Here is a 55,770-nt window from a genome sequence, read left to right on the forward strand (position 1 = left end):
TCACAGATCGACCTCCGCCCGAACCGTCTTCCCGACGGGCACCCGGGCCAGGACCTCCCAACGGCTCGCCAGCGCGTCGACGAGGCGCAGGCCCCGCCCCACCTCCGTGAGGCAGGGGCGGCGTTCCGTGCGGGTGTCGGAGACGTCGATACGGAGGTACGGAGCGGGCGTCGCCGGGGCGTACGAGAGCACCAGCTCGAAGTCCCGCCCCGGCACCCGCCCGTGGGTCACCGCGTTCGCGGCGAGCTCGGCGACGATCTGCGCCGTCGCGTCCGACGCCGCACTCCCGTACGGGATCCCCCAGCGGTCGAGCTGGTGGAGGGCGAGCCGTCGGGCCAGCCGGGCGCCGCGCGGAGTCGAGCTGAATCGCTGAGTGAACACACGTACGGTAACCGGCTCTTCGCGTGTCTTCTGTGAGGTCATGGGGCCAATGTGGCGACGCCCGGGGCGGGTTACCAGGTCAGAAACTCGTACGCTCGGTGAGCGTACGGGTTCGGAGGGTGGACAGTACTCGTCACCGCGCGTGACCATTCCGCTTGGAGGTGCGTGCGTGATGACGGACGGCAATGCGGAACCGGAGACCTCGGACAGCCTGAAGGCCTTCGGGGAGGTGGTCAAGGCGTTCCGCAAAAGGGCGGGACTCACCCAGGAGGAGTTCGCCCTGCGAGTGCGCTACTCGGTGGAGACGATCGCCTCCATCGAACAGGGACGGCGCCTGCCCTCGGAGAGGTTCATCGAACGGGCGGAACACGTCCTGGACGCCTTCGGGGTGATCCGGGCGGCGGCGAAACACCTGTCCCGGGAGCCGGGTCTCGCGAAGTGGTTCCTCCAGTGGGCGAAGCTGGAGGCGAAGGCGCTCTGCCTGTACACGTACGAGAACCGGCTGGTGCCGGGGCTGCTCCAGACGGAGGCGTATCAGCGGACGCTGTTCGAGGGGCAGGTACCGCTCCTGAGCGACGAGGAGATCGAGGAGAATCTCGTCGCTCGCGAGAAGAGGCAGAAGCTGCTCACCGAGCGGGTCGCCACCGCCTACAACTTCATCATCGAGGAGCACGTGCTGCGGAGGCAGACGGGCGGTCCTGAGACGCACCGCGCGCAGATCGACCACATCCTGCTCATGTCCGAGCGGCGCAACATCGAGATCCAGATCATGCCCCAGGGCAGGAGCCACCACGCGGGTCTCGGTGGGCCCTTGCAGTTACTGGAAACGCCCGACAACCATTGGTTCGCGTACTGCGAGGCCCAGCGAGGCGCGCTGCTGCTCAGGGACCCGAAAGAGGTCGGCATTCTGCAGATTCGATATGCCAGGATGCGGTCACAGGCTCTTACCCTGGAAGACTCCCAGAGCCTGTTGCGGGAGATTCGAGGAGCTACATGAGCACCACAGACCTGGCCTGGTTCAAGAGCAGCTACAGCAGCGGTGGCGACGGCGACTGCGTCGAAGTGGCTCTCTCCTGGCACAAGTCCACGTACAGCAGCAGCGGCGACGGAGACTGCGTAGAAGTCGCCACCTGCCCCACCACCATCCACGTCCGCGACTCCAAGCGCCCCCACGACGCCCAGCTGACCCTGGCTCCCGCCCCCTGGCGGGAGTTCGTCGCGGACTGCGGGCGCCTCTGATGGCGTACCTCGACGAGCTGTTCTCGCTCGCCGGCCGCACCGCCCTCGTCACCGGCGGGAGTTCCGGCATCGGGAAGGCGATCGCGCGGGCCCTCGCGGGGGCGGGGGCGTCCGTGGTGGTCGTGGCGCGGCGGGAGGCGGAGCTGAAGGCGGCTGTCGACGAGCTGGTCGCGGTGGGGGCGGAGGCCGCGTGGGTGAGCGCGGATCTGAGCAGCCGGGACGGGGTGAAGGCCGCCGCCGAGGAGGCGGCGGGGATGTTCGGCGAGCCGGACATCCTCGTCAACTCGGCCGGGATCAACCTGCGCCCGCCGCTCTCCGAGCTCTCGGAGGAGGTCTGGGACACGACCATGGCCGTGAACCTGGAGGCGCCGTTCCTCCTCGGCCAGCGGTTCGGGCCGGGGATGGCCGAGCGCGGGTTCGGGCGGATCATCCACGTCACGTCCCAGCAGGCGCACCGCGCGTTCGTGCAGTCGGGGGCGTACGGGGTGTCGAAGGGCGGTCTGGAGTCGCTGGCGCGGTCGCAGGCGGAGGCGTGGTCCCCGTACGGCGTCACGTGCAACACGCTCGTGCCGGGGTTCGTGATGACGCCGCTGAACGAGCGCCTGTCCGCCGACCCGGAGAAGGTCACCGAGCTGGCGGCGCGGACGATGGTCGGGCGGAACGGGATCGCCGAGGACTTCGAGGGGGCCGCCGTCTTCCTGGCGAGCCGGGCCTCCGCGTACGTCACGGGGCAGGCCTTGTTCGTCGACGGCGGGCTGAGCGTCCACTGAGTCCCCGGCAGTCCCCTGCGATGCCCGCGTGGCCCCCGCCTGTCGAACGTCTGTCGTAGCTCGTTGCTAGGGTTGCGGTAGCGACGAAAGGCGGGGGCCATGACCATCGACGCGCATCTGAAGACCTCGGAAGAGGATCTGACGAAACTCGCGGACGACCTCGACACGATGCAGCGTCATATCGACGGGCAGGTACGGCGGATGGACGGCATCGTCGACCGGATCGAGGCTGGCTGGAAGGGCGAGACCGGCAAGGCGTACCGGTCCCTGCACCGGGCCGCGTCCGAGGACGCCGTACGCATACGCGAAATCCTCGTCGTCCTCGAACAGGCCGTGCGGCTCAGCCGCGACGGCTTCACCGAGCAGGAGATGGAGAACCTGCGGCGGCTGCGGAAGATGGAGAGCTCCGTGGACGTGGCGGCGGAGGCCGCGAAGCTGCAGGCGCCCGAGGCCGGGGCCGACGGACCGCGCAGCACCATCCTGGACATCTGACGGGACATCCGAGAACGCATCGCATCACCCACGCATCGCATCACCAAGGAGCACGGGGGCTCTCTTGTCCGACGACCACATAGGCGTCAACTTCGGCACGCTGGGCGATCTCGCCACCGAGCTCGAAGACATCCTCAAGCAGCTGAACACCAAGCTGGAGACGCTCTACGCGCGCACGGAGAAGGTCGTGCTCGCCTGGGACGGCGAGGCGCGCGACGCGTTCGTCGACGAGCTCGACCAGTGGGACCGACAGATGCAGGACCTCCAGGCCGCCCAGAAGTGGCTGCACGAGGTCGTGACCAACGGGCAGGCCAACTACGGCTCCGCCCACCGCGCCGTGCTGCGCGGCTGGGGGGCGGCCTGATGGGGACTCCCGCCGCGCCGACCACCCCGGGCGCCGGATTCGACGTCACGCCCGCCCAGTTGAACGGGGTGGCGGGCACCGTCGTCATCCAGCAGGGCAACCTGGACAAGGCCGCCAAGGACTTCCTGCACGCCGTCAGCCAGTACATGGACTGCGGCGGCTACGGGCCAGCGGCGGAGGCCGTCTCCGCCTCGTACGTGAAGGTCGGCAACACCTTCCTCGACACCTGGGCCAAGGCCGTCGCCGGCATCGGCGGCGTCGCCACCGGCTTCGTCACCACCGCCAACAACTACGCGCGGGCCGAGGCCGCGAGCCACCCCTCCGGCACCGCGCAGCCGCAGCAGTTCCCGCTCCCCCACGTCATCGACTCCCCGCCCCACTACTCCCGGATCACGGATCTGAAGTGGGGTGACATGGACGACTATTCGAGCGGCCTCATCTCCTGGCTGCTCGAAGGCGTCCCCGACTGGGCGATGGACATCATCCGCAAGCTGCTGCACCACGTCTTCCGCTGGGGCAAGGCCGCCGACATCCTGCCGCTGCCCGACTACCAGGAGATCGACAAGCTGGCGCTCGCCTGGCTCCAGCCCGGTTTCTCCGTCGGGCAGGTCGAGGGGCTGCTCAACCAGGCCGTGGGCTCGATCTCCGACCCGAACAACGGCGAATGGCAGGCCGCCATGCGCACGTTCACCAGCTCCCTGTGGGGCACGACGGCCTGGGGCACGTCGACCGCCGGGTACGAGTGGAAGCACGACAGCGGCGGCGCGGGCACCTCGGTCGGCACCAGCGCCAGCCACCCCGTGATGACCGTCCTGTTCGACACCACGCAGGAAGTCAGCCAGGCGCTGCGGGCGTTCGCCGTGGCGGCCTCGAAAATGCGTCACGAGCTGTGGCGGATCTGGAAGAAGGCCGTCTGGGACGCGCTGCCGCACATCAAGGACGGCATCGACCTGGGCGACGTCAAGAAGATCGGCAAGAGCATCCTCTCCATGGGCCGCGACCTCGGCATCAACATCACCCTGGAGATCGACCAGGCCGCGATGAGCCGGGCCGTGACGACGTACGAGACCGAGTGCCGGGCGGTCGTGGCGCGGCTCGACAAGCTGATGCCGGCCCTGGAGGAGGCGAACAGGGCCGTCCCCACGTACCGGTCCGAGCAGGCCAGGGCGCAGGCCTTCGGGGCGCGTTCGCTCAACGAGTTCAAGCACGAGCACAAGTTCATGGTGCCCGGGCAGAACGAGGACGACTTCTACTATCCGATCGACCTGGCCAGCCAGGAAGGGCTCTACGACAGCCACCCGATCGACAAGCACGTCGGGCTCACCGACGACCAGCTGCGGATGCGGCTGCGCGACCAGCCGGGCGCGCCCGCCGCCTCCTCGTTCACGGACCTGGCGGCGGCGCAGAAGTACACGCAGTCCGTGATCAGCGACGACGCGAACGAGAACCGGATCTCGGACTGGATCGACAGCACCCGCAAGAAGATCCAGACGAATCCGAACTACGACCCCAACAAATCCGAGATCCAGCCCCCGCTCTATCTGGAATTCCCGGGACAGGACGTCGGCCGCAGCGTGTCGCGCGACGATTACACTAACGACGGCATGAACGCCAAGGCCGAAGGCAAGAACTGGGTCCAGGTGCGGCTCATCTACAAGCACGATCTCGATCCGCCGTTCATCGTGCTCACCGCCATGCCGCACAAGGGACCGTGAGAGAGGTGTGTGCCATGTTCTCGGACGGGCCGGTGGTCCGGCTCCTCGACCTCGCCGTGTCGGTACGGGACTCGGCGGGCCGCCTCTCCCTCGACACCGAGCTCAGGCGGTACGTACGGCTGGTGCGCGGCGACGCGGTGGCGCAGTGGAACTGCTCGGCGTACGCGGCGGCCGGCGCCCTCGACCTGGCCGCCGACGCGCTGGACGAGGCCCCTCCCGGCTTCCGCGAGAAGGCCGTACGGGCCGCCGGCGACACCGACCCGAAGGAATTCCTCCGGGCCCTCGCGCATTCGCTGCGTGAACAGGACCGGGCGGGATCGGCGGAATTCTCGGAACTCCCGATGGACGGCTGGGAATTCCTGCGGACATTCCCGCTCCTCTTCGGCCTCGACGCGATCCTGATGGACGAGGCGGGCCCGGTCGACACGACCGTGCGGACCCTCCTCGACAACGAGCACCCGTTCTGTACGGACCTCGCGGCCGGGTACGCGGGCGAGGCCCAGCGGGCCCGCGTCCTGTTCCCCGGCCCGGAGGGGCTGCGCCCCCGCCTGTCCTGGGCCACCCGGGACGCGCTTCTCTCGATCACGACCACCGTCGACGACCACATCCAGCGGGAGCACTGAATGACCGCGCGCCGAAACCGCGCCGCGAGCTATCCGGACCGGGAGACCGCCCAGTGGGCCACCCAGCAGGTGGTGACCCGCAACGAGCAGGTCATCCACCGCTGGCTCGCCCAGTCCACCCGGCAGCGGCTCGCCATCGAGGCGGCCTGGCCCTCGCGGACCGAGCCGGTCGGGCGGGTGCTCACCGACCCGATGGCACTCGCCGGCCGGGACGCCGTCGAGGTGCGTGCCGCCCGGGTGGTGCTGCGGCGCAGCGAGACGAGCCCGCACGGCTTCACCGTGCACTCCACCGTCCCGATCGACCTGTAGGGAAGCCGCAGCCGATGCCCCTCAAGCCCCTCGAACACGACCGGAAGTATGGCGAGCTGGACCAGGTCGTCCGCGCCCACCTCGGGCGCCGCGCCGACGACCCCGAGGCCCTGGAGGCGTACCTCCGGCACTGCTGGCGCACCCGCCCCTGGGTGATCGGCGTCGCCGAGCACCAGCTGCGCGAGTACGCCCAGAACCCGCCGGGCCGCCTGCGGCTGCGCCTCGGCGAGTACTACCCGGTGCCGGACGTGGGCGTGCCCGACGACGAGCTCCAGGACTGGCTCCGGGGCCTCGCCGACCGTCTCCGCGCCAGCGTGGAGACCGGCCAGGCCCCGCCGCCGGCGACCCCGCGCACCCACTGGGAGTGGCACGCCCGCTTCCCGGAGCTGGCCCAGCTCCTCGGCGGCTGGTTCGGCCAGGACATGCCGGAGGAGTTCGGCGACCACGACACGGCCCTCGCCGACTACCGGGAGACCACGGACGCGGGCCTGGTCGCCCAGCTCGTCGGCGAACTCCGCGATCTGCTGTCGCTCCCGCTGAGCGAGTCCGACCACGCCCTGGCCCTCACCGAACTCGGCCTGGAGGTCGACCCGCCCGAGCCCCTGGGCCCGGGCGCGTGGCTGGCGGAGCTGGCGGACCGGCTGCGCTGACCGGCAGGCGGCCCGCCTCGGTTCCGGTCGGTCCGGTCGCCCCGGTGTCAGGGCGACCGTGGCGTGACGGTCACCCGCACGGTGTCCTGCCCCGGGCTGGTGGCGAGTTGCAGGACGCGGGCGCCGGGGGGCGACACGACGTCGGCGCCCTGGCTTTCGACCTGGTAGCCGTCGGGGTAGGCGGTCAGCGGCAGGTACACCTCGGTGCGGGTTCCGGCGGGGAACGGCTGACCGGAGTCGACCCGGCGGGTGCTGTACCGGAGGGTGAACGTCCCGGTCGTACTGTCGTAGTTCCACTGCTGCGGGGTGCCGGCGAGGGCACGGGGGTACGGCCGGACGATCGCCGGGTTCATCAGGTTGGGACCGGTCGGCGGCTCCTGGGGGTGACCGGGCGTCTGGTTCTGCGGTTCGGACCAGAACATCCAGGACACCATGTTGGCGTCGAACCGGTCGGTGAGACGGGTCAGCCTCGCCGCGTCCGTGGTCGCGCCGAACTCGGTCACCACCGCTGCGACGCCTTCGGCGACGGCACGGTCCAGTCCGTTGGTCACGCAGGTGTCGTCGCCGACGCAGTAGTCGTGATAGCTCATGCCCGCCTTCGGGTCACCGGTCGGATTCGGCATCCAGTCCGGCGTTCCGAAGTCGTTGGTCAGGGAGGGCTCGTAGAACAGCAGGTGCTCCCGGTCGACCTGGCGGATCGCGTTCATCGCCTTCGCCTGGAACGGCGCGAGCACGTCGGTCTCGAACTTGGGGCAGCCCTTGGGGAAGCAGCTCGGGTAGTCCCAGCCGGGCCAGGGCTCGTTGATCAGGTCGTAGCCCAGGACGTACGGCTGGTCCGCGAAGCGTCGCGCGACGTGTGCCCACATGGCCGCGTAGTGTTCCTGCACCCCGACGCCGTCGGACGCGGCGTGGTCGCGCCAGAAGTTGGCCCATGTCTGGTTCTGTGCGGGGCTCGTGAAGTACACCAGCGGGAAGCCCGGATTCGGCTGCACGGGGAACCCGTCGGGAAACGCCGCCCACGCGGGGAACCCGCTCCAGCTCGCGCCCACCGATTCGTTGAAGGCGTCCTGGTGGGAGTCGACGAGGCTGTAGATGCCGTACCGGGCCAGCAGGTGCTGCGTCGTCCGGATCTGCTCGATGTAGGTGTCGTCGTACACGCCGGGCTGCGGCTCGACCGCGTTCCAGGCGAAGCCCAGCCGCACCGCGTTGACACCGTTGTCCGCCAGGAACTGGGCGTCCTTCTCGCCGAAGCCTCCGGCCGCGGGGAAGTACGGCGGTTTCTTGTAGACCATGTTCACGCCGTGCAGGGTGACGATCCGGCCCTGGTCGTCGGTGAGCCAGCGGCCCACGTGTCCCAGTTCGGGAACCGTCGGTGCCGCCGCGGCGGGAAGGGCCGGTCCCAGCATCAGCATCACCAGCCCGAGACACCGCGCCGCCGGGGACCTGAGGGGCATGGCATGAACCTTTCGACGGGTATGCGCCGACGACTCCTCCACACGGCTGACGCCGGAGGAGCCATGTCGCCACAGCTGTACACCGTCGGTCGCCGCACCCCCGGACGACGCGGCCGACCGGTCCCCCGAGTTCGGTGTCCGCCGCCTCCGGATGGGCCAGGCACGCACCGTCCGCGCGTGACGGCAACGAGCCCCGCCCCCGCCCGAACGGTCCGTTCGGGCGGGGGCGGGGCCGGTGTGACCTTGTCGGTCAGCGCAGGTCGAACCGGTCCAGGTCCATGACCTTGGCCCAGGCCGCGACGAAGTCCGTCACGAACTTCTGCTGGGCGTCGTCGGAGGCGTACACCTCGGCGACGGCGCGCAGCTCGGCGTTGGCACCGAAGACCAGGTCGGCACGGGTGCCGGTCCACTTGACCGCGCCGGAGGCGTCACGGGCCTCGAACGTGGTCTGGTCGTCGGAGGTGGACTGCCAGACGGTGTCCAGGTCGAGCAGGTTGACGAAGAAGTCGTTCGTCAGCTTGCCCGGGGTCTCGGTGAGGACACCGAGGGAGGACTGCGGCTGGGTGACGCCCAGCACGCGCAGACCGCCGACGAGGACCGTCATCTCCGGGGCGGACAGGGTGAGCAGGTTCGCCTTGTCGACGAGGAGGTACTCGGCGGGGAGGCGGTGGCCCTTGCCGAGGTAGTTGCGGAAGCCGTCCGCGCTCGGCTCCAGGGCGGCGAAGGACTCGACGTCCGTCTGCTCCTGGGAGGCGTCGACACGACCCGGGGAGAACGGCACCTCGACGGCGAAGCCGGCGTCCTTGGCGGCCTTCTCGACGGCCGCGCCGCCCGCGAGGACGATGAGGTCGGCGATCGAGACCTGCGCGCCGCCGGCCGCGTTGAAGGAGTCGCGGACACCCTCCAGGACGCGCAGCACCTGGGCCAGCTCGTCCGGGTTGTTGGCCTGCCAGGTGCGCTGCGGCTCCAGGCGGATGCGGCCGCCGTTGGCGCCACCGCGCTTGTCGCTGCCGCGGAAGGAGGCGGCGGCGGCCCAGGCGGCGGAGACCAGCTGGGTCACCGACAGGTCGGAGGCGAGGATCTTCTCCTTGAGGGAGGCGATGTCCGCGGCGCCGATCGGCTCGCCCTGGCGCGCCGGCAGCGGGTCCTGCCAGAGCAGCTCCTCGCTGGGGACCTCCGCGCCGAGGTAGCGCACGACGGGGCCCATGTCGCGGTGGGTGAGCTTGTACCAGGCGCGGGCGAAGGCGTCCGCGAACTGGTCGGGGTTCTCGTAGAAGCGGCGCGAGATCGGCTCGTAGATCGGGTCCAGCTTGAGCGAGAGGTCGGTGGTGAGCATCGTCGGCAGGTGCTTCTTCGACGCGTCGAAGGCGTCGGGGATGACCGCCTCGGCGTTCTTCGCGACCCACTGGTGCGCGCCGGCGGGGCTCTTGCTGAGCTCGTACTCGTACTCGAAGAGGTTCTTGAAGAAGCCGTTGCCCCACTGGGTGGGCGTCTCGGTCCAGGTGACCTCCAGGCCGGACGTGATCGCGTCCTTGCCGGAGCCCGTGCCGTAGGAGCTCTTCCAGCCGAGGCCGAGCTGCTCGATCGGCGAGGCCTCCGGGTCGGCGCCCACGTGGTCGGCGGGGCCGGCGCCGTGCGTCTTGCCGAAGGTGTGGCCGCCGGCGATGAGGGCGACGGTCTCCTCGTCGTTCATCGCCATGCGCGCGAAGGTCTCGCGGATGTCGCGGGCGGCCGCGATCGGGTCCGGGTTGCCGTTGGGGCCCTCGGGGTTGACGTAGATGAGGCCCATCTGGACGGCGGCGAGCGGGTTCTCCAGCTCGCGGTCGCCGGAGTAGCGCTCGTCGCCGAGCCACTCCGTCTCGGGGCCCCAGTACACGTCCTCGTCCGGCTCCCACTCGTCGACCCGGCCGCCGCCGAAGCCGAAGGTCTCGAAGCCCATGGTCTCCAGGGCGACGTTGCCGGTGAGGATCATCAGGTCGGCCCACGAGATGGCCTTGCCGTACTTCTTCTTGACCGGCCAGAGCAGGCGACGGGCCTTGTCCAGGCTCGCGTTGTCCGGCCAGCTGTTCAGCGGGGCGAAGCGCTGCTGACCGCCGCCGGCGCCGCCGCGGCCGTCGCTGACGCGGTACGTGCCGGCGCTGTGCCAGGCCATCCGGATCATGAGCGGGCCGTAGTTGCCGAAGTCGGCGGGCCACCACTCCTGCGAGGTGGTGAGCACCTCGGCGATGTCCTGCTTGACGGCGGCGAGGTCGAGGCCCTGGAAGGCCGCCGCGTAGTCGAACTCCTCGCCGAGGGGGTTGGCCACGGCGGGGTTCTTGGCGAGGATCTTCAGGTTGAGGCGCTCCGGCCACCACTGGCGGTTTCCGCCACCCTGCGTCGGGTGCGCGGCGCGGCCGTGCGCGACCGGGCAGCCGCCCTTGCCTTCCGCCGCCGCCTCGTCCTCGGTGACCAGGGGATCGTGCTTCTGCTCAGACATCGGTCTTTCCTTCCGAACCATTCGGATCGCGGAGCTCGGGAACTGCTGAGGCGTCGGTGTGACCGGCGCACACCCTCTTGGCTACTACTGGAGTCGATCCTATGGTGGACTCAGTCCAAGTCAATACGACAACCGGACCCGTACGGATTACCCGCGCCGCACCGGCGCTGACTCGCGCCGAGACGCGCTGCAAGGGCTGGTGACCATGAGCAACCTTCTGGAACGCCTCCGTCGACGCGGCTGGCGGATGACGGCCCAGCGCCGGGTGGTCGCCGAGGTCCTCTCCGGCGAGCACATCCACCTCACCGCCGACGAGGTGCTGGCCCGCGCCACCGCGAGACTGCCGGAGATCTCCCGCGCCACCGTGTACAACACGCTGGGCGAGCTCGTCACGCTCGGCGAGGTCCTGGAGGTCTCCAGCGTCGGCCGCGCCAAGCGCTACGACCCGAACGCCCACGAGGCCCACCAGCACCTGGTGTGCTCGGGCTGCGGCGCGGTCCGGGACGTACGTCCGGAAGGCGACCCGCTGACGGGCCTCGCGGACGCGGAGCGTTTCGGCTTCACGGTCACGGCGGTGGAGGTGACGTACCGGGGGCTGTGCCCGGAGTGCGCGGAGACCGAGCGGGCAGCCGAGCGGGCATGAAAAAGGCCCCCTCGCGGGGGCCTTCTCCCTGGTGCTCAGTAGTGCTCAGTGGTGCTCAGTGGTGCTGCGACGTGCTCAGCTCTCCGTCGGCTCCAGCGTCAGCGAGATCGAGTTGATGCAGTAGCGCTGGTCCGTCGGCGTCGGGTAGCCCTCGCCCTCGAAGACATGGCCCAGGTGCGAGCCGCAGCGGGCGCAGCGGACCTCGGTGCGGACCATGCCGTGGGAGGTGTCGTCGACCAGCTCGACCGCGGCGGTGTCCTTCGGGTCGTAGAAGGACGGCCAGCCGCAGTGCGACTCGAACTTCTCGGTGGACGTGAAGAGCTCGGCGCCGCAGGCCCGGCAGGAGTAGACGCCCTTGGTCTTCGTGTCCGTGTACTCACCGCGGAACGCGGGCTCGGTGCCGGCCTGCCGGAGCACCTGGTACTCCGACGGAGTCAGCTCGGCCCGCCATTCCGCGTCCGTCTTCTCGACCTCGTACGCCATGAGCTCGCTCCCTCTGCTACTTCGCCGACTCGTCCGGGCCGTCCAGGCGGTCCAGGATCCGCGGGCCCAGGTCCGTCACGTCGCCCGCGCCCATGGTGAGAACCAGGTCGCCGGGCTTCGCCATTCCCGCCACGACGTCCGGCACCGCGTTCTTGTCGTGCACGGGCGTGACGTCGGCGCCGGCGGCGCGGGCCGCGTCGATGATCAGCTCGCTGGTGATGCCGGGGATCGGGTCCTCGCGGGCCGGGTAGATGTCCAGGACCACGGAGGCGTCGGCGAGCGTCAGGGCCTCGCCCATCTCCCGGCCCAGCTCCTGGGTGCGGGAGAAGAGGTGCGGCTGGAAGACGACGAGGAGCCGGGAGGCCCCGGCGGCGCCGCGCATGGCCTCCAGGTCGGCGGTCATCTCGGTGGGGTGGTGGGCGTACGAGTCGATGACCTGGACGCCGGCGGCCTCGCCCTTGAGCTGGAGGCGGCGGCCGACCCCGGTGTACGCGGTGAGGGCCTGGGCCAGCCCGGCCGGGTCGATGCCGACGCGGGCGCCCGCGACCAGGGCGGCGGCCGCGTTGTGGGCGTAGTGGCGGCCGGGCACGGAGACCGTGAAGGTGTGCTCGGTGCCGTCGAGGGCGACGGTGACCTCGCTCTTCATCCCGTTGGGGACGATCGTGAGGATGCGGGCGTCGGAGTCCTCGGACTCGCCCACGGTGACGACCGTCAGGCCCTCGCGGCCGGCGACCCGGCGGGCCAGCTCGCGGGCGCCGGAGTGCTCGCCGACGACGAGGGTGCCACCGGGGCGGATCTTGGCGGCGAAGGCCTCGAAGGACTCGTAGATCTCGTCCATGGAGGCGTAGTTCGCGTGGTGGTCGAGCTCGACGTTGAGGACGATCGCGACCTGCGGGTCGTACTTCTGGAAGCTGCGGTCGCTCTCGTCGGCCTCGGCCACGAAGACCTCGCCCTCGCCGTGCCGGGCGTTGGTGCCGGGACCCGCGAGGTCGCCGCCGATGGCGTACGAGGGGTCGAGGCCGAGCTCGGTGAGCGCGACGGCCAGCATGGAGGTGGTCGTCGTCTTGCCGTGCGTACCGGCGACGGCGACGGCGCTGAGGCCGTCCATGAGGGAGGCGAGCGCGTCGGAGCGGTGCACGACCGGGATGCCGAGCTCGGCGGCGCGGGCCAGCTCGGGGTTGTCGGCGCGGATGGCGCTGGAGACGACGACGGCGGAGGCGTCGTCGGCGAGGTGCTCGGCGGCGTGGCCGATGTGCACGGTGGCGCCCAGGGCACGCAGGGACTCGGCGGTCGCGGACTCCTTGGCGTCGCTGCCGGCCACCTTGGCGCCGCGCTGGGCGAGGATCTTCGCGATGCCCGACATTCCGGCACCGCCGATGCCGATGAAGTGCGGCCGTTCCATGGCGGCAGGGATGGCGGGTGCCATGCGGATCTCTCCCCGGGGTGCGTCTGTCTGGAAGCCTCCAGCCTAGTGCGTCGGGGCGGGCGTCCTCGGACCCCCGCCCCGACGGCGCGCGGCTACTCGCTGTGCGCGAAGAGCTTCAGGACGGGTACGCCGACCTTGTGGCGGGCCCGGGAGGCCCAGTCGCGGTGGAAGAACTCCTCCACGTAGTGCGGGGCGGTCAGGACGATGACCTCGTCGGCGTTGACCTCCTCGACGACCGACTTCATCTTGTCCAGCGGGTGGTCCTCGACCACCTGTCCGACCGCCTGGCAGCCGGCGTCTCTCAGGGCCCGGAGGGAGTGCTCCAGGGCCAGCTCGGCCGGCTTGCGGGCGTCCTTGCCCTCCGGTTCGTCGCCCTCGCGGGTCGCTTCCTTCAGTTCGCCCATGGCGACGTCGTCGATGGCGCGCAGCAGTACATCGGCCTGGTCACCGCGCGGCTGCATCAGGACGACGAAGGAGACACCCTCCTCGCCGTGCAGCGTGGTGACGAAGTCCACGTCGACGGACGTCAGGGGCTTCTCGATCATCAGAACGCTTGTGAACACCTCTGGAGCCCTTCTGCGGAAACCATCCTTCCCCGTGCCCGCACGGGGACTGCGTGAGTAAGTGTGCCCAGTCGACGCAAAGCGGAACGACAAATTCCGCTGATTGTCAGATCCGACGGTAGCGGGTGAACAGGAACCCGTCCTCCTCCAGCAGCGACGCCACGGCGAAGCGGCGCGGAACGTCCACGGAGGGGCCCCCGGCGATCCGCTGGGCGCTCCCCGCCGTCATCGTCGGCGAGACGCTCAGGCACAGCTCGTCGAGCACCCCCGCGGCCACGAACTGCCCGAGCAGCCGGGGCCCGCCCTCGGTCAGCTGGCGCCGCAGCCCCCGCTCCGCGAGCAGCGCCACCACCCGCTCCGGCTCGACCCCGCGCGCCGCACCCGCGAACAGCACCTCCGCCCCGGACGCGCGGGCCTCCGCCACCCGGTCCGCTGGCGCCTGGGCGCCGGTCAGGACCAGGGTGGGCACCAGCGGCCCGGTGAAGAGCGGGAGCGAGAAGTCGAGGTCCAGGGAGGCGGTCACGACGGCGATCACCGGTGCCGGACCCTGCCCCGCCGCCGCCCGGCGGCCCGCGAAGGCCTCCCGCGCCCGGGCCGGGCGGTACCCCTCCAGGCGTACCGTCTCCGCGCCGACGACCACCACGTCCGCGAGCGCCCGCAGGGTCCCGAAGATCCGCATGTCGGTGTCGGAGGAGAGCGGCTGGGAGCGTCCGTCGTGCTGGCCGGCCCCGTCGAGCGAGGAGACCATGTTGGCCCGCAGCCAGGGACCGGAGGCCGCCTCCGCGGGGTACGCGTAGGCGTCGGCGAGCTCGTCGAGGGACCACTCCCTGTCCGAGGCCGTGGCTGTCATGTCCGTCACAGGGAACAGGCGTCGCATCCTCGCAGTCTGACATGGCGCTTACAGTGGGGAACTGTGTCGACCCGTGCCATAACCGAAGCGGCTTCCACCGAAGCGGCCCCGCTCTCGCTCTGCTCCCGAGAGCCGCATGTCCCCGCCGACCGGCTCGTGGCGGAGATGGTGCCGCCGCCCCGGTTCGACTCGGTGCGCTTCGACACCTACATACCGGACCCGAACCAGCCCAGCCAGGTCGACGCGGTCAAGGTCCTCTCCTCGTTCGCCGAGGGGCTCGGCGGCTCCCACGCCTCCGGCGCGGGCAAGCGCCGCTGGTTCTCCAAGAAGCCCGCCGCCCCGGCCGGCCCGCGCGGGGTCTACCTCGACGGCGGCTACGGCGTCGGCAAGACCCACCTGCTCGCCTCCCTCTGGCACGCCACCCCGGCCGAGCCCTCGCTCAAGGCCTTCGGCACCTTCGTGGAGCTGACGAACCTGGTGGGCGCCCTCGGCTTCCAGCAGACCGTGCAGACCCTCGGCGGACACCGGCTGCTGTGCATCGACGAGTTCGAGCTGGACGACCCGGGCGACACCGTCCTCGTCTCCTCGCTGCTGCGCAGGCTGGTCGAGTCGGGCGTGGCGCTCGCCGCCACCTCGAACACCCTGCCCGGCAAGCTGGGCGAGGGCCGGTTCGCCGCCGCCGACTTCCTGCGCGAGATCCAGGGCCTGTCGGCGCACTTCCAGCCGCTGCGGATCGACGGCGAGGACTACCGCCACCGCGGCCTGCCGGAGGCCCCCGCGCCGTACGCCGACGAGATCGTCGCGAAGACCGCGTACGCCACGCCGGGCGCCTCCCTCGACGACTTCCCGCACCTGCTCGACCACCTCGCCAAGGTGCACCCGAGCCGGTACGGCGCGCTGACCGACGACCTCACGGCCGTCTGCCTCACCGACGTCCAGCCGGTCCCCGACCAGTCGACCGCGCTGCGGCTCGTGGTCCTCGCCGACCGGCTCTACGACCGCGAGATACCGGTGCTCGCCTCCGGTCTGCCCTTCGACCGCCTGTTCAGTGAGGAGATGCTGAACGGCGGATACCGCAAGAAGTACTTCCGGGCGATCTCGCGGCTCACCGCGCTGGCCCGGGACGCCAAGGGGCTGGTCGCGCAGTAGCTTGGGGGCCGTACCCGACCGAAAGGGATCCACCATGGCCACCGTGCGTCACGCCCACACCGTCTGGGAGGGCGACCTCCTCAAGGGCAAGGGCACCGTCTCGCTCGACTCCTCCGGCCTCGGCTCGTACGACGTCACGTGGGCGTCCCGCGCGGAGACGCCGAACGGGAGGACCAGCCCCGAGGAGCTCATCGCCGCCGCGCACTCCTCCTGCTTCTCGATGGCCTTCTCCAACGGCCTGGCCAAGGCCGGCAACCCGCCGACCCGCCTGGAGACCAAGGCGGACGTCACCTTCCAGCCCGGCGAGGGCATCACCGGCATCCACCTGACCGTGCGCGGCGAGGTGCCGGGCCTGGACGAGGCCGAATTCCAGGAGCTGGCCGAGGACGCCAAGAAGAACTGCCCGGTGAGCCAGGCCCTGACAGGCACGACGATCACGCTCACCGCCGAGCTGGTCTGACCGCACACGGCGTCCGGCCACACCTTTCACATGAGGCGATGTGGGCCCGCACGGTTCACCGCGCACCACGTGCGTGGTACACACGTGCGGGTCCCCCATCACGTCGCACCACACTGACCGGTTCAGTCACTGTCCTGTCCTGTCCTGTCCTGTCCGCCAACAGGAAGTGGGTTGCCTCATGTCCGCAACACGACGTCAGATCCTCGCCCGCACCGGCGCGTCCGTCGCCGGGATCGCCTTCACCGGCGCCTTGTCCGAACTCTTCGCGGGCAGCGCCGCCGCGCTCGGCGGCCACGCCGGGTACGGCCCGCTGCTCCCCGACCCGGCCGGCCTGCTCGACCTCCCCGCCGGCTTCTCGTACCGGGTCCTGTCCCGGCAGGGCGACCCCCTCCGCTCCGGCGAGGGCCCCGTCCCCGGAAACCACGACGGCATGGGCGCCTTCGCCGGCCGCCGCGGCCGGGTGCACCTCGTCCGCAACCACGAGAACCGCGCCACCGCGAAGACCACCGTGCCCACCGTCCCCGGCCTCACCTACGACCCGGCCGCCAAGGGCGGCTGCACGGCGCTCGAACTCGACGCCCGCTCCCACGTCCTCGGCGAACGTGTCGCCGTCGCCGGCACCGCCGTCAACTGCGCGGGCGGGCCCACCCCTTGGAACACCTGGCTCACCTGCGAGGAGACCGAGGACCGGGCCGGGACCAACGGCTACACCAAGGACCACGGCTTCGTCTTCGAGGTCGACGGAGCCGACCCGCACCGCACCGGCGCCGTCCCGCTGACCGCGATGGGCCGCTTCCAGCACGAGGCCGTCGCCGTCGACCCGAAGAACGGGATCGTGTACGAGACGGAGGACGCCTTCGAGGCGCCGTTCGGCCTCTTCTACCGCTTCCTGCCCGAGAAGCCGCTCGGCGGCACCGGTTCGCTGCGCGCGGGCGGCGCCCTGGAGGCCATGCGGGTGCCGGGGGTGCCGGACCTGTCGGTGATCCAGGAGACCGGCGCCTCCTTCGAGGGCGTGCGATGGGTGCCCGTACCCGACCCGCTGGCCGCCGGGACCCCCATCCGGCACCAGGACTTCGGGCCCGGGGGCATCACGCACGCCCAGAAACTGGAGGGCTGCTACTGGGGTGCCGGGCGCGCCGGAGGGCCCGGGGCCGTGTACTTCGTGTCGTCGTTCGCCCGCGCCAAGGACGGCTCCGGGGCCACCCACTTCGGCCAGGTGTGGAAGTACGAGCCGCACCGGCGCCGCCTCACCCTGGTGGTGGTCTTCGGCCCGGACACGGACATCCGGCTGCCCGGCGAGTCGCCGGACAACATCTGTCTGGCGCCGTCCGGCGGCCTGATGGTCTGCGAGGACGGCGACGGCGCGCAGCACGTCTTCGGTGTGAGCCGGAAGGGCGAGGTGTACGCGGTGGCGCGGGGCGCGCAGGCTCTGACATCGGCCGCTACCGCGGCGGGCGGCACCCCGCAGGCGCCGGAGTGGGGCGAGTTCGCGGGCGTGACCTTCGCGCCGGACGGCCGCACGATGTTCGTCAACTGCTACACCCCGGGGACGACGTTCGCGGTGACCGGCCCGTGGCGATGACCCCGGCGTGACCCGGTGGGTGCCCCCGGCGTGACCCGGTGGGTGCCCCCGGCGTGACCCGGTGGGTGCCCCCGGCGGTGCTCAGCCGAGGGGGTACCTCACCTCGGTGAGGCGCTCGGACAGCTCCCACAGGCGGCGGCCGGTCTCCGGATCGGTCGCCGCCGGTGCGAGGGCGACCCGCTTCGGCGCGCCGCGCAGCTCGCCCGCCCCGTCCGGCCCGTAGAGCGCGCCGCCCTCCGCGTCGGGCGCGGTCGCCGCGTACAGCTGGGGGAGGGCTCCGGTCGCCGCGGGCTGGGCGAGCAGCGGTCCGAGGACCCGCCCGAAGACGAGGCGTACGAAGGCGACCGGGGTGTCCTTCTGGAGGTTGGTCGCGGTGTAGCCGGGGTGGGCGAGGAGGCTGCGGACGCGGCTCCCGGCGGCGGTGAGGCGCTGGTGGAGCACACGGCCGAAGACGGTGTTGGCCAGCTTGGCCTGCCGGTAGGCGCCCATGGGCGAGTAGCGGCGCACCCCGTCGATGTCGTCGAAGTCGATCCGCCCCTTGCGGTGTTCGAGCGAGCTGACGGTGACGACGCGGGGGTCGCTCCCGGCCGCGAGGCGGTCGAGCAGGAGCCCGGTGAGGGCGAAGTGGCCGAGGTGGTGGGCGGCGAACTGGAGCTCGTGGCCCTGGGCGCTGAGGGTGCGGGGCGGGGCCATCACGCCGGCGTTGTTGACGAGGACGTCGAGCCGCGGGTGCTCGGCGGACAGCTTCTCGGCGAAGTCCCGTACGGAGGCGAGGTCGGCGAGGTCGAGTCGGCGGACGTCGAGGAGGGCGCCCGGGTGCTCCTGGAGGATGCCGTCGGCGGCGGCCCGCCCCTTGTGCTCGTCGCGCACGGCGAGGACCACGTGTCCGCCGCACCGGGCGAGTTCCCGGGTGGTCGCGAGGCCGAGGCCGCTGTTGGCCCCGGTGACGACGAAGACGCGTCCGGTCAGGTCGGGGATGAGGTCGGCGTTCCAGCGCTGCTGCTCTGTCATGTGTCACACGCTGCCCTCGGTGTCACTCGGTGTCAAGCTCTTCCCTGAGTGACACGACGGGTTACGATCGGCCCATGACGCCCACCACGCCCGAGCCGACCGTCAGCCTGGCCGAACGCAAACGCCTGCTCGTCGCCACCGAGCTCACCGAATCGGCGCTCCAGCTCCTGGCCCTGAAGGGCTTCGACGCGGTCACCGTGGACGAGATCGCCGCCGCCGCCGGGGTCTCGAAGCGGACCTTCTTCCGCTACTTCGCGTCCAAGGAGGACGTGATCGTCCAGTTCCTGGCCGGCATGGGCGCCGACATCCACGCGGCGCTCGCGGAACGCCCCGCCGGCGAGCCCGCCTCGCGGTCGCTGCGCCACGCCGTCGCGGTCCCCCTCCTGGCCTGCACCGACCAGCACCCGGACCACGCGGCCCGGGCGCTGCGCGTGGTCCAGCTGATCCTCCGTACGCCCGCCCTGCTCGCCCGCTTCCTGGAGCGGCAGGCCGCCTGGCAGGAGGCGCTGGCGCAGGAGCTGGCCCACCGCGAGGGCCTCGACGTGACGGCGGACCTGCGCCCGCGACTGGCCTCGGGCACGGCGCTGGTCGCGTTCCGGACGGCGCTGCAGGGATGGAGCGAGAGCGAGGCGGCGGAGGACCCGATGGCGCTGCTCGACCGGGCGTTCGCGGTGGTGGCCCCGGCGCTGGACGCGCAAGATCGGTGAAGGCGCGCCGATCGACGTGAGGGAAGGCCCGAGATGCCGAAGCCGAAACCGAAGCCGAGGAAGAACCGGGAAACCCGGGAAACGAGGACGTCGGCGGACGGGGCCGCACCCCCGTCTCTGCGCGCGCTGCTGAAGGCCCCGGTGGGCGAGCGGATCGACCTCTCCGCGTACGACGCCCGCGCGACCCCGGCCGGCCCGAAGGACAAGGCGGCCGGCCTGGCGGCCATGGCGGAACTGGCGCCGGACCTGGCCGACCTCCAGGAACGCCTGTACGCGGCGAGCACGGCGGGCGACCGCAGACGTCTGCTCCTCGTCCTCCAGGGCATGGACACGAGCGGCAAGGGCGGCACGGTCAAGCACGTGATCGGCCACTTCAACCCCTCGGGCTGCCGCATCCGGGCCTTCAAGGCCCCGACGGAGGAGGAACGGAGCCACCCCTTCCTCTGGCGTGTCACCCAGGCCCTCCCCCGCCCCGGCGAGATCGGCATCTTCGACCGCTCGCACTACGAGGACGTGCTCATCGCCCGGGTCCGCTCCCTGGTCCCGGGACCGGAACTGGAGGACCGGTACGCCGAGATCGAGGCGTTCGAGAAGGCGCTGACCGAGGACGGCGTCACCGTCGTCAAGGTCTTCCTCCACCTGTCGTACGAGGAGCAGCGCGCCCGGCTCCTGGAGCGCCTGGACGACCCGCGGAAGCACTGGAAGTTCAACCCGGGCGACATCGAGGAGCGGGCACTGTGGCCGGCGTACCAGGAGGCGTACGAGATCGCCCTGGAACGCTGCTCGACGGAGGCGGCGCCCTGGTACCTGGTCCCGGCGGACCGCAAGTGGTACCGCAACTGGGCGATCAGCACCCTGCTCGGGGAGCATCTGGCGGAGCTGGACCCGCAGTACCCGAAGGGTGACTTCGACGTGGCGGAGTGCCGGAGGCGATTGCTCGCCCGATGATCGGTTAATTTCGCTGGGTGACCATTTCTGTACGAAAACTCTCGGCGCTTGCCCTTCTGGGCGCCGTTCTCGTCGGCTGCGACGGGGGCGCGGCCGAACCGCCCGCAGCCGCGCCACCCGCGAAGCCCACGACGACGAACACGAAGCCGCCCCGGCCCACGAAGCCGACCGCACCGGCCGCGGGCCACCAGGCCGCCCCCAAGGCCCCGCCGACCCTGGCCCCGGGCCCGAACGGCCTCACCCGGGTCTACACCCACCGCGCCGGCGCGCCGGAGAAGGTGGTGGCCCTCACCTTCGACGCCGACATGACGGCCGACCAGGGCCCGCGCGCCGCCCGGGGCGAACACTTCGACAACCCGCAGCTCATCGCGACCCTGCGCCGCCTCAAGGTCGACGCGACGGTCTTCATGACGGGCCGCTGGGCCGAGGAGTACCCGGACCAGGCCCGGTCCATCGGCAACGACCCGCGCTTCGAGATCGCCAACCACTCGTACAGCCACTACGCCTTCGCGACCCCCTGCTACGGCCTCCCGACCGTCGCCGCCCCCGACATGGCCTCCGACGTCCAGCGCGCCTTCGACGCCTTCCGCGACGCCGGGGCGACCCACGTGGTCCCGTACTTCCGCTTCCCCGGCGGCTGCTACGACGACGACGCCCTGCGCGCCCTCACCCCCCTCGGCGTCACCGCCGTCCAGTGGGACGTGGTCAGCGGCGACGCCTTCGCGAAGGACCCGGACGCGGTCGCCGACCAGGTCCTGGAGGGCGTGAAACCCGGCTCCCTCGTCGTCATGCACTGCACCCGCAGCGCCGCCCCGGCCACCGAAGAGGCGATCCGCCGCATCGTCCCGGAACTCCGCGCGAAGGGCTACCGCTTCGTGAAGGTGTCGGAGCTGATGAGCCGCTGAGCGGCCCGGCGCCCTACTCCCACCACGCCGTGGCCCGGCACGCCACCCCCACCGCCGCCGCGCTCGCGGCCAGCGCGCCCGCCAGGGCCGGCCACGGGTAGGTGACGGTGGCGGTGTGGGCGGCCGCGACCAGGGGCGAGATGGCCGCCTTGGCGGGGGAGCCCGTGGTGACGAGGGCGAGCAGGGAGCCGAGCAGAAGGCCCGCCAGGGACCAGCCCCGTGAGCGAACCAGGGGGCGGGTCGTCAGGGCGCCCACCGCGGTCCCGGTCAGGACGCAGACGGCCGCCGCGAGGAGGCCCTCCAGCGCGGCCGGGAGCGGGGCGACCGCGCGGTGCTCGCTCAGGGCGGTGACGGCCAGGACGGCCACGGCGCCGACGAGCAGGGTAGCGGCGCTGCCGGTCAGGATCGCCGCCAGGTGGGCGCGCGTGCGGCCCGCCGCCGCTGCGATAACGGCGCGGGCGGCCGGGGGTTCCTGGCCGAGGCAGATGCGGACCGCCCAGGCGCTCACCGGGACGAGGGCCGCGACCGTGTAGCCGAGGGAGCCGAGGACCGGTTCGCCCGCGTTGACGCCGACGCCGACGAACACCGCGTACAGGAGGAACGGCGCCAGCCAGCGCTGGGAGCGCAGGAGCAGCGCGGTCTGGTAGCGGAGCAGCGAGGTCATGTCCGGACGCCTTCGGTGGCCAGTTCGTCGATGTGCCAGCCCGCGTCCAGGAGCGCCCTCAGGAGGGTGTCGGAGTGGGCGGCGTCGACGGTGACGGTGACGGTGGGCCGTGCGTCGTCGGGTCCGGCGGGGGCGTACGCCGGGGCGCCGGGAAGGCCGGAGGGGAGCGGCGTACCGCCGGAGGCGCTGACACGGACGCGGGCGCCGGGGACGGCGCCGGGTTCCGTCCGGTCGGGGCCGCCGTACACGCCGCCGTACACCCCGCCCTCCACCACCCGGTACTCCGCGTCCGCCTCCCCCGCCAGTCGGCGCGGGTCGTGGTCGACGAAGACGACGCGGGCGCCGGCCGCGACGCGGGCGCGTACCGCGTGGTCGAGTTCCGTGCGGGCGGTGGTGTCGAGGCCCGTCCAGGCCTCGTCGAGGACGAGCAGGTCCGGGTCGGCGAGGAGGGCCTGGGCGACGGCCACCTTCTGGCTGGTGCCCTTGGAGAGTTCGGCGAGCGGGGTGTCGGCGTAGGGCGCGGCGTCGAAGCGGGCCAGCCACTCCCCCGCGCGGGCCGCGGCTTCGCGGCCGGTGAGGCCCTGGACGCGCCCGAGGTGGACGAGGTAGCCGGTCGCGGTGAGCGGAAGGGCGGCGGGGAAGCGTTCGGGGACGTAGGCGGTGCGCGGCGGGCGGCCGGTGATCCGGCCCGCGCTGGGCGCGTCGACGCCCGCGAGGAGCCGCAGGAGGGTCGACTTGCCGGTGCCGTTGCCGCCGGTGACGCGGGCGAGGGTGCCGGCGGGCAGGTCGAGGCCGACCTCGCGCAGCACCCAGGTTCCGCGCGGGCCGTAGCGGCGGCCGATGCCTTCGAGCCTCATGGTGGAGGTCAGTTGGCCGATTTCTTCTGCGGGGTGAGCTCGCTCGGGCGGACGATGACGAAGCCCTGGCCCTCCAGCTTCAGCTGGACCGCCTCGCCGGAACCGCCGCGCACCATGGAGCCGAGGGACTGCGAGCGGTGCAGCGAGGTGCGCAGCTGCTCGCTCCAGCCGACGACGGCGTCGGTGTCGACGTGGACGGGGGCGTCGGGGGTGACGGGGATGACGACCGGGTTGCCCTCGCAGATCAGGGCGATCTTGCCGTGGCCGGTGAAGACGCTGTTGAAGAGGCCGCCGCCGGTGATGCCGGCGCCCTTCACGGTCTTGATCTCGTACGCGAGCGTCGCGTCGAAGCACAGCACGTTGCGGCCGTTGACGGTCAGGGCGTCGCCCGGCTCGACCTCGACGATGAAGCAGTTCTGCGCCTCGTGGGCGAACCACGCCTCGCCCTGGCCGCGGACGGTCATCAGCGGCAGACCCTCCCCGGTGAGGGCGCGCTTGAGCAGGCCGCCGAGGCCCTGGCTCTTGTGCTCGAACTGGAGGTTGCCCCGGAAGGCGATCATGGAGCCCTGGAGGGCCCGCATCTCTCCCTGGACGGCGTACTTGACCGATTTGGCGTTCTGGAGGGTCATCCCCGGGAACGTCGCCGCCTCGGCGAGGTGCTCACTGGCGAAAAGATCACTCTTCATGGGGGGCATCCTGTCCCGGAAGCTCTCATTCCTACAAGAAAGGCGTGGGGGCGGTGACCTGGGCGGTGGCAGACTTGCCCGGTGAGCAGCAACGACACCGAGCCCGCCGCGTCCGCCGACCCCCGCGACGAGAAGCCGCAGTACGTCCTCCCCCTGGTCGTCCGCATCGAGCGCGACGCTCCCCCGGCGCGTACCGACGCCCTGGAGACCTCCGCCCGAGCGGTCCTGGAGATCCTGGCCGACGACCGGTCGCTCGGCGACGGTGAGTGGGCGCGGGCCATGACGGACTGGCAGGACGCCCGGATCCGGAAGGTCGTGCGCCGGGCGCGCGGTGCGGAGTGGCGGCGGGCCGCGGCGCTGCCGGGGATCACGGTGACGGGCGGGGACGGCGCGGAGGTACGGGTCTTCCCGCCGGTCCCGCTGGACGGCTGGCCCAAGGAGCTGGCCAAGCTCCAGGTCTCGGGCACCGACCTCGACGACCCCGCCGAGCCGGGTCCCGTGCCGGAGGGCTCGGCCGTGCTGTGGCTCAACCCCGAACTCGACATGTCCGCCGGCAAGACGATGGCGCAGACGGGCCACGGTGCGCAGCTCCTGTGGTGGGCCCTGTCGGACGCCGACCGCAAGGCCTGGCGCGAGGCCGGCTTCCCCCTCTCCGTACGCACGGCGGACCCGGCCCGCTGGGCACGGCTCACGTCGAGCGGGCTGCCGGTGGTCCGCGACGCCGGTTTCACCGAGATCGCGCCCGGCTCGTGCACGGTGGTGTCGGAGTACCCGGCGCTGGGATTCCGGGCGGGCTGAGGCAGCGCGCGGGCACCGACGCCGCCCCGCTGCCGGAACCTCAAATCAAGCTCTGAACGTCCCCCTGTCCGGATTCGAACGTCCTGTTCCGGGCCATCAGCTCAGGGACCGAAGGAGGGGGACATGAAGGAACTCGGTATCGGCATCGGCTGGCGGCCCGAGATCGCGGACGCGGTCGAGGCGCTGGACGGGGTCGAGTGGGTGGAGGTCGTCGCGGAGAACCTGTGCGGCGACCATCTGCCCGGCTCCCTGGAGCGGCTGCGGGCGCGTGGGGTGACCGTCGTGCCGCACGGGGTCTCGCTGGGGCTCGGCGGGGCCGAGCGGCCGGACGCGGGTCGGCTGGAGGGGCTGGCGCGGAAGGCCGAGCTGCTGGGCGCGCCGCTGGTGACGGAGCACATCGCGTTCGTACGGGCCGGGGGGCCGCTGACCGCGACGCCGCTCCTGGAGGCGGGACACCTGCTGCCCGTGCCCCGGACCCGGGACGCGCTCGACGTGCTGTGCGAGAACGTCCGGATCGCGCAGGACGCCCTGCCGGTGCCGCTGGCCCTGGAGAACATCGCCGCCCTGGTCTCCTGGCCGGGCGAGGAGATGACGGAGGGACAGTTCCTCGCGGAGCTCGTGGAGCGTACGGGGGTACGGCTCCTCATCGACGTCGCCAACCTGCACACCAATCACGTCAACCGCGGCGAGGACCCGGCGCGGGCGCTGTCCGAACTGCCGGTCGAGGCCATCGCGTACGTGCACGTCGCGGGCGGTCTGGAGCGCGACGGGGTCTGGCACGACACCCACGCGCACCCGGTGTCCCAGCCCGTGCTCGACGTCCTCGCCGACCTCGCCTCCCGGGTCTCCCCGCCCGGCGTGCTGCTCGAACGCGACGACCGCTTCCCGGCACCGGAGGAGCTGGCGGCCGAACTCGCCGCCATCCGTACGACGGTGGCCACGGCCCGCCCGCGCCCGCTGCTCATCGGGGCCGGGGCCCGGGTCTCGGGCGGGGCTATGCCGGTGCGGCCGCCGGTTCCCGCGCCGCGGAGCGCGGAGCCGCGGCCGGCCGCCGCGCCCGACGCCGCCGCCCGCCAGCGCGTCGGGCTCGCGCAGGCGGCGTTGCTGTCGGCGCTGGTGGCCGGGACGCCCGCGCCGGAGGGGTTCGACGTGCGGCGGCTCGGGGTGCAGAGCCGGGCGCTCGCCGCGAAGCGGGCGGACGTCGTGGCCAAGGTCGCGCCCGAGCTGCCGGAGATCCTGGGTGAGGAGTACCGGTCCGCGTTCCTCTCGTACGCCAGGAACCGGCCCATGACGGACGGCTACCGGCACGACGCCCTCGACTTCGTCGAGGGGCTGCTCGTCGCGGGCCGCCCGGAGGACCCGGCGGCCCGCCGTGCCCTCACCGGCTGGTGGCGGGAGCGGGCCGGCATCCGTCCGCCGGGTCCCGCCGCGCGCCTCGCGCACCGCGTCCGCACCGCTCTCGGAAAGGGGTGAAGCGGCCGTGAGCACGTCCGTCGTCCTCTTCTACGTCGTCGGCGTCACCGCCGTCGGCTGGCTCATCGTCCTGTCGCGGCGGGGCCGGCGCGGCCCTGGCGGCCCCGTCCACGACCGTTACGAGGTCGCGTTCCTGAACGGCGGTCCGGCCAGGGTCGTCGACAGCGCCCTCGCCTCCCTCCACGCCGACGGCCGGATCGCGATCGGCGGCCCCGGCATCGTCCAGGTCCTGCGGCCCACCGCGCACGACCCCGTCGAGCGGGCGGTGCTCCAGGAGCTCACCGCCGCCCCGCACGGCGCCCTCGCCACGCTGCGGTTCGCCGTCATGCGGCACCCGGCGGTCCAGGAGACCGGCGACGGGCTCGCGGCGCGCGGCCTGATCGCCGCGCCCTCGGCACGGCGGCGGGTGATCCGCTGGTGCGTCGGTCTGGGCATCGCGGCCGTGGCCATGGTGCCGGTCGCCCTGGTCCTCACCGTCGCGCAGTTCATGGACGGCGACACGCCCGTGCCGTTCATCCTGAAGGTGCTGCCGGTGATCGTCGGCGTGCTGATCACGGCGGTGGTGTGCGGGGCGTCGGCGTCGAGCCGCGTGTCGTCGGCCGGCCACGCCGCCGTCTCCGCGTACGGGCGTCAGCACGCGCATCTCGCCGACCCGGGCACGCTCGTCGCGCTGTACGGGCTGCGGGCGCTGCCCGACCCGGCGCTGCGGGAGCAGTTGGCGACGGCGGCCCGGTTCCGCCCCGCGCCGCCGTTCCCCCGGGGGCGGCGGCCCGCCACCTCGTCGTCCTCGTCGTCCTCCTCGTACGACGACTCCGCCTTCCTGCCGGTCATGTGGTGCGCGGCGGCGGCCGGCGGCGACAGTGGCGGAGGGGGTGGCTGCGGCAGCGGCAGTTCCTGTTCCGGCGGCTCCGGCGACTCGGGCGGGTCCTCCTGCTCGGGCGGCGGCAGCTCGTGCTCGTCAGGCGGGGGCAGCTCGTGCTCGTCAGGCGGCGGCAGCTCCTGCTCCTCGTCCTCCAGCTCCTGTTCCTCCAGCAGCAGTTCCTGCTCGTCCAGCAGTTCCTGAGCGCCCGCTCCGCCGTTCCGGTGGCGGGGCGCCCTCTCCTCCCGTACAACCGGGTCATGGTCTGGGTCCCGCTCCTCCTCGTCGCCCTCGTCGTCACCGGCGTCAGCTGTGCCCGGGTGTGCCGGGCCGCCGTCGCGGGCGACGCGCGGGTGGCCGGGGACGCCGACGGGCTCAGCGTCTGCGAGGCGGCGTATCTCGCGGGCGGCCCGCTGCGGGTCACCGATCTCACCCTGGTCTCCATGCACCGGGCCCGGCTGCTGCTGCTCGCGCACACCGGCTGGGCCACCGTCGTGGCCGACACGGGCGGCCGGGACGAGCTGGAGCGGGCGGTGCTCGGGGCGATCGGCCCGGACGGGCAGTCGCGGATCCCGGCGGTACGGCCGCTGGTCGCCGACGACGCGAGCGTACGGGCCCTGGCGGCCGGCCTGGTCGCGCGCGGGCTCGCGCTGCCGGAGGACGCGCGCCGCTCGGTGACGTCGGGCGCGCGGGCGGTGCGGGCGGCGTTCCTGCTGACCCTGGCGCTCGGGACAGCTGCCGCGCTGCTCGTCCCGGCGGGCGAGCGGGGGCAGGTGGCCGCCGGGTTCTCGCTGCCGCTGGTGGCGGCCGGGCTCTGTCTGCTGATCGCCCGCGCCGACACGCCCGGCTACGCGTGCTGGGCGTCCCCGGCGGGCAGGCGGCTGCTCGCGGGGCTGTCCCTGGCCGACCCGCTGACGGCGCTCGCGAAGCGGGGCACCGGGGTCCTGGAGCCCGAGCTCCGTGCCGCCTTTCGGGTACATGACAGGCAACACGTGGCGTAGGTCCTTTACTTCGCCCGCGCGCCGGGGTCCCTTGGTCGTCACGCTGCCGTGGCTAGAAGGGAAGCGCCGATGAGGTCCGTCGCGCTGCACACGCTCCTGCTGTCCGCCCTCGTCGCCCCCGCCCTCGTCGCACCGGGCGCCGTGGCCCCCGCCGTCGCCGCGCCGGGGCTCGACGCGCCGCCCGCGGAGACCCGGGGCACCCAGGTCGCCGCGCGGGCCGCCGCCGCCGAGGGCATCCGCTTCGGGGCGTGCCCGGCGGCCGAGCACCTGCCGGCCCCCGTCGAGTGCGGCACCGTGCGGGTGCCGCTCGACTACACGGACCCGCACGGCACCCGTATCCCGCTCACCGTCAGCCGCGCCAGGGCCACGGGCCCGGCCGACGGGCGGCAGGGCGCGCTGGTCTACAACCCGGGCGGGCCCGGCGCCTCCTCCCTGTACTTCCCGCTCGCCGCCGGGCTCCCCGCGTGGCAGCGGATCGCCGCCGCGTACGACCTGGTCGGCTACGCCCCGCGCGGGGTGGGCCGCTCGGCGCCGGTCTCCTGCCAGGACCCGGCCGACCGGACGAAGGGCCCGACGCTCGCGCCGACGCTGCCCTCGGAGGTCTTCAAGAAGGAGCGCACCGCCCGCGCCACGACGTACGCCCAGGGCTGCGCCCGCCGGACGGGCGCGGCCCTGCGCCACTACCACTCGCTCAACAACGCCCGCGACCTGGAGGTCCTGCGGGCCGCGCTCGGCGAGCCGCGGCTCACGTACATGGGCGCCTCCTACGGCACGTACTTCGGCGCCCTGTACGCGACGCTCTTCCCGCACCGGGTGCGCCGGATGGTCTTCGACGCGCCGGTGAACCCGGCGCCGCGGCAGATCTGGTACGTCAACAACCTCGACCAGTCGCTCGCCTTCGAGCGCCGCTGGGCCGACTTCCGCACCTGGGCGGCGAAGCACGACACCGTGTACGGCCTGGGCACGACGCCCGCCGAGGTCGGCGAGAACTACGAGAAGGTACGGGCCGAGCTGGCGGCCGCCCCGGCGGGCGGGAAGGTCGGCCCCGGGCAGCTGCACGGGGCGATGCTCCAGGCGCTGTACGACGACCGTTTCTGGCCGGCGCGGGCGGGTGCCCTCGGGGCATACCTGAAGGGCGACGCGCAGCCGCTGGTCGCCCAGGCCGGGCCCGCCGAGTCGCCCCGCAGCGGGGAGGCGGAGGCCGGGGATCCGGGGAACGCGGCCGCCGTGTACACGGCGGTGGAGTGCAACGACGCCCCCTGGCCGGAGGACTTCGCGCTGTGGGACCGGGACAACACCCGGCTCGCGAAGCTGGCCCCGTTCGAGACCTGGGACAACGTGTGGGCCAATCTGCCCTGCGCGTACTGGAAGGCGCCGCGGCAGCGGCCGCTGGACGTGCGGACCGGTCCCGGAGTGCTGCCGCCGGTGCTGATCCTGGCGGCCGAGCGGGACGCGGCGGCCCCCTACGAAGGGGCGCGGGAGCTGGAGCGCAGGCTGTGGGGGGCGGCGCTGGTGACCGAGCGGGACGCGGGGACCCACGGCATCGGCGGCGGGAGCAACGCGTGTGTGAACGGCTACCTGGAGCGCTATCTGCTCACGGGGGCCGTGCCCGGCGGGACGGCGGAGCCGGAGGGAGGGACGCCGGTGCGGCGCGCGTCATGCGCGCCGCACCCGGAGCCGGACCCGGTGTCGCTGGAGCGGCAGGCGGAGTTCCGCCGGCCCTCTGATCTTCCGGGTCGAGGGGTCGCCGCCCGGCTGGGCGCGGGGCGGTGACCGGGTTCGGTGGGCCGGGCCGTCAGGCCAGGCCGGCCACCAGGTCCGCCACGCTGCGGCGGCGGCCGGTGTAGAACGGGATCTCCTCGCGGACGTGCATCCGCGCCTCGGAGGCCCTCAGGTGGCGCATCAGGTCGACGATGCGGTGCAGCTCGTCGGCCTCGAAGGCCAGGATCCACTCGTAGTCGCCGAGCGAGAACGAGGCGACCGTGTTGGCGCGCACGTCCGGGTAGCCGCGGGCCATCTTGCCGTGGTCGGCGAGCATCCGGCGGCGGTCCTCGTCCGGCAGCAGGTACCAGTCGTAGGAGCGCACGAAGGGGTAGACCGAGACGTAGTCGCGGGGGGTCTCGTCGGCCAGGAAGGCCGGGATGTGCGACTTGTTGAACTCGGCGGGGCGGTGCAGCGCCATGTTCGACCAGACCGGCTCCAGGGCGCGGCCCAGGCGGGTACGGCGGAAGAGGTTGTACGCCTCCTGGAGCTCGTCGCTCGTCTCGGCGTGCCACCAGATCATCACGTCGGCATCGGCGCGCAGACCGGAGAGGTCGTACGTGCCGCGGATCGTGATGTCCTTGGCGGCGAGCTGGTCGAACAGCTCCTGGACCTCGTCGGCGTAGCCGGCGCGGTCCTCGGGAAGGTTGTCGCGCAGCTTGAAGACGGACCACAGGGTGTAGCGGATGACCTCGTTGAGGTCCTTCGCCTTCTTACCGGCGTTCGGGATCTTTTCGGGCGCACTCATACGCCTATTCTCGCCCGTCACGAAGAGTGCCCCGCACCAGGGTCGGTGGTTTGCGACGTGGCGATGATCTCGTCGGCCGCGCGGTGGCCCGAAGCGACGCACGCGGGGATGCCGACGCCCTCGTACGCGGCGCCCGCGAGGCGCAGTCCGGGCAGCCCCGCGACGGCGGCGCGGACCCGGGCGATCCGGGCGAGGTGGCCGACCGGGTACTGCGGCAGGCCGCCGATCCAGCGGGTCACGGTGGAGGCGACCGGGCGGGCGGCGAGGCCGGTGGCGGCAGCGAGGTCCTTGAGGGAGACGTCGACGAGGTCGGCGTCCTCGCGGTGCACCTGCTCCTCCTCGCCGTGCCGGCCGACGGAGGTGCGCAGCACGAAGAGGTCGGGGGCGGACGCGGCGACCCAGGCCCACTTCTGGCTGGAGAAGGTGGAGGCCTTGATGGTGTGCCCGTCGACGGGAGGGACGAGGAACCCGGAGCCGGGGAGGCCGGTGACGTCCGCGCGGCGGAAGGCGAGGGTGACCAGGGCCATCGAGGCGTACTCGACGGCGGCGAGCTCGGCGGAGGCGGCGGGCGCGGTGCCGGCGAGGAGCGCGGCGGCGGGTCCGGCGGGGGTGGCGAGGACGACGGCGTCGGCGGTGAGGACCCGCTCGGGGGTGACGACCTGCCAGCCGTGCGGGCCGGTGCGGCGCAGCGCGGTGACCGGGGTTCCGGTGCGGATGTCGCCGCCGGCGGCGCGGATCGCGTCGGCGACGGCCCCGGGCAGGGTGCCGACGCCGCCGCGGATGCCGGCGAAGGCCGCGCCGCCGAGTCCGGTGCCGGCGCCGGCCGCGTCGCTCGGGGTGGCGGCGCCGGCGCGCTGGACGGCGCGGACGGCCTCGGCGAGGGTGGGCGCGCTGCGGGCGGCCTCGAAGAGGGCGGGGACGGCGGCCTTCATGGAGATGCGGTAGGCGTCGCCCGCGTAGACCCCGCCGAGGAGGGGTTCGACGAGCCGGTCGACGACCTCGTGGCCCATGCGCTCGGCGACGTACGCGCCGATGGCGATGTCCTCGCCGATCTCGGTCGGCGGGAGTTCGGCGTCGCGGGCGACGCGGCGGACGGCCTCCGCGGAGAGGAGCCCCTCGACGGCGCGGCCGTCGGCGGGGACGCCCATGACGTGCCCCTTGGGCATGGGCGTCAGTTCGCCCCGGGACCAGACGGAGGCGGTGGTGGTGGCGGGGGCCTGGAGCCGGTCGGCGAGGCCGACCCGCTCGGCGAGCGCGATGGCCTCGGGGCGGCGGGCGAGCAGGGACTCGGCGCCGAGGTCGACGGGGGCGCCGGCGATCTCACCGGCGAGCAGCTTGCCGCCGAGCCGGTCGCCGGCTTCCAGGAGGGTGACCCGCGCGCCGGACGTGACGAGGCGGTGGGCTGCGGCCAGGCCGGCGATGCCGCCTCCGACGACGACGACGTCCGGTCCGCCCGTGGTCTGCGCGTTCGCGTTCATGGGACCACTCTCTCAAATCGCCCACGCGCCTCCGTTCCGAGGCCGGACCGTGACCGCTTCGCGATCGCCGCACGGCAACCCGCCGCCGGGCCGGCACGTCCAACGAGCAGCACACACCACGACCTTGGGGGGTTGTCCATGCGGGATACGGCACGCGGCACGGTACGGAGATCGGACCGGGGTACGAGGAGGGGCTCAGGCCTCGGCACGAGCGGGGGTACGGACCCGGGTGCGCGCCGGGGTACGGGCGGGGGTGCGCGTCGAGGTACGCCTCGGGGCACGGCGAGGGCCGCCGCCGGGGCGCTCCTGGCGGGCACCCTCCTCCTGACCGGCTGTGCCGGGAGCGGCGGCGGCGACACCATGTCGGCCGACGCCAAGGGGGTGAGCGAGCAGAAGCCCGGCTACACCGCCTCCGAGGCGGCGGGGGCCGCCGGGGCCGAGAAGGCGCCCGACGGCACGGCGGGGACCCGGGCGCCGGTCCAGGCGCCGCAGCACGTGATCCGGACCGCCGAGCTGTACGTGGAGGTCGAGGACGCCGGGAAGGCGCTGGCCTCGGCCCGGCGGGTGACGGCGGGCGCGGGCGGCCACGTCGAGAACGAGACGACCGAGCGGATCGACGACACCCATGTCACCTCGCGGATCGTGCTGCGGATCCCGCAGGAGCGGTACGACTCCGTCCTCGCCGAACTGGCGGGCGCGGGCAAGCTGCTGTCGCGCAAGGCGGACGCCAAGGACGTCACCGGCCAGGTGGTGGACGTCGACAGCCGGATCGCCACCCAGCGGGCGAGCGTGGCGCGGGTGCGGGCCCTGATGGACAAGGCCACGCGGCTGAGCGACGTGGTCACACTGGAGGGCGAGCTGAGCCGCCGCCAGGCGGACCTGGAGTCGCTGCTCGCCCAGCAGGCCGCGCTGAAGGACCGTACGACGCTGGCGACGATCACCCTGCAACTGTCCGAACCGGAGTCCGGCGCCCCGGCCGGGGACGAGGACCGGCCCGGCTTCCTGGACGCGCTGGGCGGCGGCTGGGACGCGCTGGTGGCGGCGCTCGCCTGGGCGCTGGTGGTGCTCGCGGCGGTCACGCCGTGGCTGGCGCTGCTCGCGCTGGCGTACGCGGTGTGGCGGTGGGTGCTGCGGCCGCGGCTGCCCCGGCGGGCGAAGACGGAGCCGGCCCCGGAGCCGGGGCCCGGGTCCGCGAGTTGGCCGGCCTATCCGCGGCGGCCCGTCGCCGACGCGGACGGGGACGCCGAGGCCCCGGCCGAGAAGGGGACCACCCCGTAACCCCCCGCCCGTCGTAGCGTGTTCGTATGACGGAACGACTGGTGGTCATCGGTGGTGACGCGGCGGGCATGTCCGCCGCGTCCCAGGCACGCAGGCTCAAGGGGCCCGGGGAGCTGGAGATCGTCGCGTTCGAGCGGGGGCATTTCAGCTCCTACTCGGCCTGCGGCATCCCGTACTGGGTCGGCGGCGACGTCGCCGGCCCGGACGAGCTGATCGCCCGGAGCCCCGAGGAGCACCGGGCCCGGGACATCGACCTGCGGATGCGCACCGAGGTGACCGCGCTCGACGTGGACCGGCAGCGGGTGCGCACCCGGGACCTGGAGTCGGGCGCGGAGGGGTGGACCGGCTTCGACAAGTTGGTGATCGCGACCGGCGCCCGGCCGCTGCGCCCGCCGCTGCCGGGCATCGACGCGCCGGGGGTGCACGGGGTGCAGACCCTGGACGACGGGCAGGCGCTGCTCGACTCGCTGGGGCTGGCCCGGGGCCGCCGGGCGGTGGTCGTGGGCGCCGGGTACATCGGGGTGGAGATGGCGGAGGCGCTGCTCGGCCGCGGTTTCGAGGTGACGGTCCTCAACCGGGGCGAGCAGCCGATGGCGACGCTCGACCCGGACATGGGGCGTCTGGTGCACGCGGCGATGGACGGCCTGGGCATCACGACGGTGGGCTCCTCACCGGTGACCAAGATCCTCACGGGTGAGGACGGTCGGGTCCGGGCGGTGGCGACCGACGCGGGCGAGTACCCGGCGGACGTGGTGGTCCTCGGCATGGGTGTGGTGCCGGAGACCTCGCTGGCGCGGGCGGCGGGGCTGCCGCTGGGCGCGCACGAGGGTCTGCTGACGGACCTGGCGATGCGGGTGCGCGGGCACGGGAACATCTGGGCGGGCGGTGACTGCGTGGAGGTCCTCGACCTGGTGTCGGGGCGGGAGCGGTACGTGCCGCTGGGCACCCACGCCAACAAGCACGGCCAGGTGATCGGCTCGAACGTGGGCGGCGGCTACGCGACCTTCCCCGGGGTGGTCGGCACGGCGGTGTCGAAGGTCTGCGACCTGGAGATCGCCAGGACGGGGCTGCGCGAGAAGGACGCCCGGGCGCTGGGGCTGCAGTACGTCTCGGTGACGATCGAGTCGACGAGCCGGGCGGGCTACTACCCGGGGGCCGCCCTGATGACGGTGAAGATGCTGGCGGAGCGGCGCACCGGGCGGCTGCTCGGGGTGCAGATCGTGGGCCGCGAGGGCGCGGGGAAGCGGGTGGACATCGCCGCGGTGGCGCTCACCGCGGGGATGACGGTGGAGGCGATGACGGCCCTGGACCTGGGGTACGCGCCGCCGTTCTCGCCGGTGTGGGACCCGGTCCTGGTGGCGGCCCGCAAGGCGGTGGCCGCGGTGCGGGCGGCGGGCTGATCCGTACACCCGGGACCGTCCCCCGCGGTGCGGGGGACGGTCGGGGGCGGATCGGGGGTGGACCGGGGGTGGACCGGGGGGGGTCAGACGGCGGTGCGCGTGTGCACGTGGTCGACCAGGCGGGTCAGGGCGTCCGGGTCCATGGCCGGCATGACGCCGTGGCCCAGGTTGAAGACGTGCCCCTCCAGGTCCTTCGCGGCGGCGAGGACCTCGTCCGCCTTGGCCTCGACGACCTCGCGGGAGGCGAAGAGGACGGCCGGGTCGAGGTTGCCCTGGAGGGCCTTGCCGGGGCCGACCCGGCGGGCGGCCTCGTCGAGCGGGACGCGCCAGTCGACGCCGACGACGTCCGCGCCCGCCTCGCCCATGAGGCCGAGGAGCTCGCCGGTGCCCACGCCGAAGTGGATGCGCGGGACGCCGTACGAGGCGACCGCGTCGAACACCTTCACCGAGGCCGGCATGACCGAGCGGCGGTAGTCGGCGGGGGCCAGGGCGCCCACCCAGGAGTCGAAGAGCTGCACGGCGGAGGCGCCGGCCTCGATCTGCACCTTGAGGAAGGCGGCGGTGATCTCGGCGAGGCGGTCCAGCAGGTCGGCCCACAGCTGCGGGTCGCCGTACATGAGCGCCTTGGTGTGCTCGTGGCTGCGGGACGGGCCGCCCTCGACGAGGTAGCTCGCCAGGGTGAACGGCGCGCCGGCGAAGCCGATGAGCGGGGTGGAGCCGAGTTCGCCGGTGAGCATCCCGATGGCCTCGGTGACGTAGTGGACGTCCTCGGGGGTCAGGTCGCGCAGTCGGGCGAGGTCGGCGCGGGTGCGGATCGGCTCGGCGACGACGGGGCCCACACCGGGCTTGATGTCGAGGTCGATGCCGATGGCCTTGAGCGGGACGACGATGTCGCTGAAGTAGATGGCCGCGTCGACCTTGTGGCGGCGCACGGGCTGCAGGGTGATCTCGGTGACCAGCTCGGGCCGCATGCACGACTCGAGCATGGGGATGCCCTCGCGGACCTTGAGGTACTCGGGCAGCGACCGCCCGGCCTGCCGCATGAACCAGACCGGCGTGTGCGGTACGGCCTCGCGGCGGCACGCCTTCAGGAACGCGGAGTCGTACGTCTGCGGCTGGTGCTTCGTCTGCTGGCCCCTCGGGCTGTCAATGGCGCTCACGCCCAGAATCTTCGCATGTGGCGAGAAGCCGCTCGCCCGGCGCGGGTGTCCCTCCCTGCGCACGGGCCCCGTTCCGCCTACTCTTCCCCGCATGGCTGCGGCTCAGGGACATTCTTCCGATCATTCCGACGGCATTCGAGGGACGGAGAAGACGGCGGGCGACAGGGTGGACCCCACGGAGACGGACCCGGTGCCCCCCGCCTTCGGGCGGGCGGTCGAGGGGCTGCGTTCGGCCCGGCTGCGGCCGGAGATCGAGGTCGATCCGACCCGGCCGCCGCAGCGGCTCGCGCCCTACGCGTACGCCTTGGAGGCGGCCGTGGTGGACGGCGAGGACGATCTGGCGGACGGGCGTCTGGTGCTGCTGCACGACCCGGCGGGGCACGAGGCCTGGAAGGGCACGTTCCGGCTGGTGACGCTGGTCAGGGCCGAGCTGGAGCCGGAGATGGCCGCGGATCCGCTGCTGCCGGAGGTCTGCTGGTCCTGGCTGACGGGGGCGTTCGAGGCGCGCGGTCTGGCGTACGGGGAGGCGAGCGGGACCGTCACGATGGCCGGCTCGCACTACTTCGGGGGGCTCGCGGAGCGGCGCCCGGCGACCCAGATCGAGATCCGGGCCTCGTGGACGCCCCGGGAGGGGGCGGCGGGGGTGCCGGACACGGGTGCGCACCTGGCGGCCTGGTGCGACCTGCTGTGCCAGATCGCGGGGCTGCCGCCGGCGTCGGCCGATCCGGGGGCGGGGACGACCTCGGGCGCGGGGGTCGTCTCGCTGCCCCAGCGGCGCGGGCCGCAGCAGCAGTAGCCGTGCCACCCGCTCGTAACGTCGATTTCCGGACAGATACGGCCGCGGAGCGCGTACGGCTCGTACGATGATCGATCACGCGTCCGAATTGCCCCAATTATTACTCACCAAATCGTGATCTTTCCCTAAAGGCGGGCGGCTCAGCTGCCGAAGGAGTCAGTGACCCCTTCACAGCACGGTTTCGCCCCGGCTTCTTCCCCGAGCCGGCTCCGTCCCGCACCCTCCCAGGAGGCTTGGTGTCCGTTCTCCTCGAGCAGCCCGCAAGCCTGGTCGCCTACCGCCCGAACAAGCCGACGGCCATGGTCGTCGTGGCCGACCCACGCGTCCGCTCCACCGTCACCCGCCACCTGTGGGCGCTCGGGGTGCGCGACGTCATCGAGGCGTCGTCCATCGCGGAGGCCCGTCCTCGCGTCGGCAACCCGCGCGACATCTGCGTGGCCGACGTCCATCTCCCGGACGGCAGCGGGCTCACCCTGCTGTCCGAGACCCGCGCGGCGGGCTGGCCCAACGGCCTCGCCCTGTCCGCCGCCGACGACATCGGCGCCGTGCGCAACGCCCTCGCCGGCGGCGTCAAGGGCTATGTCGTCACCGGTACGCGCACCAACATCGGCCACCCCACCCGCCCCGGCGCCGCCCCCATCGGCTCCGCGGCAGCCCGCCTCGGCCACCGCCGCCCCCCGGGTGCCCCGAGCCACCCGGGCGGCTACCGCGAGCTCTCCGGCCGTGAGGTCGAGGTGCTCCGGCTGGTGGCCGAGGGCCAGTCCAACAAGGCGATCGGCGTCTCCATGGGCCTGTCGGCCCTCACCGTGAAGAGCCACCTCGCCCGCATCGCCCGCAAGCTGGGCACGGGCGACCGGGCCGGCATGGTCGCCGTGGCCCTGCGCACCGGGATCATCCACTGAGCCGGCCGGCCCCCTGAGGGCCGACTGCCCGACACAAAGCCGTCATCTGTCGACGGAACGTTCCGTCCCGTGTGGCCGGTGCGGCCCCACCAGGCCGTTCCGGCCACACGGGCCGTTCCGGCCGTTCCGTCGGCGGGTGCTTGCCATTCGCAGATACCCTTGACAGGTGACCGACGCCCAAGACACCGCTAGCGACACAGCGCTGCGAACCACCGGGGGCGCCCCCTCGGACGACGACGTCCCTGCGATTGGGCTGCCGATCCCGTTGCTCGAACCCCGCGAGGGCATTCCACCCGTCGTGGCGACCGACGAGGCCCTCGCCGAGGTCGTCGCCGCCTTCGCCGCCGGCCGCGGCCCCGTGGCCGTGGACGCCGAGCGCGCCTCCGGCTACCGCTACGGGCAGCGCGCCTATCTCGTCCAGCTCCGCCGCGAGGGCGCGGGCAGCGCGCTGATCGACCCGGTCGGCTGCCCGGACCTCTCGACCCTCGGCGAGGCCCTGACCGGCACCGAATGGATCCTGCACGCCGCGACCCAGGACCTGCCGTGCCTGCGCGACATAGGCATGGTGCCCACCCGGCTCTTCGACACCGAGCTCGCCGGACGCCTCGCGGGCTTCCCCCGGGTCGGCCTCGGCGCGATGGTCGAGTCCGTCCTCGGTTACGCCCTGGAGAAGGGGCACTCCGCCGTCGACTGGTCCACCCGCCCGCTGCCCGAGCCCTGGCTGCGCTACGCCGCGCTCGACGTGGAGCTCCTCGTCGACCTGCGCGACGCGCTGGAGAAGGAGCTCGACCGGCAGGGGAAGCTGAGCTGGGCCCTCGAGGAGTTCGACGCCATCGCCTCGGCCCCGCCGGCCCCGCCGCGCAAGGACCCCTGGCGCCGCACCTCCGGCATGCACAAGGTCCGCAGACGCCGTCAGATGGCGGTGGTCCGGGAGCTGTGGACGGCCCGGGACATGGTGGCGCAGCGGCGTGACGTCTCCCCCGGCAAGGTGCTGAGCGACTCGGCGATCGTGGAGGCCGCGCTCGCGCTGCCGCCGAACGCGGGCGCGCTGTCGGCGCTGCCGGGCTACGGCCAGCGGATGGGCAAGCGCCAGCTGGAGCAGTGGCAGGCCGCCGTGGACCGGGCGAAGGCCCTGCCGGAGGCGGAGCTGCCGCAGCCCGGCCAGGCGGTGGCGGGTCCGCCGCCGCCGCGCGCCTGGGCCGACAAGGACCCGGCCGCCGCGGCCCGCCTCTCCGCCGCCCGCGCCGGGGTGTCGACCCTCGCGGAGGAGCTGAACCTCCCCCAGGAGAACCTGATCACCCCGGACACGGTCCGCCGGGTCTGCTGGGAGCCGCCGGCCCCGGTGACCCCGGAGACGGTCGCCGCGGCCCTCACCGGCCACGGCGCCCGCCCGTGGCAGGTGGGCCTGGTCACCCCGCTCCTGGTGACGGCCCTGACCGCCCACGCGTGAGCGGCCGCGTACGGACCTGACGAAGTACGGCCCTCCCGAAGCCCCTGGACTCCCGTCCGGGGGCTTCGGCGCACCCGGGTCCGGGCAGCACCGGAAGTGTGACCTTCACCGCTTGGCGCGGGGGGACTGGGCAGTCTGGTTACCCGCAAGTAGCATGGGGGGAGCAAGCGCGCGCTTAGCCGCGTGCCGGGCAGCGCGCCCGCGCAGCAGTGCCACCCCGCACCCTGGAGGAGAGCCATCGTGCCTCGTACCGTCAGGGATGTCGTCTTCGTCGACGGCGTCCGTACCCCGTTCGGCAAGGCGGGCCCGAAGGGCATCTACCACGAGACCCGCGCCGACGACCTCGTCGTCAAGGCCATCCGGGAGCTGCTGCGCCGCAACCCCGGCCTCGACCCCGCCAAGATCGACGAGGTCGCCATCGCCGCGACCACCCAGATCGGCGACCAGGGCCTGACCCTCGGCCGCACCGCGGGCATCCTGGCGGGCCTGCCGCAGTCCGTGCCCGGCTACTCGATCGACCGCATGTGCGCCGGCGCGCTGACCGCCGTGACGGCCACCGCCGGTTCGATCGCGTTCGGCGCCTACGACGCCGTCATCGCCGGTGGCGTCGAGCACATGGGCCGTCACCCCATGGGCGAGGGCGTGGACCCCAACCCGCGCTTCGTCAGCGAGAAGCTGGTCGACGAGTCCGCCCTCTTCATGGGCATGACCGCCGAGAACCTGCACGACCGCTACCCCACCATCACCAAGCAGCGCGCCGACGAGTACGCCGTGCGCTCGCAGGAGAAGGCCGCCAAGGCGTACGCCGACGGCAAGATCCAGCAGGACCTGGTGCCGATCTCGGTGCGCCGCACCTCGCCGGAGGCCGGCGAGACCGGCTGGGGCCTGGTCACCGCCGACGAGCCGATGCGCCCGGGCACCACCCTGGAGTCGCTGGCCAACCTGAAGACGCCGTTCCGCGTCCACGGCAACGTCACCGCGGGCAACGCGGCCGGCCTGAACGACGGCGCCACCGCCTCGATCATCGCCTCCGAGGAGTTCGCCCGGGAGAACGACCTCCCGGTGAAGATGCGCCTCGTCTCCTACGCCTTCGCCGGCGTGGAGCCCGAGGTCATGGGCTACGGCCCGATCCCCGCCACCGAGAAGGCGCTCGCCAAGGGCGGCCTGTCCATCTCGGACATCGGTCTCTTCGAGATCAACGAGGCCTTCGCGGTCCAGGTCCTCGCCTTCCTGGAGCACTACGGCATCGCCGACGACGACGCCCGCGTCAACCAGTACGGCGGCGCCATCGCGTACGGCCACCCGCTCGCCTCCTCCGGCGTCCGTCTGATGACGCAGCTGGCCCGCCAGTTCGAGGAGCAGCCGGAGGTCCGCTACGGCCTCACCACCATGTGCGTCGGCTTCGGCATGGGCGCCACGGTCATCTGGGAGAACCCGAACCACAAGGACGCCGGAGGCAGCAAGTGAGCACCACCGCAGAGCTTCTGAAGGGCGCCGCCGAGCTCTTCCCGGACGAGGTCGTCACCTCGGCCCACGTACGTCACTTCGAACTCCCCGCAGGTGCGGGCCGGTTCGCGCTGATCACGCTGGACAACGGCTTCGACCACACCAAGCCGACCACGTTCGGCCCGCAGTCGCTGGCGAACCTGAACACGGCGCTCGACCAGGTCGAGGCCGAGGCCGCGAACGGTGAGATCGTCGGCGTCGGCATCACCGGCAAGCCGTTCATCTTCGCCGTCGGCGCCGACCTCAAGGGTGTCGAGCTGCTCAAGCAGCACTCCGACGCGCTCGCCATCGGCAAGGGCGGCCACGACGTCTTCAAGCGTCTCGCGGGCCTCGCGGTGCCGACCTTCGCGTACTACAACGGCGCGGCCATGGGCGGCGGCGTCGAGGTCGGTCTGCACTGCACCTACCGCACCGTCTCGAAGGCCCTGCCGGCCTTCTCGCTGCCCGAGGTCTTCCTCGGCCTGGTGCCCGGCTGGGGCGGCTGCACGATCCTGCCGAACCTGATCGGCCCGGAGAAGGCCGTCTCGGTCATCATCGAGAACAGCCTCAACCAGAACCGCCAGCTCAAGGGCGTGCAGGTCTTCGAGCTCGGCATCGCCGACGCCCTCTTCGAGGGTGCCGACTTCCTGGAGCAGTCCCTCATCTGGACCGCCGGCGTCCTCAACGGCTCCATCGCCGTCGAGCGCCCGGAGATCGACCGCGGCGAGGGCTGGGACCAGGCCGTCGCCAAGGGCCGCGCCCTCGCCGACTCCAAGGTGCACGGCGCCGCCCCGGCCGCCTACCGCGCCCTCGACATCATCGAGGCCGCCAAGGACGGCGACCTCCAGAAGGGCTACGACGCCGAGGACCAGGCCCTCGCGGACCTGATCATGGGCGGCGAGCTCCGCTCCGGCATCTACGCCTTCAACCTGGTGCAGAAGCGCGGCAAGCGCCCGGCCGGCGCGCCGGACAAGTCGCTGGCCCGCCCGGTCACCAAGGTCGGTGTCGTCGGCGCCGGTCTGATGGCCTCCCAGCTGGCCCTGCTCTTCCTGCGCCGCCTCGAGGTGCCGGTCGTCCTGACCGACATCGACCAGGAGCGCGTCGACAAGGGCGTGGGCTACGTCCACGGCGAGATCGAGAAGCTGCTCGGCAAGGGCCGCATCAACCAGGACAAGGCCAACCGCCTCAAGGGCCTGGTCTCCGGTGTGCTGGACAAGGCCGAGGGCTTCGCGGACGCGGACTTCATCATCGAGGCCGTGTTCGAGGAGATGTCCGTCAAGCAGAAGGTGTTCGCGGAGGTCGAGGCGGTCGCCCCGGCGCACGCGATCCTCGCCACCAACACCTCCTCGCTGTCGGTCTCCGAGATGGCCTCCAAGCTCCAGCACCCGGAGCGCGTGGTCGGCTTCCACTTCTTCAACCCGGTCGCGATCCTCCCGCTCCTGGAGATCGTGCGCGGCGAGCAGACCGACGACGCCTCGCTGGCCACCGCCTTCGGCGTCGCCAAGAAGCTGAAGAAGACGGCCGTGCTCACGAAGGACGCCCCGGCGTTCGTCGTGAACCGCATCCTGACCCGCTTCATGGGCGAGATCCAGAACGTCATCGACGAGGGCACCCCGGTGGCCGTCGCCGAGAAGGGCGTCGAGCCGCTCGGCCTGCCGATGTCGCCGCTGGTGCTCCTGGAGCTCGTCGGCCCGGCGATCGGTCTGCACGTCTCCGAGACCCTGAACCGCGCCTTCCCGGAGCGCTTCACGGTCTCCCCCAACCTGAAGGCGGTCGTCGAGGCCGGCAAGCGCGGCTTCTACGTCTACAAGCCGGAGAACGGCTTCAAGCCGGAGCTCGACCCCGAGGTCGCCGCGCTCCTGAAGCAGGGCGATGTCGTCCTGACCGAGGAGCAGGTCCGCGACCGCGTCCTGGGCGCCGTCGCGCAGGAGATCGGCCTGATGCTGGAGGAGGGTGTCGTCGCCGAGGCGCAGGACATCGACCTCTGCCTGATCACGGGCGCGGGCTGGCCCTTCCACCTGGGCGGCATCACGCCGTACCTGGACCGTGAGGGCGTCTCCGAGCGCGTCAACGGCAAGCGGTTCCTCGCGCAGGGCGTCGCGAGCGTCCCCGCGTAACACCCCCCCTGGGGTTCCCCCGGAAGGGTGAGGACGGCCCCGGCACCACTTCGGTGGTGCCGGGGCCGTCATGCTGTGCGCATGGAGCTTCTGATCGTCGACGGCGCCAATGTGGTGGGGTCCGTGCCCGACGGGTGGTGGAAGGACCGGCGCGGGGCCGCGGAGCGGCTGCGGGACCGGCTCGCGGAGCACGGCGGGCCCGCGGAGGGCGGCCCGTACGAGATCGTGCTCGTGGTGGAGGGCCGGGCCCGGGGTGTGGCGTCGGTGCCGGGGGTACGGGTCGAGGAGGCGCCCGGCAGCGGCGACGACCTGATCGTGGAGCTGGCCCGGAACGCGGCCGGCCGGCCGTGTCTGGTGATCACGGCCGACCGGGAGCTGCGGCGCCGGGTGGCGGAGGCGGGCGGGCGGTGCGCCGGGCCCCGTAGCCTGCCCGGCCGGGACTGACGACAGGACCTAGTACGTCGCGTCCCTGCCCGCCTGGCCGAGGCGGCTGTGCCTGCGTCCGTACAGGAAGTAGACGACGAAGCCGATCAGCATCCAGACGGCGAAGCGGAACCAGGTCTCGGCGGGCAGGTTGAGCATCAGCCAGACCGAGGCGGCGATGGAGATGATCGGCAGCACCGGCACCCACGGGGTGCGGAAGGCGCGGTGCAGGTCGGGGCGGGTGCGGCGGAGCACGATCACGCCGACGGCGACCACGACGAAGGCGAAGAGGGTGCCGATGTTCACGAGGGTGGCCAGCTCGTTGATGCTGGTGAAGCCGGCGACGACGGCGATGATCCCGCCGAGCAGGATGGTCGGCCGGTACGGGGTCTTGAAGCGGGGGTGCGTGATGGAGAAGAAGCGGGGCAGCAGCCCGTCGCGGCTCATCGCGAAGAACACCCGGGTCTGGCCGAGCAGCAGGATCAGACAGACGGTGGTGAGGCCGATGGCGGCGCCGAAGCTGATGACGCCCGCGTAGAACGGGTGGCCCACGGCCTTGAAGGCGTCGGCGAGCGGGGCGCTGGTGGAGAGCTCCGTGTACTTCTGCATGCCGGTGACGACGAGCGCGACGGCCACGTACAGGATGGTGCAGATGATCAGCGAGCCGAGGATGCCGCGGGGCATGTCGCGCTGCGGCAGCTTGGTCTCCTCGGCGGCGGTGGCGACCACGTCGAAGCCGATGAAGGCGAAGAAGACCACGGAGGCGGCGGTGAAGATGCCCATGACCCCGAAGTTGGTCGGCGCGTAGCCGAACATCAGCTGGACCAGCGGCTCGGTCCAGTCGGAGCCGCCGCCGGGCGGGGTGACGGCCGGCGGGATGAACGGCTTGTAGTTGTCGCCGACGATGAAGAAGAGACCCGCGATGATCACGATCATCACGACGGTCACCTTGATGGCGACGACGACCGCGGTGATCCGGGCTGACAGCTTCATGCCGAGGACGAGGACCGCGGTCAGCACCAGGACCAGCAGGAAGGCGAGGATGTCGAAGGTGCCGCCGGCCACGTCGGGGCCTTCCAGCGCGGCCGGCAGATGCCAGCCGATGTTGTCCATCAGCGAGCGCACGTACCCGGACCAGCCGACGGCGACGACGGCGGTGCCGAGCGCGAACTCCAGGACGAGGTCCCAGCCGATGATCCAGGCCGGCAGCTCGCCGATGGAGGCGTACGCGAAGGTGTAGGCCGATCCCGCCACCGGCACGGTGGAGGCGAACTCCGCGTAGCACAGGGCCGCCAGGGCGCAGACGATGCCGGCGGCGACGAAGGCGAGGGCGGTGGCCGGCCCCGCGTTCTCCTTGGCGACCTTGCCGGTGAGGACGAAGATGCCGGTGCCGATGATGACGCCCACGCCGAAGACCGTGAGGTCCCAGGCGGAGAGGGACTTTCTGAGGGCGTGCTCGGGCTCCTCCGTGTCGCGGATCGACTGCTCGACCGACTTGGTCCGGAACATTCCTGAACTCGCGCGTGGCTGCTGGTCCGTACTCACCGTCGCACCTCCTGCCAGTGGGCTGCCCGCTGTCAGGCCAGAATGCACGCGAAAGGGCCGGTCGGCACTCCGAGGAGTGAGCCGACCGGCCCAAAGGTGACGCTGGGTGAGATCCCGGCGGGTCAGTCCCGGGCGGGCTCCACAGCCTTGGCGCTGGTCTCGAACTTGCCGTCGAGGCGCGAGACCAGGCCGGTGACCTGGCGCGCGATGTCCGGGGCGGTGAGCCCGATCTCGGCCATGACCTCGCCGCGGGAGGCGTGGTCGAGGAAGCGCGGCGGGATGCCGAAGTCGCGCAGCGGGACGTCCACGCCCCCGTCGCGCAGCGCCTGGGCGACGGCGGAGCCGACACCGCCGACGCGGCTGTTGTCCTCGACGGTGACGACCACGCGGTGCTGCTCGGCGAGCGGGGCGAGGGCCTCGTCCACCGGCTTGACCCAGCGCGGGTCGACCACGGTGGTGGAGATGCCCTGCTTGTCGAGGAGGTCGGCGATCTCCAGGCACATCGGCGCGAGGGCGCCGACCGAGACCAGGAGGACGTCCGGCTTGTCGCTGTTCGGCTCGCGGAGCACGTCCATGCCGCCGACCCGGCGCAGCGCGGGGACGGCCGGACCGACCGCGCCCTTGGAGAAGCGGACCACGGTGGGGGCGTCGGTGACCTCGACGGCCTCGCGCAGCTGGGCGCGGACCTGGTCGGCGTCGCGCGGGGCGGCGAGCCGCAGGCCGGGCACGACCTGGAGGATCGACATGTCCCACATGCCGTTGTGGGAGGCGCCGTCGGTGCCGGTGACACCGGCCCGGTCCAGGACGAAGGTGACGCCGCACTTGTGCAGGGCCACGTCCATCAGGACCTGGTCGAAGGCCCGGTTGAGGAAGGTCGCGTAGACCGCGAAGACCGGGTGGAGGCCGCCGGTGGCGAGGCCGGCCGCGGAGACCGCGGCGTGCTGCTCCGCGATGCCGACGTCGAACACCCGCTCGGGGAAGGCCTTGGCGAACTTGTCGAGGCCGACGGGCTGGAGCATGGCCGCGGTGATCGCGACGATGTCCGCGCGCTCCTTGCCGAGCTCGACCATCTCCTGGCCGAAGACGCTGGTCCAGTCGGCGCCGGAGGAGGCGATCGGCAGACCGGTGTCGGGGTGGATCTTGCCGACGGCGTGGAAGCGGTCGGCCTCGTCCTGGAGGGCCGGCTGGTAGCCGCGGCCCTTCTCGGTGAGGCAGTGCACGATGACCGGGCCGCCGAACCGCTTGGCGCGGGTCAGCGCGGACTCCAGGGCCTCGATGTCGTGGCCGTCGATGGGGCCGACGTACTTCAGTCCGAGGTCCTCGAACATGCCCTGGGGGGCGATGAAGTCCTTGAGGCCCTTCTTGGCGCCGTGCAGGGTCTCGTAGAGCGGCTTCCCGACGACCGGGGTGCGCTCCAGGATGTCCTTGCCGCGGGCGAGGAAGCGCTCGTAGCCGTCGGTGGTGCGCAGGGTCGCCAGGTGGTTGGCGAGGCCGCCGATGGTGGGGGCGTAGGAGCGCTCGTTGTCGTTGACGACGATGACGAGCGGCCGGTCCTTGGCCGCGGCGATGTTGTTGAGCGCCTCCCAGGCCATGCCGCCGGTGAGGGCGCCGTCGCCGATGACCGCGACGACGTGGTCGTCCTTGCGGAGGATCTCGTTGGCCTTGGCCAGTCCGTCGGCCCAGCCGAGGACGGTCGAGGCGTGCGAGTTCTCGATCACGTCGTGGTCGGACTCCGCCTGCGAGGGGTAGCCGGACAGGCCGCCCTTCATCTTGAGCTTGGAGAAGTCCTGGCGCCCGGTGAGCAGCTTGTGGACGTAGCTCTGGTGCCCGGTGTCGAAGAGGACTTTGTCCTTGGGCGAGTCGAAGACGCGGTGCAGGGCGATGGTCAGCTCGACCACACCCAGATTCGGGCCGAGGTGCCCGCCGGTCTTGGAGACGGCGTCCACGAGGAACGACCTGATCTCTCCGGCCAGCTGGTCCAGCTGTTCCGAGGAGAGCCGGTCCAGATCTCGCGGTCCCCTGATACGGGTCAGCAGAGCCACCCGTGCCTCCTTGCGTTTGAGCTGGTCGAGCTTGCCGATTTGTCGAGTCTAATGTTCCGTCTTGGATCGTGGGCATCGGGCCGGGCGAACGAGCGCCGCCCACATGGCCGACACACCGCTGATCCGCCCGGCACACCGCTGATCCGTACGGCCGGTGCACTGGTCCGGACGCGGCAGCGCCCGGCGCCGGTTCTCGGCGCCGGGCGGAGTGTGGCGAGCGTTACGCGCGCCCGGCGGTCTTCTGCGTGCGGCGGGAGACCGAGTCGATCACGACGGCGGCGAGGAGCACCGCGCCGGTGATCATGTTCTGGATCGCGTTGGACATGCCGATCATGTTCAGGCCCTGCTGGATCGACTGGATCACGACCATGCCCAGGAGCGCGGACCAGACCTTGCCGCGGCCGCCGAAGAGGCTGGTGCCGCCGATCACGGCCGCGGCGATGACCAGCATCAGCGTGTTGCCGCCGCCGAGGCTCTTGGTCGCGCCGCCGGAGAGGCTCGCGATGAACAGGCCGCCGAAGGCGGCGAGGGTGCCGGAGATCGCGAAGACGGCGATCCGGACCCGGTCCACGTTGATGCCGGCGCGGCGGGCCGCCTCGGCGTTGCCGCCGACCGCGAAGACCTTGCGGCCGAACAGGGTACGGCGGGCCACGAAGTCGGCGATCAGCAGAACGGCCAGGAACAGCACCAGGGCGAGCGGCAGGCCGCGGGCGCCGGCGGGCTCGTTCATGACGTACGCGACGACGAAGACCAGGACGGCGACGACGGCGGTGCGCAGCACGATCTCGGCGATCGGGCGGGCCGGGAGCTGGGCGGCCTTGCGGCGGCTGCTGTCGCGCAGGAGCGAGAACAGGTACGCGGCGACGGCGACCAGGGCGAGGCCGTAGGCGGCGATCTTGTCGGCGAAGAAGTAGTTGGTGAGGTTCTCCACCACGCTGCCGGACGGCGTGTTGATGGAGCCCTCACCGCCCATGAGCCACTCCTGGAAGCCCATCCAGCCGAGGAAGCCCGCCAGGGTGACGACGAACGCGGGGACGCCGATCTTGGCGAAGAAGAAGCCGTGCAGCGCGCCGATGGCGGTGCCGGCGAGCACCGCGAGCACGATGGACAGCCACTGGTTCATGCCGTTGCCGACCTGGAGGCCGGCCCAGACGGCGGCGCCGACGCCGGCGACGGAGCCCATCGACAGGTCGATCTCGCCGAGGACGAGGACGAACACGATGCCGACGGCCATGATGCCGAGGCCGGAGGCGTACACCGCGACGTTGGCGACGGAGCTCGCGGAGAGGAAGTTCGCGTTCTGGATCTGGAAGACGATCGCGATGACGATCAGGCCCAGGATCACGGGGAGGGAGCCGAGCTCGCCGCCGCGGATCTTGCGGGTGAACTCGGTCCAGTAGCCCTTGAAGCCCTCCTCGCGCACGAGGAGGCGGGGGTCGACCGCCGGAACGGGTGCCGCGGACCCCTCGACGGGTATGTCGGGGGTCTCGGGAGCCTCGGCGGCTTCGGGGGTCTTGGCGAGGTCGCTCACTTGGCGGCCCCCTTCTCGTCGTTCCCGGCCGCGGCCGTACGGGCCTGCCTGCGGGTCACGGCGTTGTCCGTGGCACCGGTGATGGCGGCGATGATCGTCTCGTGGGTGGTGTCCTGGACGTCGAAGACACCGTTGTTGCGGCCGAGGCGGAGCACCGCGACCTTGTCGGCGACGGCGCGCACGTCGGCCATGTTGTGGCTGATGAGGATGACGCCGTGGCCGCGCTCGCGCAGCCGCTCCACCAGGTCGAGCACCTGGGCGGTCTGCTCGACGCCGAGGGCGGCGGTGGGCTCGTCGAGGATGACGACCTTCGGGTCGCCGATCAGGGCGCGGGCGATGGCCACGACCTGCCGCTGGCCGCCGGAGAGGGCGGCGACGGGGATGCGGACCGAGGGGATGCGGATGGACAGGGTGTCCAGGAGCTCCCGGGCGCGCTTCTCCATGGCGATCTCGTCGAGCACCCGGGCGGAGCTGAGCTCGCTGCCGAGGAAGAGGTTGGCGACGACGTCGAGGTTGTCGCAGAGCGCCAGGTCCTGGTAGACGGTGGCGACCCCGAGGTTCTGGGAGTCGTGGGGCCGGGTGATCTGGACGGGGCGGCCGTCCCATTCGATGGTGCCCTCGTCGATCGGGTGAACACCCGAGATCGTCTTGACGAGGGTCGACTTGCCGGCGCCGTTGTCGCCCACCAGGGCGACGACCTCTCCGGCGTGGATCTCCAGATCGACATCGGTGAGCACCTGGACGGCGCCGAACCGCTTGGAGACCCCGCGCAACGCCAGCACGGGCGTAGCGGACACGTGAATCATCTCCTTCGCCGCCTGACCGGCGGGGATGTGGTGCGAGAAGTGCTGCGGAGTACCGCGGGTACCGCGAGGGAGTCCGGCGCCCCGCCCCCGCTTGCGGGGCGTGGAACGGGGCGGGGAGCGCCGGACGGTCTTCCGTGGGGGGCGGGGCGGGCTACTTGATGCCCGCCGCCTCGCAGGCCGCCTTGTACTCGGCGGTGCAGATGTCGGCCGCCTTGTAGACGTTGTCGGCGACGATCGTGGAGGCGATGTTCTCCTTGGTCACGATCTGCGCGTCGTACAGCTTGGCGGGGATGTCCTTGAACTCGCCGGTGAGGCTGGTGACCTTCACCGGGACGAGGTCGTCGATCTTCTCGCCCTTGAGGAGCTTGACCGCGATCTCCGCGGTGGTCTCGGCCTCGGGCTTGATCTGCTTGTAGATGGTGAAGGACTGGTCGCCCTTCAGGATCCGCTGCAGACCGGCGAGTTCGGCGTCCTGACCGCCGACCGGGACCTTGACGCCCTGCTTGCTGAGGGCGGTGATGATGCCGCCGGCCATGCCGTCGTTGGCGGAGTAGACGCCCTGGAAGCCCGCCTTGCCCAGCGAGTCGATGGCGGCACCCATCTTCTTGTTGGCCTCGTCCGGGGACCAGTCCGGGATGTCCTGCTCGTAGACGACCTTCTTCACGCCGCCGTCGAGGACGCTGTGGGCGCCCTTCTTGAACAGCGGGGCGTTGGGGTCGGTCGGCGAGCCGTTGATCATGACGACGTTGGCGTCCTTGGCCGTGGCGCCGAGCGCCTTCACCAGGGCCTCGCCCTGGAGGCGGCCGATCTTCTCGTTGTCGTACGAGACGTAGGCGGAGATCGGGCCCTCGGCCAGGCGGTCGTACGCGACCACCTTGACGCCCTTCTTCTCGGCCTGCTGGACCCAGGACTTGGTGGCCTTGTAGTCGACCGAGTCCAGGATGATGACCTTCACGCCCTGGGTGACGAGCGCGTCGAACTGCTTCTTCTGCGTCTCGGTGTCCTGCGCGGCGTTGTTGTACTTGACCTCGCAGTCGGAGCAGAGGGCCTTGATCTTCGCCTCGATGATCGGGCGGTCGAAGGTCTCGTAGCGCGTGGTCTTGTTCTCCGGAAGCAGCAGACCGATGGTCTTGCCGTCGCCGCCGTTCGCATCGCCCGACCCGTTGTCGCCGGCCTGGCCACAGGCGGCGAGGGAGAGGGCCATGGAAACCGCGGCCGTGCCTATGACGACGCGACGCGTCATTGCGTTCATGTGGGGTTGCCTCCCTGACGAGGCCGCGACGTTGCGGCCGAGGTGGCTGGAAGTCAACTCGGCCGCAGGGTCGACGTCAAGGAGTAAATCCTTAACGAGATGACAACGGTGCCATCCGTTATCTAAGTGAACGCAAGCGTGGACCTCTTCGGGGTGCTCCCGGAGCCCCCCTCCAAAAGCGTCGAATCGCCCATTTCACTGAGTACGAGGGCGAGCGCGCCCAGCACTTCGGCGCGGCCGCCCAGCGCCCCCTGGGCCAGCGACAGCTGCCGGGCGGCGCTGGGGATGGCGTACCGCGAGACGGAGTCCCTGATGGGCGCCAGGACCAGCTCTCCGGCCTCCGCCAGGTCGCCGCCGAGGATCACCCGGCTCGGGTTCAAGAGATTGCAGAGGTTGGCGATGCCGCTGCCGATGTGGCGGCCGACGTCGGCGATCACGCGCCGGCAGCCGGGGTCGCCCTCGCGGGCCAGCTGGACCACCCGTTCCATGGTCAGGCCGGGGCCGTGGCTCGACTGGAGCAGCGGCAGCACGTAGCGGGCCGCGGTGAAGGTCTCCAGGCAGCCCCGGTTGCCGCAGCGGCAGACCGGTCCCGACTCGTCCAGGGTGATGTGGCCGATCTCGCCGGCCGTGCCGCCCGGGCCCCGGTAGACCCGCCCGTCGATCACGAGCCCGGCGCCGACACCGCTGGCGACCTTGATGTACGCGAGGTCCTTCACGCCCCGGCCGCTGCCCCAGACCAGCTCGCCGAGCGCCCCGAGGTTGGCGTCGTTGTCGACGTGCACGGGGACGCCGAGGCGCGCGGAGAGCTCGTCGGCGGGGTTGATCCCGCTCCAGCCCGGCAGGATCGAGGTGGAGCCCAGGGTGCCCGAGGAGACGTCGATGGGGCCCGGCACGCCGAGGCCCACGCCGACGACCTTGTCCCGGCCGATGCCGGTGGCCGCGATCAGCCGCGTGACCAGCTGCTCGGCCCGGTCGAAGCCCTCCGCGGCGGAGGCGTCCACGTCCAGTGGCTCGGCCTCCTCGGCGAGCACCTGGTGGGCCAGGTTGCCGACCGCGACCCGCAGGTGCGTGTGCCCGAAGTCGACGCCGATGACGATGCCCGCGTCGCCGCTGAGCGAGACGCTGCGGGCCCGGCGGCCGCCGGCGGAGGTCGGGGTGACGTCGACGGTCCCGCCGTCCTTGAGCTCCCGCACGATGTTGGAGACCGTGGCGGCGGACAGGCCCGTCGCCCGGGCGATCTCCGCCTGGGTGAGCGATCCGGCCATCCGAACCGCCCGGACGACCCGCTCCAGATTGGCCCGGTGCAGCGACGACTGCGACCCCGGAGTCTCCATTGACTCTCTCCACCCTACGACGTGTACAAGTTATGAACTCCAAGCTCCTTCGTAGGGCTTGTCGCCGTCAAGTCCTCGACGGTAGCCGAAAGCGGACGCAAAAGGTCCGGTCCCGGGGTGGACTCCCCGGGACCGGACCTCCGCGCGCGGTTGTCGCTACTTGAGCGTGGCCGAAGTGAGACCCGCCTGGACCTGCCGCTGGAAGGACAGGTAGACCACCAGCATTGGGATCATGGCGATGGTGACGCCGGCGAAGAGCACCGGCAGATCGGTCTCGTACCCCTGCTGCTGCTGGAGCTGGATCAGGCCCTGGGTGAGCACGTACCGCTCCGGATCGTCACCGCTCTGCGGCTGCATCAGCACGGTCGGCAGGACGAACTGGTTCCACTGCCCCAGTGTGTTGAAGATGCCCACGCTGAGCAGGCCCGGCTTGGCCATCGGCAGCATCACCTGGAAGAAGGCCCGGGTGTGCGAGGCCCCGTCCAGGACCGCCGCCTCGAAGACCGCCGTCGGCAGGGTCCTGAAGAAGGAGTGCATGAAGAAGACGGTGAAGGGCATCGAGTAGGCGACGTACACCAGGATCAGGCCCTGGTAGGTGTTGAGCATCCCGAGCATCTTCACCATGAAGAAGAGCGGGACCAGCGCCAGGAAGACCGGGAACATCGCGCCGGCGACGAAGAAGTAGTAGATGGCCCGGTTGCCCCAGAACTGGTAGCGGGCCAGGACGTACGCGGCCATGGAGCCGAAGAGCATGGTCAGCGGCACCGAGAACACCAGGACGATCACGGTGTTCACGAAGTAGTCGCCGATGCCCTTGCTCCAGGCCCGCCCGAAGACGTCCAGCGACCAGTTGCCCGGCCAGCCGAAGGCCGATCCGGCGATCTGGGAGTCGGTCTTGAAGGAGCTGAGCACCAGCCACAGCAGCGGCAGCACGATCAGCAGGGCCCACACGGCGAGGAAGCCGTGCGAGAAGACGTTGAGGACGACGCCCTCGCGGGCGGGGCCCTGGGCCGGGGTGTGTCCCGTGCGCGTCGCGCGCTGCCGGGGCACGGAGTCCGTGCCGGTGGCCGGGCTCGCGTCGGACTTCTGGATGGGTGCAGTCATCGTCGGTTCTCCCGCTCAGAACTCGAGGCGCTCGCGGCGGGTGGCGCGCAGCGTGACCACGGACACGATCAGGGTGAGGAGCAGCATGACCACGCCCATGGCGCAGGCGTAGCCGCTCTTCCCGAAGTAGAGGAAGTTGCGCATCATGACCGTCGACATGGTCTCGCTGTGGTGGTCGGGGCCACCGCCGTAGTCGCCCGAGGTCATCGTGGAGACCAGCACGAACATGTCCATGGCGACGATGCCGAGGTAGACCCAGGCGGTCTGCACGGAGTCCCACAGCAGCGGCAGGGTGATGCGGAAGAAGGACTGGGCGCGGCCGGCGCCGTCGATCAGCGCGGCCTCGTAGATGTCCCGGGGGATGGACTGCATGGCGGCGGAGAACAGCACCAGGTAGAAGCCGACGCCGTGCCAGACGACGACCGCCATGAGCGCCCACAGGACGAAGTCGGGCTCGTTCAGCCACTCGATCGGCTCGGCGGCGTCGATGAGACCCAGCTTGAGCAGCAGGCCGTTGAGCATGCCGCCGGTGTCGCTGCGGTACACGGCGCCGAAGAGCACCGCGAGGATCGCCAACGAGAGCACCTGCGGGAAGAAGTAGACGACCTTGTAGAACTTGGACCCGGCGACGCCCGCGACGCCGCCGGCCTTGCTCCGTCCGCCCGCGTTCACCATGAAGGCGAGGAAGAGGGCGAGCAGGATGGTGATCACCGGGATGAACACCAGGAACAGGATGTTGTGCCAGACCGCTCCCAGGAAGACGTCGTCCTGGAAGAGGGCGACGTAGTTGTCGAGTCCGACGAAGGAGAAGGTCTGCGACTGGCCCTTCCAGTCGGTCAGCGAGTAGCCGATCGTCTGGATGTACGGCCAGATGACGAAGACCAGATAGAGGGCCACGGGTACGAAGAGGAATCCCGTGACGAACTGGTACTGCCCTTTGCGCATGGCGTTCCTGTCCCTGATGTCCCCGGTGTGCTGAGCGGTCAGTCGCGGTGGTTCTTCTTGGCCGCCGGGTCCTTGGCGGCCTTGTCGACGGCGGCCTGGGCCCGCTTGAGCCACTCGGCGGGCTGGATGCGCTTGGCCATCAGCTCGTTGGAGGCGTTCTGGATCTCGGTGTCCATCTCGCTGTACCACTCGGTGTACAGGTAGCGGAACGTGTTGGTGCCGGCCGCCTTGGAGGCCACGACCGTCGACTGGGTGCCGGGGCGCAGCTTGACGCTCGGGTCCACACCGTCCGCGAGGATGGTGAGGGAGTTCGCCTCCTTGGCGAAGAGCGTCGACCACTCCTTGGAGAGCATCATCCGCATGAACTCCTTCGCCTCGGCCAGGTTCTTGGCCTTGGACGGGATGATGAAGGGTTCACCGGAACCGGCGCGGATGGCCTCGTACGGCATCTTGCTGCCGGGCAGCAGCGGCATCGGCATGAACTTCATGTCGAAGTCGGCCGGGGTCTGCTTGAGCTGCTCGTTCTCCAGCCAGGAGCCGGAGGTGATGAACACGGCCTTGTACTGGTTCCAGCGGGTCTGCGACTCGGTGTGGGTGAGGCCGTTGGTGCCGGCCATCAGGTAGCCCTTCTCCACCAGTTCGTAGACCGCCTCGACGGCCTCCTTGGCCGCGGCGGAGCCGACGAACGCCTTGGGGTCGAGGTTGTCGATGGCCTTCATGGCCTCCAGACCGCCCTTCTTGGCGATCAGGTCCATGATGGCGACGTTGATGTAGTACGGGTACTTGCCCTGGTGGGCGAGTCCGCCGATGCCCTGCGCCGTGGCCTCCTTGCAGATGGCCATGAACTCGTCCCAGGTCTTGGGCTCGGTCCAGCCCTTCTCCTTGAAGAGCTTGCCGGAGTACCACAGGCCCCACACCGTGTAGATGTAGTTGAGGGCGACGACCTTGCCCTCCTGGAGGCCGGCGTCGACGGTGCCGGGGATCAGGGTGTCGCGGACCTTCTTGGACGGGTCGTCGACGGACGGCGCGTCGAGGACCTCGGCGAGGTCGAGCAGCTGCCCGTTCTTCGCGAGCACGTCGATCTTGATCTTCTGGGCGCCGGAGTCGTCGACGATGTCCGGCGGGTTGCCCGCGTTGAAGCGCGGCTGCAGCTTGCCGGTGATCTCCTGGGTGCCGGTGTGGGTGGCGGTGATGTCCCACTTCTTGTTGAAGCTGGCCTCCCACGCCTTGGCGTAGTCGTCGCCGTACCCGCCCTTGAAGACGACGACGTCGATCTTGCCGCCCTTGGCGACGCCGAACGGGTTGTCCTTCGTCTTCTCGCCCTTGGGCTTGTCTTTGCCCGCGTCGTCGCCCCCGCTGGAGGCACACGCGGACAGGAAACTCATGGTCGGCACCGAGATCAGACCGAGTGCGGCGGAACGCTTGATCAGATCGCGACGGCCGAGGCCCTCATGGTTCTGGGCGGAGGTGGATCCCATGCTCAAGTCCTCGCCTTCATTCAGGACTCAGGCGGTGTACCGGTCGCCCGTACAGATTCGCCTCAGCGAAGGGCCCCGCCACCGCGGTCAATTGCAGCTGGGTCGTACATGGGTCGGGCCGTCGTGCGCAGTGGTACGACGGGCGGGACGCCGACAGGTATAGTCCACTTCCCGCCGCCGGAGCAAGATCGAAACCCGCTTTCTCCGGGAGTCGTCTCCGAGTTGAGACCTGCGCGATGCCGGAGGCGTTTCTGCCCCGTTTCCTCCCCGATTTTGCCGTCAACACCCTTGACACCACCTGTCACTTGGCCTTCTCCTGGGGACTTGCTCGGCGAGAATGACAACGTTGTCTACATCCAGTGGCAGGAGCGACGACACCGCATGCGCCCCCCTCTCAGAGCGGTCTCCCTGGCAGCCTCGGCGGCATTGGTCCTGAGCCTCACCCCCACGGTGGCTCAGGCGCTTCCGGGCGGAACGGACCAATCGCCTCGATCGGATGTCTCCACACGGGAGTTCACCACCTCCTTCGAAGCGGACGAAACCCAGCCGACCTGGCGGAACACCGTCGAAGTCGGCCCCGACGGAAAGAAGCGGACAAGCGGGGTCGACGGCGGATTCGTCACCGGCATCCCCGGCAACGTCACCGACCGCGTGACGACGCTGCGCGCCAGCGGCGAGAACGCGTCCTCCGGCGAGGTCAAGGAGAACCTGACCGACCTCCAACCCGGCACCAAATGGCTGGTGTTCGAGCCCACCGCGTGGATCGAGTTCGACCTCGACGCGCCCGTGAAGCTGGCGACGTACGCGCTGACCTCGGCCAACGACGCCGCCGAGCGCGACCCGCGCGACTGGACCCTCAAGGGCTCGGCGGACGGCAAGGAGTGGACGGTCCTCGACACGCGCGCGGGCGAGTCCTTCGCCAAGCGCTTCGAGACCCGCTCGTACGACCTCGCGGGCGGCGGCGTCACCGCGTACGCCCACTACCGTCTGGAGATCACCAAGAACGCGGGCGCGGGCCTGACCCAGCTCTCCGACGTTCAGTTCTCGAACGGGGACGCCTCCCAGCCCGTCCCCGAGGAGATGCGCAGCCAGGCGGAGCGCGGCCCCAGCGGCTCCCCCACCGCCAAGGCGGGCGCCGGGTTCACCGGGAAGCGCGCGCTGCGCTACGCGGGCACCCACCGGGGCGAGGGCCGGGCC

The 55,770-nt window shown here is 71.8% G+C and carries 53 protein-coding genes (1 of these 53 running past the window's edge); 30 read left to right on the plus strand and 23 right to left on the minus strand.

Features of this window, described 5'->3' with window-relative positions; all coding sequences use genetic code 11:
- Window positions 1–423, minus strand: a complete 423-nt coding sequence (locus tag ACZ3ZE_RS25230) for an ATP-binding protein (protein ID WP_361176993.1) — start codon at window positions 421–423, stop codon at window positions 1–3.
- A gap of 130 nt (window positions 424–553) precedes the next feature.
- On the opposite strand from ACZ3ZE_RS25230, the gene ACZ3ZE_RS25235 reads away from it, so the two are divergent.
- From ACZ3ZE_RS25235 to ACZ3ZE_RS25275, 9 genes are all read left to right on the plus strand, one after another.
- The gene (locus tag ACZ3ZE_RS25235) at window positions 554–1,378 is read left to right on the plus strand and encodes a helix-turn-helix domain-containing protein (protein ID WP_361176991.1); all 825 of its coding nucleotides are present in this window, start codon (window positions 554–556) and stop codon (window positions 1,376–1,378) included.
- Window positions 1,375–1,620, plus strand: a complete 246-nt coding sequence (locus tag ACZ3ZE_RS25240) for a DUF397 domain-containing protein (RefSeq protein ID WP_467260795.1) — start codon at window positions 1,375–1,377, stop codon at window positions 1,618–1,620. Before ACZ3ZE_RS25235 ends, ACZ3ZE_RS25240 begins: the two co-directional genes overlap by 4 nt.
- A complete protein-coding gene (locus ACZ3ZE_RS25245; protein WP_361176987.1) occupies window positions 1,620–2,390 on the plus strand; it encodes an SDR family NAD(P)-dependent oxidoreductase in 771 nt (256 codons plus the stop codon). The genes ACZ3ZE_RS25240 and ACZ3ZE_RS25245 overlap by 1 nt, the downstream gene beginning before the upstream one ends.
- 99 nt (window positions 2,391–2,489) lie before the next feature.
- Window positions 2,490–2,882 (plus strand): WXG100 family type VII secretion target, encoded by a 393-nt coding sequence (locus ACZ3ZE_RS25250; protein WP_361176985.1) that lies wholly within the window; start codon window positions 2,490–2,492, stop codon window positions 2,880–2,882.
- Window positions 2,883–2,946: 64 nt separating this feature from the next.
- On the plus strand, window positions 2,947–3,246 hold the full coding sequence (locus tag ACZ3ZE_RS25255) for a WXG100 family type VII secretion target (RefSeq protein ID WP_361176983.1): 300 nt from the start codon (window positions 2,947–2,949) through the stop codon (window positions 3,244–3,246).
- A complete protein-coding gene (locus tag ACZ3ZE_RS25260) occupies window positions 3,246–4,961 on the plus strand; it encodes an RNase A-like domain-containing protein (protein ID WP_467260797.1) in 1,716 nt (571 codons plus the stop codon). Before ACZ3ZE_RS25255 ends, ACZ3ZE_RS25260 begins: the two co-directional genes overlap by 1 nt.
- A 14-nt stretch (window positions 4,962–4,975) precedes the next feature.
- Entirely contained in the window at window positions 4,976–5,584 is a 609-nt protein-coding gene (locus ACZ3ZE_RS25265; protein WP_467260798.1) for a hypothetical protein, read from the plus strand.
- Window positions 5,585–5,893 carry an RNase A-like domain-containing protein gene (locus tag ACZ3ZE_RS25270; RefSeq protein ID WP_361176977.1) on the plus strand — a complete coding sequence of 103 codons (309 nt, stop codon included), beginning with the start codon at window positions 5,585–5,587 and terminating at the stop codon, window positions 5,891–5,893. It begins immediately after the preceding gene.
- 14 nt (window positions 5,894–5,907) lie between these two features.
- Window positions 5,908–6,543 (plus strand): contact-dependent growth inhibition system immunity protein, encoded by a 636-nt coding sequence (locus ACZ3ZE_RS25275; RefSeq protein ID WP_467260800.1) that lies wholly within the window; start codon window positions 5,908–5,910, stop codon window positions 6,541–6,543.
- Between the two features lie 47 nt (window positions 6,544–6,590).
- Here the strand turns inward: ACZ3ZE_RS25275 and ACZ3ZE_RS25280 are convergent, their stop codons facing one another.
- Window positions 6,591–7,997, minus strand: a complete 1,407-nt coding sequence (locus ACZ3ZE_RS25280) for a cellulase family glycosylhydrolase (RefSeq protein ID WP_467260802.1) — start codon at window positions 7,995–7,997, stop codon at window positions 6,591–6,593.
- A 250-nt stretch (window positions 7,998–8,247) separates the two neighbouring features.
- On the minus strand, window positions 8,248–10,473 hold the full coding sequence (gene katG / locus ACZ3ZE_RS25285; protein WP_361176972.1) for a catalase/peroxidase HPI: 2,226 nt from the start codon (window positions 10,471–10,473) through the stop codon (window positions 8,248–8,250).
- Window positions 10,474–10,678: 205 nt separating this feature from the next.
- Between katG and ACZ3ZE_RS25290 the strand changes: the two genes are divergently transcribed.
- Window positions 10,679–11,116 (plus strand): Fur family transcriptional regulator, encoded by a 438-nt coding sequence (locus ACZ3ZE_RS25290; RefSeq protein ID WP_361176970.1) that lies wholly within the window; start codon window positions 10,679–10,681, stop codon window positions 11,114–11,116.
- Between the two features lie 75 nt (window positions 11,117–11,191).
- Here ACZ3ZE_RS25290 and msrB read toward each other — a convergent pair whose 3' ends face one another.
- From msrB to ACZ3ZE_RS25310, 4 genes are all read right to left on the minus strand, one after another.
- On the minus strand, window positions 11,192–11,599 hold the full coding sequence (gene msrB, locus ACZ3ZE_RS25295) for a peptide-methionine (R)-S-oxide reductase MsrB (protein WP_361176968.1): 408 nt from the start codon (window positions 11,597–11,599) through the stop codon (window positions 11,192–11,194).
- A gap of 16 nt (window positions 11,600–11,615) precedes the next feature.
- On the minus strand, window positions 11,616–13,025 hold the full coding sequence (murC, locus tag ACZ3ZE_RS25300) for a UDP-N-acetylmuramate--L-alanine ligase (RefSeq protein WP_361176966.1): 1,410 nt from the start codon (window positions 13,023–13,025) through the stop codon (window positions 11,616–11,618).
- A 92-nt stretch (window positions 13,026–13,117) separates the two neighbouring features.
- Window positions 13,118–13,588 (minus strand): indole-3-glycerol phosphate synthase, encoded by a 471-nt coding sequence (locus ACZ3ZE_RS25305; protein WP_361176964.1) that lies wholly within the window; start codon window positions 13,586–13,588, stop codon window positions 13,118–13,120.
- Window positions 13,589–13,694: 106 nt separating this feature from the next.
- A complete protein-coding gene (locus ACZ3ZE_RS25310) occupies window positions 13,695–14,465 on the minus strand; it encodes a pyrimidine reductase family protein (RefSeq protein WP_361176962.1) in 771 nt (256 codons plus the stop codon).
- A 36-nt stretch (window positions 14,466–14,501) separates the two neighbouring features.
- On the opposite strand from ACZ3ZE_RS25310, the gene zapE reads away from it, so the two are divergent.
- The 3 genes from zapE (at window position 14,502) to ACZ3ZE_RS25325 (ending at window position 17,629) form a co-directional block, all read left to right on the plus strand.
- Window positions 14,502–15,587 carry a cell division protein ZapE gene (gene zapE, locus ACZ3ZE_RS25315; protein WP_361176960.1) on the plus strand — a complete coding sequence of 362 codons (1,086 nt, stop codon included), beginning with the start codon at window positions 14,502–14,504 and terminating at the stop codon, window positions 15,585–15,587.
- A 34-nt stretch (window positions 15,588–15,621) separates the two neighbouring features.
- Window positions 15,622–16,047 (plus strand): OsmC family protein, encoded by a 426-nt coding sequence (locus ACZ3ZE_RS25320; RefSeq protein WP_361176958.1) that lies wholly within the window; start codon window positions 15,622–15,624, stop codon window positions 16,045–16,047.
- Between the two features lie 178 nt (window positions 16,048–16,225).
- Window positions 16,226–17,629: an alkaline phosphatase PhoX gene (locus tag ACZ3ZE_RS25325; protein WP_361176956.1), complete on the plus strand. Its 1,404-nt coding sequence runs from the start codon at window positions 16,226–16,228 to the stop codon at window positions 17,627–17,629.
- An 81-nt stretch (window positions 17,630–17,710) separates the two neighbouring features.
- Here ACZ3ZE_RS25325 and ACZ3ZE_RS25330 read toward each other — a convergent pair whose 3' ends face one another.
- Entirely contained in the window at window positions 17,711–18,640 is a 930-nt protein-coding gene (locus ACZ3ZE_RS25330) for an oxidoreductase (protein ID WP_361624548.1), read from the minus strand.
- Between the two features lie 74 nt (window positions 18,641–18,714).
- On the opposite strand from ACZ3ZE_RS25330, the gene ACZ3ZE_RS25335 reads away from it, so the two are divergent.
- From ACZ3ZE_RS25335 to ACZ3ZE_RS25345, 3 genes are read left to right on the plus strand one after another with little or no spacing between them, the layout of a single operon-like run.
- The gene (locus ACZ3ZE_RS25335) at window positions 18,715–19,347 is read left to right on the plus strand and encodes a TetR family transcriptional regulator (protein WP_361176952.1); all 633 of its coding nucleotides are present in this window, start codon (window positions 18,715–18,717) and stop codon (window positions 19,345–19,347) included.
- Window positions 19,348–19,380: 33 nt separating this feature from the next.
- Window positions 19,381–20,295, plus strand: a complete 915-nt coding sequence (locus ACZ3ZE_RS25340; RefSeq protein WP_361176950.1) for a PPK2 family polyphosphate kinase — start codon at window positions 19,381–19,383, stop codon at window positions 20,293–20,295.
- A gap of 17 nt (window positions 20,296–20,312) precedes the next feature.
- The gene (locus tag ACZ3ZE_RS25345; protein WP_467260803.1) at window positions 20,313–21,200 is read left to right on the plus strand and encodes a polysaccharide deacetylase family protein; all 888 of its coding nucleotides are present in this window, start codon (window positions 20,313–20,315) and stop codon (window positions 21,198–21,200) included.
- A gap of 13 nt (window positions 21,201–21,213) precedes the next feature.
- On the opposite strand, the gene ACZ3ZE_RS25350 is transcribed toward ACZ3ZE_RS25345, so the two are convergent.
- Genes ACZ3ZE_RS25350 through ACZ3ZE_RS25360 form a run of 3 tightly spaced genes read right to left on the minus strand, consistent with a single transcriptional unit; the run spans window position 21,214 to window position 23,407 of the window.
- On the minus strand, window positions 21,214–21,864 hold the full coding sequence (locus ACZ3ZE_RS25350; protein ID WP_361624557.1) for an ABC transporter: 651 nt from the start codon (window positions 21,862–21,864) through the stop codon (window positions 21,214–21,216).
- Complete coding sequence (locus tag ACZ3ZE_RS25355) at window positions 21,861–22,721, minus strand: ATP-binding cassette domain-containing protein (RefSeq protein ID WP_467260805.1); 861 nt, start codon at window positions 22,719–22,721, stop codon at window positions 21,861–21,863. The genes ACZ3ZE_RS25350 and ACZ3ZE_RS25355 overlap by 4 nt, the downstream gene beginning before the upstream one ends.
- Window positions 22,722–22,729: 8 nt before the next feature.
- Window positions 22,730–23,407: an AIM24 family protein gene (locus tag ACZ3ZE_RS25360; RefSeq protein WP_361176942.1), complete on the minus strand. Its 678-nt coding sequence runs from the start codon at window positions 23,405–23,407 to the stop codon at window positions 22,730–22,732.
- 81 nt (window positions 23,408–23,488) lie between these two features.
- On the opposite strand from ACZ3ZE_RS25360, the gene ACZ3ZE_RS25365 reads away from it, so the two are divergent.
- The 5 genes from ACZ3ZE_RS25365 (at window position 23,489) to ACZ3ZE_RS25385 (ending at window position 29,311) form a co-directional block, all read left to right on the plus strand.
- Entirely contained in the window at window positions 23,489–24,205 is a 717-nt protein-coding gene (locus tag ACZ3ZE_RS25365; protein ID WP_361176940.1) for an aminoacyl-tRNA hydrolase, read from the plus strand.
- Window positions 24,206–24,328: 123 nt separating this feature from the next.
- Window positions 24,329–25,678 (plus strand): MbnB/TglH/ChrH family RiPP precursor modification enzyme, encoded by a 1,350-nt coding sequence (locus tag ACZ3ZE_RS25370; protein ID WP_363291808.1) that lies wholly within the window; start codon window positions 24,329–24,331, stop codon window positions 25,676–25,678.
- Window positions 25,679–25,685: 7 nt separating this feature from the next.
- Entirely contained in the window at window positions 25,686–26,741 is a 1,056-nt protein-coding gene (locus ACZ3ZE_RS25375; protein ID WP_363291809.1) for a TIGR04222 domain-containing membrane protein, read from the plus strand.
- Between the two features lie 56 nt (window positions 26,742–26,797).
- The gene (locus ACZ3ZE_RS25380; RefSeq protein ID WP_442304592.1) at window positions 26,798–27,538 is read left to right on the plus strand and encodes a TIGR04222 domain-containing membrane protein; all 741 of its coding nucleotides are present in this window, start codon (window positions 26,798–26,800) and stop codon (window positions 27,536–27,538) included.
- A 69-nt stretch (window positions 27,539–27,607) separates the two neighbouring features.
- Complete coding sequence (locus ACZ3ZE_RS25385; RefSeq protein WP_361624566.1) at window positions 27,608–29,311, plus strand: alpha/beta hydrolase; 1,704 nt, start codon at window positions 27,608–27,610, stop codon at window positions 29,309–29,311.
- Between the two features lie 22 nt (window positions 29,312–29,333).
- Here ACZ3ZE_RS25385 and hemQ read toward each other — a convergent pair whose 3' ends face one another.
- A complete protein-coding gene (hemQ, locus tag ACZ3ZE_RS25390) occupies window positions 29,334–30,047 on the minus strand; it encodes a hydrogen peroxide-dependent heme synthase (protein WP_361176930.1) in 714 nt (237 codons plus the stop codon).
- A gap of 17 nt (window positions 30,048–30,064) precedes the next feature.
- The gene (hemG, locus tag ACZ3ZE_RS25395; RefSeq protein ID WP_363291810.1) at window positions 30,065–31,525 is read right to left on the minus strand and encodes a protoporphyrinogen oxidase; all 1,461 of its coding nucleotides are present in this window, start codon (window positions 31,523–31,525) and stop codon (window positions 30,065–30,067) included.
- A 360-nt stretch (window positions 31,526–31,885) separates the two neighbouring features.
- Here hemG and ACZ3ZE_RS25400 point away from each other — a divergent pair, with 360 nt between their 5' ends.
- A complete protein-coding gene (locus tag ACZ3ZE_RS25400; RefSeq protein WP_361176926.1) occupies window positions 31,886–32,803 on the plus strand; it encodes a DUF4349 domain-containing protein in 918 nt (305 codons plus the stop codon).
- Between the two features lie 26 nt (window positions 32,804–32,829).
- Window positions 32,830–34,203 (plus strand): FAD-dependent oxidoreductase, encoded by a 1,374-nt coding sequence (locus ACZ3ZE_RS25405; protein ID WP_361176924.1) that lies wholly within the window; start codon window positions 32,830–32,832, stop codon window positions 34,201–34,203.
- Between the two features lie 83 nt (window positions 34,204–34,286).
- Here the strand turns inward: ACZ3ZE_RS25405 and hemE are convergent, their stop codons facing one another.
- On the minus strand, window positions 34,287–35,363 hold the full coding sequence (hemE, locus tag ACZ3ZE_RS25410; protein WP_361176922.1) for a uroporphyrinogen decarboxylase: 1,077 nt from the start codon (window positions 35,361–35,363) through the stop codon (window positions 34,287–34,289).
- Window positions 35,364–35,454: 91 nt separating this feature from the next.
- Between hemE and ACZ3ZE_RS25415 the strand changes: the two genes are divergently transcribed.
- The 6 genes from ACZ3ZE_RS25415 to ACZ3ZE_RS25440 all read left to right on the plus strand — a co-directional run bounded on the left by ACZ3ZE_RS25415 (window position 35,455) and on the right by ACZ3ZE_RS25440 (window position 42,557).
- Entirely contained in the window at window positions 35,455–36,159 is a 705-nt protein-coding gene (locus ACZ3ZE_RS25415) for a DUF3000 domain-containing protein (RefSeq protein ID WP_361176920.1), read from the plus strand.
- Window positions 36,160–36,395: 236 nt separating this feature from the next.
- The gene (locus tag ACZ3ZE_RS25420) at window positions 36,396–37,061 is read left to right on the plus strand and encodes a response regulator transcription factor (protein ID WP_017242457.1); all 666 of its coding nucleotides are present in this window, start codon (window positions 36,396–36,398) and stop codon (window positions 37,059–37,061) included.
- Between the two features lie 166 nt (window positions 37,062–37,227).
- On the plus strand, window positions 37,228–38,511 hold the full coding sequence (locus ACZ3ZE_RS25425) for a ribonuclease D (protein WP_361176917.1): 1,284 nt from the start codon (window positions 37,228–37,230) through the stop codon (window positions 38,509–38,511).
- Window positions 38,512–38,751: 240 nt separating this feature from the next.
- Window positions 38,752–39,978: a thiolase family protein gene (locus tag ACZ3ZE_RS25430; RefSeq protein ID WP_361176915.1), complete on the plus strand. Its 1,227-nt coding sequence runs from the start codon at window positions 38,752–38,754 to the stop codon at window positions 39,976–39,978.
- A complete protein-coding gene (locus ACZ3ZE_RS25435) occupies window positions 39,975–42,113 on the plus strand; it encodes a 3-hydroxyacyl-CoA dehydrogenase NAD-binding domain-containing protein (RefSeq protein WP_361176913.1) in 2,139 nt (712 codons plus the stop codon). The genes ACZ3ZE_RS25430 and ACZ3ZE_RS25435 overlap by 4 nt, the downstream gene beginning before the upstream one ends.
- 81 nt (window positions 42,114–42,194) lie before the next feature.
- Window positions 42,195–42,557 carry an NTP pyrophosphohydrolase gene (locus tag ACZ3ZE_RS25440; protein WP_363291811.1) on the plus strand — a complete coding sequence of 121 codons (363 nt, stop codon included), beginning with the start codon at window positions 42,195–42,197 and terminating at the stop codon, window positions 42,555–42,557.
- A 9-nt stretch (window positions 42,558–42,566) separates the two neighbouring features.
- Here the strand turns inward: ACZ3ZE_RS25440 and ACZ3ZE_RS25445 are convergent, their stop codons facing one another.
- The 9 genes from ACZ3ZE_RS25445 to ngcE all read right to left on the minus strand — a co-directional run bounded on the left by ACZ3ZE_RS25445 (window position 42,567) and on the right by ngcE (window position 54,573).
- On the minus strand, window positions 42,567–44,045 hold the full coding sequence (locus ACZ3ZE_RS25445; protein ID WP_363291812.1) for an amino acid permease: 1,479 nt from the start codon (window positions 44,043–44,045) through the stop codon (window positions 42,567–42,569).
- A gap of 158 nt (window positions 44,046–44,203) precedes the next feature.
- On the minus strand, window positions 44,204–46,123 hold the full coding sequence (dxs, locus tag ACZ3ZE_RS25450; protein ID WP_361176907.1) for a 1-deoxy-D-xylulose-5-phosphate synthase: 1,920 nt from the start codon (window positions 46,121–46,123) through the stop codon (window positions 44,204–44,206).
- A gap of 220 nt (window positions 46,124–46,343) precedes the next feature.
- Window positions 46,344–47,654, minus strand: a complete 1,311-nt coding sequence (locus ACZ3ZE_RS25455) for a sugar ABC transporter permease (protein ID WP_442304556.1) — start codon at window positions 47,652–47,654, stop codon at window positions 46,344–46,346.
- Window positions 47,651–48,460 (minus strand): ATP-binding cassette domain-containing protein, encoded by an 810-nt coding sequence (locus tag ACZ3ZE_RS25460; RefSeq protein ID WP_329425151.1) that lies wholly within the window; start codon window positions 48,458–48,460, stop codon window positions 47,651–47,653. Before ACZ3ZE_RS25460 ends, ACZ3ZE_RS25455 begins: the two co-directional genes overlap by 4 nt.
- A 151-nt stretch (window positions 48,461–48,611) precedes the next feature.
- Window positions 48,612–49,712 (minus strand): sugar ABC transporter substrate-binding protein, encoded by a 1,101-nt coding sequence (locus ACZ3ZE_RS25465; protein WP_442304557.1) that lies wholly within the window; start codon window positions 49,710–49,712, stop codon window positions 48,612–48,614.
- A gap of 122 nt (window positions 49,713–49,834) precedes the next feature.
- Window positions 49,835–51,046, minus strand: a complete 1,212-nt coding sequence (locus ACZ3ZE_RS25470; RefSeq protein ID WP_361176903.1) for an ROK family transcriptional regulator — start codon at window positions 51,044–51,046, stop codon at window positions 49,835–49,837.
- Window positions 51,047–51,202: 156 nt separating this feature from the next.
- Window positions 51,203–52,150 (minus strand): carbohydrate ABC transporter permease, encoded by a 948-nt coding sequence (locus ACZ3ZE_RS25475; protein WP_467260807.1) that lies wholly within the window; start codon window positions 52,148–52,150, stop codon window positions 51,203–51,205.
- Between the two features lie 15 nt (window positions 52,151–52,165).
- On the minus strand, window positions 52,166–53,095 hold the full coding sequence (locus ACZ3ZE_RS25480) for a carbohydrate ABC transporter permease (protein WP_361176899.1): 930 nt from the start codon (window positions 53,093–53,095) through the stop codon (window positions 52,166–52,168).
- 38 nt (window positions 53,096–53,133) lie between these two features.
- Complete coding sequence (ngcE, locus tag ACZ3ZE_RS25485; RefSeq protein ID WP_361176897.1) at window positions 53,134–54,573, minus strand: N-acetylglucosamine/diacetylchitobiose ABC transporter substrate-binding protein; 1,440 nt, start codon at window positions 54,571–54,573, stop codon at window positions 53,134–53,136.
- 381 nt (window positions 54,574–54,954) lie between these two features.
- Here ngcE and ACZ3ZE_RS25490 point away from each other — a divergent pair, with 381 nt between their 5' ends.
- Window positions 54,955–55,770: the beginning of a GH92 family glycosyl hydrolase gene (locus ACZ3ZE_RS25490; protein WP_467260809.1), read on the plus strand. Its footprint extends 3,012 nt past the window's final position; only the first 816 of its 3,828 coding nucleotides appear in the window; its start codon is at window positions 54,955–54,957; the stop codon falls past the right edge of the window.

It is taken from the genome of Streptomyces sp. NPDC023157 (assembly GCF_055560575.1).

Bases quoted from the DNA above. Each gene is read 5' to 3' on its own strand.
- ACZ3ZE_RS25230 (WP_361176993.1), bottom strand. From the start codon at position 423: ATGACCTCACAGAAGACACGCGAAGAGCCGGTTACCGTACGTGTGTTC.
- ACZ3ZE_RS25235 (WP_361176991.1), top strand. From the start codon at position 554: ATGACGGACGGCAATGCGGAACCGGAGACCTCGGACAGCCTGAAGGCC.
- ACZ3ZE_RS25240 (WP_467260795.1), top strand. From the start codon at position 1,375: ATGAGCACCACAGACCTGGCCTGGTTCAAGAGCAGCTACAGCAGCGGT.
- ACZ3ZE_RS25245 (WP_361176987.1), top strand. From the start codon at position 1,620: ATGGCGTACCTCGACGAGCTGTTCTCGCTCGCCGGCCGCACCGCCCTC.
- ACZ3ZE_RS25250 (WP_361176985.1), top strand. From the start codon at position 2,490: ATGACCATCGACGCGCATCTGAAGACCTCGGAAGAGGATCTGACGAAA.
- ACZ3ZE_RS25260 (WP_467260797.1), top strand. From the start codon at position 3,246: ATGGGGACTCCCGCCGCGCCGACCACCCCGGGCGCCGGATTCGACGTC.
- ACZ3ZE_RS25265 (WP_467260798.1), top strand. From the start codon at position 4,976: ATGTTCTCGGACGGGCCGGTGGTCCGGCTCCTCGACCTCGCCGTGTCG.
- ACZ3ZE_RS25270 (WP_361176977.1), top strand. From the start codon at position 5,585: ATGACCGCGCGCCGAAACCGCGCCGCGAGCTATCCGGACCGGGAGACC.
- ACZ3ZE_RS25275 (WP_467260800.1), top strand. From the start codon at position 5,908: ATGCCCCTCAAGCCCCTCGAACACGACCGGAAGTATGGCGAGCTGGAC.
- ACZ3ZE_RS25280 (WP_467260802.1), bottom strand. From the start codon at position 7,997: ATGCCCCTCAGGTCCCCGGCGGCGCGGTGTCTCGGGCTGGTGATGCTG.
- katG (WP_361176972.1), bottom strand. From the start codon at position 10,473: ATGTCTGAGCAGAAGCACGATCCCCTGGTCACCGAGGACGAGGCGGCG.
- ACZ3ZE_RS25290 (WP_361176970.1), top strand. From the start codon at position 10,679: ATGAGCAACCTTCTGGAACGCCTCCGTCGACGCGGCTGGCGGATGACG.
- msrB (WP_361176968.1), bottom strand. From the start codon at position 11,599: ATGGCGTACGAGGTCGAGAAGACGGACGCGGAATGGCGGGCCGAGCTG.
- murC (WP_361176966.1), bottom strand. From the start codon at position 13,025: ATGGCACCCGCCATCCCTGCCGCCATGGAACGGCCGCACTTCATCGGC.
- ACZ3ZE_RS25310 (WP_361176962.1), bottom strand. From the start codon at position 14,465: ATGCGACGCCTGTTCCCTGTGACGGACATGACAGCCACGGCCTCGGAC.
- ACZ3ZE_RS25320 (WP_361176958.1), top strand. From the start codon at position 15,622: ATGGCCACCGTGCGTCACGCCCACACCGTCTGGGAGGGCGACCTCCTC.
- ACZ3ZE_RS25325 (WP_361176956.1), top strand. From the start codon at position 16,226: ATGTCCGCAACACGACGTCAGATCCTCGCCCGCACCGGCGCGTCCGTC.
- ACZ3ZE_RS25330 (WP_361624548.1), bottom strand. From the start codon at position 18,640: ATGACAGAGCAGCAGCGCTGGAACGCCGACCTCATCCCCGACCTGACC.
- ACZ3ZE_RS25335 (WP_361176952.1), top strand. From the start codon at position 18,715: ATGACGCCCACCACGCCCGAGCCGACCGTCAGCCTGGCCGAACGCAAA.
- ACZ3ZE_RS25340 (WP_361176950.1), top strand. From the start codon at position 19,381: ATGCCGAAGCCGAAACCGAAGCCGAGGAAGAACCGGGAAACCCGGGAA.
- ACZ3ZE_RS25350 (WP_361624557.1), bottom strand. From the start codon at position 21,864: ATGACCTCGCTGCTCCGCTACCAGACCGCGCTGCTCCTGCGCTCCCAG.
- ACZ3ZE_RS25355 (WP_467260805.1), bottom strand. From the start codon at position 22,721: ATGAGGCTCGAAGGCATCGGCCGCCGCTACGGCCCGCGCGGAACCTGG.
- ACZ3ZE_RS25360 (WP_361176942.1), bottom strand. From the start codon at position 23,407: ATGAAGAGTGATCTTTTCGCCAGTGAGCACCTCGCCGAGGCGGCGACG.
- ACZ3ZE_RS25370 (WP_363291808.1), top strand. From the start codon at position 24,329: ATGAAGGAACTCGGTATCGGCATCGGCTGGCGGCCCGAGATCGCGGAC.
- ACZ3ZE_RS25380 (WP_442304592.1), top strand. From the start codon at position 26,798: ATGGTCTGGGTCCCGCTCCTCCTCGTCGCCCTCGTCGTCACCGGCGTC.
- ACZ3ZE_RS25385 (WP_361624566.1), top strand. From the start codon at position 27,608: ATGAGGTCCGTCGCGCTGCACACGCTCCTGCTGTCCGCCCTCGTCGCC.
- hemQ (WP_361176930.1), bottom strand. From the start codon at position 30,047: ATGAGTGCGCCCGAAAAGATCCCGAACGCCGGTAAGAAGGCGAAGGAC.
- hemG (WP_363291810.1), bottom strand. From the start codon at position 31,525: ATGAACGCGAACGCGCAGACCACGGGCGGACCGGACGTCGTCGTCGTC.
- ACZ3ZE_RS25400 (WP_361176926.1), top strand. From the start codon at position 31,886: ATGTCGGCCGACGCCAAGGGGGTGAGCGAGCAGAAGCCCGGCTACACC.
- ACZ3ZE_RS25405 (WP_361176924.1), top strand. From the start codon at position 32,830: ATGACGGAACGACTGGTGGTCATCGGTGGTGACGCGGCGGGCATGTCC.
- ACZ3ZE_RS25415 (WP_361176920.1), top strand. From the start codon at position 35,455: ATGGCTGCGGCTCAGGGACATTCTTCCGATCATTCCGACGGCATTCGA.
- ACZ3ZE_RS25440 (WP_363291811.1), top strand. From the start codon at position 42,195: ATGGAGCTTCTGATCGTCGACGGCGCCAATGTGGTGGGGTCCGTGCCC.
- ACZ3ZE_RS25445 (WP_363291812.1), bottom strand. From the start codon at position 44,045: ATGTTCCGGACCAAGTCGGTCGAGCAGTCGATCCGCGACACGGAGGAG.
- ACZ3ZE_RS25460 (WP_329425151.1), bottom strand. From the start codon at position 48,460: ATGATTCACGTGTCCGCTACGCCCGTGCTGGCGTTGCGCGGGGTCTCC.
- ACZ3ZE_RS25465 (WP_442304557.1), bottom strand. From the start codon at position 49,712: ATGAACGCAATGACGCGTCGCGTCGTCATAGGCACGGCCGCGGTTTCC.
- ACZ3ZE_RS25470 (WP_361176903.1), bottom strand. From the start codon at position 51,046: ATGGAGACTCCGGGGTCGCAGTCGTCGCTGCACCGGGCCAATCTGGAG.
- ACZ3ZE_RS25475 (WP_467260807.1), bottom strand. From the start codon at position 52,150: ATGACTGCACCCATCCAGAAGTCCGACGCGAGCCCGGCCACCGGCACG.
- ACZ3ZE_RS25480 (WP_361176899.1), bottom strand. From the start codon at position 53,095: ATGCGCAAAGGGCAGTACCAGTTCGTCACGGGATTCCTCTTCGTACCC.
- ngcE (WP_361176897.1), bottom strand. From the start codon at position 54,573: ATGGGATCCACCTCCGCCCAGAACCATGAGGGCCTCGGCCGTCGCGAT.